Below are 56326 nucleotides of genomic sequence, written 5' to 3'. Positions count from 1 at the left end.
CGACGGAGCGAAGGTTCACTCGACGGGTTAACTTGCCCCGTATGCAGCTCAAACCGAACGCACCTCATGATCGCGGATGTCGTCGCGCGGCAGGCGATAGCCAATATGGCTGGATTCGAAGTTCGGATTTGTGGTCGACCCAAGCCCTACCAAGAACAGGCCGATCAGCTTTCAAGAGATTTTGGTCTAGCTCCGCCTCGTCGAATCCGCGTCACTGGTAGCATTCAGGCTATCGACCCGTTGTCAAAATCTGCTGTCGATCGTGTGAACCTTCTCCAGTTTCTTGGTTGGGGGGGGCTCTCGACACTATCAAATCCGCTGCGGCAAGCGGGATTGACAGCTCCATCGTCGTAACAGCAGGCATCTAAAAGTTTTGTTCGGCGACCCGAGTAAATTGCTAACCGAGAAAGATTGACCTTTGAGCTCAACGATAGACTTTCATGTCAACTTGCTACCTGATTTCGCACGCTCCAATGTAAATTCGACAGCAATTCAAGACGAATCTGATCATCTAAAGCACTGCTTCGACTTGCCGGTGACTGCCGAGCTGAACAAGCGCTGCACCACTCCCACGCTAATTTCCGAGATGGATCGTGCTAACATTTCGCGTTCAGTAGTTTTCTCCTATCAATGGAAAAGCCCCGAACGGTGCGAGACTGCGAACATATCAACGCTAGAATCGGTGCAAGCCAACAATGGGCGACTTCTCGGGCTTGCCGTAGTTCAGCCTCGCAGTAAAGAATCGCTCGAGGCCCTTGAAAAATTCTTAGACGATCCGATGATGATCGGCGTTAAGATGAAGCCGAGATGGGGAGGCTTTACACTCTCCGACACCAATCTGATGGGTCCAATCTGCGAAATTCTTCAGCAGAGAAACAAGATACTTTTAACTCATGTTTCGCAAGGTTTCCATCGGCCAACGGGGGACCAAATAACTGACCTATTCGCTTTGCTGCAAGCGTTTCCAAACCTCAAGGTCGTTGGCGCTCACATGGCCGGCTTCATTGGTGTATACGAGTCTTATTTTCCCGCACGGCGACACTTTGAAAACCTGTTCATTGACATTAGCCTTCCTGCCAATCTGGAGCTTCTCCCCTCATTGATGCGCGTTGGGAATCCGTCACGTTATCTTTTCGCAACTGATTGGCCTTATGTCGGCTTTGAGGAGTTTGATAATCTACTGAGGAAAACGCAACTGACTGACAAAGAGTTAGAGCAACTTCGCGTCACAAATCCTACGGCTCTCCTATCAAGCATCGGCATCACGTAGCCCACACCAAAATGCTGAAAATTCTATATCTCGACCATGAAGGAGGCTGGGGCGGCGCGTCTCGAAGCCTTTTCTATCTCGTATCCAACCTCGATCGCGCCCAAGTTTCTCCGGAGGTCTGGCATCGTCAAGCAGGACCAGCGACGAAGCGCCTTAAGCAATACAGTCTACCTTCGCGTCTTGTTCCAGACCTTCCGAACTTGACACCGAGAGCAGCGCGTCACCCCGCGAACTGGATCAGTAATGGTCCACGCCTAGTTGGAATGCGCCAGATTGCCAAGGCGATCGCGACGACGGATGCTGACGTGATACACTTCAACTACGAAGGATTGGCTCCACTTGCCTTAGCGTTGGATCAAATCGGCGATAGAAGACCGAGGGTTCTTCATGTGCGCGTTATGAATCCTGTTAACGCCTTGACCAAAGCCTTCGTGCGCTATCTCTCGCCTAGATTCAATCATACTATTTTCATTTCAAATAATGAACGAGACAACTTTGTCTCAAGTGGCTACAGTCTTGAGAACTCACACTCTGTGATGTACAATCCTGTCGATCGCGACCTTCTTTATACAGAGAATAATCTGGAGATCGGACCGCCTTTTCGCGTCTCTTTTTTTGGAACGCTGGATCATCTTCGCGGAGCTGATCGACTGATCGAAGTTGCGCAAATATTAAAATCTCGCGGTGCCTCCGCGATTATCGACCTTTTCGGACGAGGACCGCAGTATCGTAAACTGCTCCTCTTGAAACGAAAAAGTGAGGACGAGCTTAGAGCAAAAATTCGCAATGCTGGCGTGGAGGACATTGTGCGAGTTCGCGGTCATTCCAGCAAACCGGAAATCGAGATCGAAAGATCACATCTTGTCGTGCGCCCCAGCAGAGGCGCCGACCCTTGGGGACGCGACGTCATCGAGACGATGAGCCTTGGCCGTCCCGTACTCGCAACGGGCAACTTTGATGGTTTCGTAGTTAACGGTGAAACTGGATATCTATTAGAGCGATGGGATGCAGTCGCCGTTGCCGACATCGTGGAGAAACTTGCACGAAATTACGAGCACGTTTTGACGCTTGGCACTAACGCGCGAAATCGTGCGCGGAGATTGTTCGATCCTGTCCAATATGCTTCTGAGATCACCCGTCTCTATTCCGATCTCGCGGCAGCTTCACGTTGAGATCGCGCCTCCCTTCAGTCGTCTTCCTGCTTCCTGACCTCGGCGGTGGCGGTGCGCAGCAGGTGATGCTGAATCTGGCGCGCAGTTTGGATACCCGGCGGTTCGCCCCCCAGCTCGTCGTGCTGGGCAGGACGGCCACGCTTGCGGGTGCTGTCGCCCAGCATGTCCCCGTGACATATGCCAACGCAAACCGTATCCGCAGCGCTTTGCCCTGGCTGATCGGACATCTGCGGGCGTTGCGTCCGTCGATCGTCATATCGACACTCGCCTATACCAATATTGCCCTGCTTGCGGCGTCGCCGCTGCTGCCGCGTGGAACGCGCCTGGTGGTGCGGGAAGCCAATACGCCGGATGCGACGCTCAAGGCATTGCCCAGGATCCCTGGAAAGGCGCTCTATCGCTGGCTTTATCCGCGCGCATCGCGCGTCATCGCGCAGTCTGCAACAATCGCGGCACAACTGGGCGAAATCGCGCCAATCGTCACGGGCAATATCTCGATCATCCCCAATCCCGTGGATGTGACAGCACTACGCCAGATTGCACACCATCCGCGACGTAGACCGGGTCGTGGATTGCGGCTGATCGGCGCCGGTCGCCTCACCCATCAGAAGGGCTTTGACCGCCTGATCTCGATCGCTGCGAGGCTGCCGACCGACAGCGAGATGACGATATTCGGCGATGGCCCGGATCGTACGGCATTGGCAGCGCAGATCGAAAAGCTCGGCCTCGGCGCTCGCGTCGATCTTGCCGGCTTTGTCTCGGATCTCCCGGCGCATCTGGCTGGCGCCGACGCTCTGGTAATGCCGTCGCGCTGGGAAGGCCTGCCAAACGTCGCGCTGGAAGCGCTGGCCGTGGGGACGCCTGTCCTCGCCAGCCCGGAAGCTGCTCTCCAGGATATTGCTGCCGCGGCGCCGTATGCGGTTCGAATTGCCGCGTCAGAGGATGAATTCGTCGACAAACTGTGCGAATGGCCGGAGGTCGTTCCGGCGGGCCCGCGCGCAAGCCTGTTGCCCCCTGAATATGAAGCTGCATCTGTGGTAAGGCAGCTCGAAACAGTTTTTACCGAGATCCTCAACGAGCATTGATCGATGGCGCAGTTTTCCGACCTTCTAACTCTTACGCCACGTGAAACCTGGCGCATTCTGCGTCGTCGCCTTCCGGGGTTGCGGGGTGGGCCATCGTGGACGGTGGACGAGCTGATGTCATCGTCCAAGTATAATCGCGGCATCCGCTTTGCCGAATTGCTGCTTCGCCAGGAAGCCATCCTGACCCGGGAATATGACTGGCAACCGCTCGACTTCGAGGGCAAGCATGTGGTGGAGATTGGATGCGGACCGCTCGCCGGCTTCGGGCCGCTCGCGATCTTTCGGGGCGCAGCATCGTTCCAGAGCGCGGAACCAGAATGGGATCCCGCGCTGTTCTTCGAAAGTGCGCAGATCAATGACAAGTATCTGCGGATTTTCCACGCCGACCTCACCGCGCTTTACGGCCCCCGAATGGACTTCGAGCAGTTCCGGTCGGCCCTCCGCGCGCGTCTGTCGATCTACAACACCGGCTTTGAAGCCGCGCAGATCAAAGCGCCGGTCGATATCGTGCTGTCACAGTCGGTTCTTGAACACGTCTTTCCCCCACGGGACATCGTGCGTCAGCTCGCAAGCATTCAGTCGCCGACCACCCGCTTCCTGCATCTGGTCGACTTCGGCAATCATTATCCGACCGTCAATCCGTTCCAGGGACTGTATGAGCAAGAGCCTGAGGCCTATGTCGCCCGCCGCGGTCAGGCTATCAATCTTCTGCGGATGCCGGACATCGCAGCATTATTCGCCAGCGAGAACATCTCAGCCCGTGTGGTCGCCACGCGTTTCTGCGCGGAGAGCTACACCGGCAGCATAGCGCCGTGGTGGCGTCGCACCTATGATGACAGCGCACTGTTCACCCAGCTCGCGCTCGTCGCCAGCGCACACTGACGGCCACCTTGAACATCCTCCACATCATTTCCGGTATTGGCGTCGGCGGTGCCGAGACGTTCCTGCTCCGCCTCGCGACGGTGCTGAAGCAACGCGGCGCAAGACAGACCGTGATCAGCCTCAATGGCGGCGGAGCCTTAGTCGCGGACTTCGAAGCCGCGGGCGTTCCAGTTGTGGATCTTAATCTTAACGCGCTGACGCGCGGATGGGGGCCATGCGACGGTTGAATACCATCGCGCGCGATGTCCGACCGGACATTATCCAAGGCTGGATGTATCACGGCAATTTGGCAGCGAGCCTGGCCCACACGCTGACCAGCCAGTCGGGGAAGTTGTTCTGGGGCATCCGATGCTCCGACATGGACCTGTCCGACTACTCGATGCAATTGCGCCTTATCGTCAAGCTCGGTGCCTGGACGTCAACAGGCCCCGATATCGTCATCGCAAATTCGCAAGCTGGTGCCGATGTCCATCGCGTCATGGGATATACGCCCCGACGCATGGAGGTGATCGCAAATGGCATCGACATTGAACGGTTTCGGCCCGATGAGATCACGCGCCAGCAGATCAGGCTCGAGCTCGGTATATCGCCTGAGCAAAAGGTTGCCATGCATGTTGCGCGCGTCGATCCGATGAAAGATCACGCCAGCTTGCTCACCGCGCTGTCCCGCGTCCCCGACATTGTCGGTGTCCTGATCGGCGCCGGCACAGAACAGCTCGATCTACCACCCTCCGTGAAAGCACTCGGCCGGCGTAGCGACGTTGCGCGCCTGCTCACTGCCGGAGATATCATCGTGTCCTCTTCCGCATTTGGCGAAGGATTTCCGAATGGGCTAGCCGAGGGCATGAGTTGCGGGCTCGTGCCAGTCGTAACAGATGTCGGCGATTCGCGCCTGATCGTGGGAGACACCGGCACAATCGTGCCGCGGAGCGATCCGGAAGCTCTTGCGAGCGCATTGAGCAGCCTGCTTGCGTGGCCTGAAACACGCTGGGACGAAGCACGTCAGTCCGCGCGGCGCCGGATCACTGAATTCTTTACGCTCGACACTGCGTCAAGCCGCTTTGCATCGATTTACGGCATGGCGCCATGATGCGCAGGACGATTTTCGTACATCGATTAGTGCACTGCTCAGGCTCCCACTTCTGATCAGCCATGTACTTGACCATCGATGACACACTGTTAGAAATACGCTGGATCCCGGTCTGACGGGGCCGGAATCCGGAGTTCTCGTTTTGAGCCAGACCGTCGATGCTATCCGTGAATTCATCCGCGCCCAGGGCAAGGTTGCCAAGGACGATGACCTGTTCAGCGACGAGGTCGACCTGTTCGACTACGGCTATCTCGATTCGTTCGGCATCGTTGGTTTGATCGAACAGATCAATGAAAGCTTCAAAGTCGATCTCTCTGACGTCGACTTTTACGAATCTGGCCAGCGCACGATAAAGGGAATAGCCGATCTGCTCGATAGCCGCCGAGCAGGAGCCTAAAGTCGTGCTTAGAAGTATCGAGATCTCGCGCAAAGCTGACGGTGCAGATCTGCGGCAATGTCTCTACGCCGCGGCATTTCTTGTGCCCGGAGTCATAGATGTTAGCTATCGTGACGGAATCTGGGAATTCGCACTTGAATCATCTATCGATGAAAGCCTGCTGACATCCAGACTCGATGCACTGATTACGCGCTATTCTGCACCTGCCTCCGAGCCCAAGAAGGTCTTTGAACTTGCCCCCGTCGACGGGCAGCAATTTCCGGGCCTGCCGTCAGAACTCGCAGGTGTGACGCGGATTTCGCAAGGTCTGGATATTTATTCCGGTCTGTTGTCGCGGCTGGTGCGTTTCCTCGATGACGCGATCCTCCGCCGCTTTGCGCCGTCATTCAAACCAATCGAAGAGACCTACCCCAACGTCATTCCAATCGAGAGCCTCTGGCGCGCCAATCATCTTTCCGGATTTCCGGAACATCTTCACCTCGTGAGCCATCTTGAATCGGATGTCGAAAGTCTCGATGCTTTCGCAACGCGCGCACGGCAGTTCAAGGTTGAGGCGATTTCGCACGACGACTCGCCGCAAGCCGCGTCGTTACTGGCTCACAATCCGTCCACCTGCTATCATTGCTATGCGCTTCGTGCCGGTCGTGACATCGGCCCGGACCAGGCTATTACCGCAATTACGCGCTGTCATCGCTATGAGGCGATCAACCACCGACAGCCTGGGCGCCTGCTCGAATTCAGCATGCGTGAGATCATCTTTCTCGGCACTCCTGATTATGTCCGCGCGACGCGGGTTCGCTCACTCGAACTGGTCGAGCAGATGGTTAGCGATTGGTCGCTCTACGGCACGCTGGTGACCGCAAACGACCCGTTCTTCTCGTCGGACTTTTCGAACAAGGCCGGCCAACAACATCGGCTGGCAATGAAATACGAGTACAAAGCAGACTTACCACCACATCAGTCCATTTCAGTGCTGTCCTCAAACTTGCATGGTCCAACCTTCTCGAAGGCTTTCGGAATCACGCAGGGACGCCATCCGATCAATACGGGATGTATCGGTTTCGGCCTGGAGCGGATCGCGCTTGCGCTAATCGCCCAACATGGCGACGACGTCACGACGTGGCCCGCGGCCTTGAATGCCGAGTATATGCGCTGGCATGCCGCCGACCCGCTGAGCACCTGACATGTTACGTCCTGCCATGCCTGACGATGCTCCCGTGCTCTCTGCATGGTTGAGCGATCCAACGATCAATCGTTATCTCACATCGAATCTGCGCGGGATCGGCCTGTCGGCGCAGTTGGTGAAGATCGCACTTCGTCGCACCGACCAGTGCTGGTACGTTTTTACGGCACATGACGCTCCTATTGGCTTGGTCGCGCTCGACAGCATCGACAATGTCGATGGTGTTGCGAACCTTTGGTTCCTGCTTGGCGATCATCGGTTCGCGCGCAGCGGCGTCACCTCGGCTGCGATCCGGCAGTTTTGCGCAACCAATCCGCCAGAACTTGCGGTCGCAATGGCCTGGGCTGCCGCCCCCAATATTGGGTCACATTCCTGTCTGCGCCGGGCCGGCTTCGCCGAGATCGGCCGCATCGAAAATGCGGTCAGCCTGCCTGAAGGACGTTTCGCGCGCTATCTCTATGCGCGTGACATGGGCGCATCGACCTAACTGATGGATCCTCAGCTCCACGTCGCTGCGACGCTTCTTTTGGCAGTGCTCTATCCGCTGCTTCCGCTGAATGGCCGGCGGACATTGCTGCTGGTTGCGAGCTACGGCTTTTACGGAGCAATCAGCCTTGGATTTGTCCCCTATCTTCTTGTGGTGTCGCTGGTCTCGTTTTTTGGGGGAATCTTTATCGAGAAGCGGCGTGACCCAACATGGCCGATAGCAACCACGATTGCCGTGCTGTTGGCGCCCTTGATCTTCTTCAAATACTGGGAAGCCTGGTTCGGTGACATCATTCTTCCCGGGATTACGGTGTCGAGTCTGAGTTTCGGCGGTCAAGGTAGCGTTCTTATCCCCGTCGGATTGTCGTTCTACACTTTTCAGGCCATCGGTTATGTGATCGACGTGCGACGCGGTGCAGACGCCGATCGCAATGTTGTGCGCTTTCTGACCTTCAAAGCATTTTTCCCGCAGCTGCTGGCAGGGCCTATCGAGCGCTACCGCTCGCTTTGCCCCCAATTGTGGTCAGCTCCCGTGCCGCCTCCCTCTAGCGTCGGCCCGGCCGTGCTGCTGATGCTTTGGGGGCTGGCGCTGAAGGTGATCATCGGCGATCGCCTTGGTGTCTCTGTGGATGAGGCATATATCGTTGCTCAGCCCGGGTGGCGCGATGCGGTTATGGTGACTGCGGGTTTCACGCTGCAGGTCTTCGCTGATTTCGCGGGCTACTCCCTGATCGCCGTTGGCTCGGCGAAGTTGTTCGGTGTCGATCTCATCTACAACTTTAAGCAGCCCTTCTTCTCACATAACCTGATCGAATTCTGGCAACGCTGGCATATTTCGCTGACACGATGGATCGGTGATTATCTTTATCGACCAATTGGTCGTACCCTATGGCGATGGACCAAAGGAAAGCGTTTTCAGAGCGAGTTTCTCACCGCAATCATCGTTTGGATTGTGATGGGTCTCTGGCACGGGCCGACGCTGCAGTTCGTCATATTCGGACTATCGCAAGCTCTCGCGATGCAAGCCATCAAGCTGCTTGGACCTGACCGGCCCGCCAAGTTACCGTGGTGGCGTCTCGCGCTCGGGGGACTTGCGACATTTGCATTCGTATCAATCACCTTCGGGTTAATCCGAACGCCCGACCTCTCCCGATATGCAACCATGATGGGCGCACTGGTCACAGGTCAAGCTGGACACGCACCGATCATCGAAGGCGCTATCGCACTCGTCGCACTGTGCATCATGATGGCTGTCGAAGCGACGCAGCGATTCCGTCCGGTAACAGAAGTATCCCGCTCTCCTGTTCTTGTGTATTCGGCGATTTTCCTGCTGTTCCTGCTGGTGGTCTTCTTCGGTTATGATCAGTCCCGTGCCTTCGTTTATTTCCGCTATTAAAACTCAGTGGAGAACCGCGGCCACCGTTGCCAGCCTGCTGGCAGCATTGTTCCTGCTCGACCGTATTTCGGGCGCGGCCTTGACCTTCGCCTACAACAAATCCAGCGCATCTCCGTTGGTGGCATTACGCGCGAGCGGCGCAGCTACGGCGGTCGTCGGAACCTCGACGGCACGTTACGCCATCGTTCCCACGGCGTGGCCATCAAACCTCGTGAACTTCGCGCAAGACGGGCAGACCTTTTTCTATTCGATCGCGATGGCACGCATCTTGTCGAGCGAACCCAATGTCCGGCGCATCATTCTTGGACTAGATCCCTACGACCTCAACTCCGGACTGTCCAATCCTTCGGCCTCTCGAGTCTGGCGCATTGCTCCCACGATCAATGCCTATCCCGACCTCGCACCACTGCTTGCAGATACCCGCCCCGGCGGCTCCTCTGTGCTGACCTTCCTGGCCACATGGCCCTATCGTGGCGCAATCACGCAGATTATCCGCGGCTTCGGAAAATCTTTAGTTCCTCAATATGCGCAGCTTGCTGCCGGCTCTGTCGTTGAACCCTCAACGCAAGGTGAGTTCGCGCCACTAGCTTTCAGTGCGTCTCTTGATCCCTATATCGATGTCCTGTCGAACGTGGCACGTCGACCGGATCTTCAAATTATTCTCGTCGTCACGCCTGCCTACAAGGATGATCGCGCCGCACATCCAGCGCAAGCTCAGCTGATTTCCGAATTAATCCGAAGGTTAAAGGGCGCCCCCGTCTGTAATTTGACAGGTATCGATACGCCGGCGCTCGACGCAGTGCGATCGAATAGTGCGAATTTTCATGACAATGTGCACCTTACCGAGGGCGGCGGCCGTACATATACCGAAGAGCTGAATCGGCTTATCGGACAACATTGCTCCTGAACATGCCCTGCCAGTTCGTCATTGCTAGCAATTCCACTTCCATAGCCTTCCACAGGACCACCTCGTAATGTGCGGTCTCGCCGGACTTGTTGATCTTCGCGGCCTTGATCCTGACTCCACCCATGGTCGTCTGCGATCCGCTCTCAGCCGCCTTGCCCCGCGTGGTCCTGACGCAGACGGCAAATGGACGGATCAACACTGCGCTTTCGCACATACCCGGCTGGCGGTGATCGACCTCACGCCTGGTGGAGCGCAGCCGATGCGTCGCGATGAGCTGGTAATCATCTTCAACGGTGAGATCTTCAACTTCCACGACGTCAGAACTGAGCTGATTTCGAAAGGACACCGGTTCACGTCAGAATCCGATACCGAGGTTTTGCTAGCGGGCTGGAAAGAATGGGGGCCTGCGCTTCTTCCCCGGCTGATCGGCATGTTTTCCTTTGCCATCTGGAATTGCCAGACCCGAACTTTGTTCGCTGCTCGTGACAGATTTGGCGAGAAGCCACTGCTATATGCCTGCGACGGGGCACGTCTCGCGATCGGCTCAGACTTGATTGCGTGCGAGGCCATGTTGGGCGCGCAGCGCGAGATCGACCCCGATGCCCTGCGAGCGCTCTTTGAATTGCGCTTTATCCCTGAGCCTCTCAGCATTGCGCGGGGCATTGCGAAATTGCCTGCCGGTCATTTTCTGCGGTTTGACACCAACGGCATAGAAGTCTCGCGCTGGTACGACGCCTCCTTGCACATACCCCAAACCCCCAATGACTTGCCCGGGCAGGAACTGGGATTGCGACAGCGCTTTGATGCGGCTGTCAGGGACCGGTTGATCTCCGATGTCCCCGTCGGCGTTTTTCTTTCTGGTGGCATCGATTCCGCACTTGTCGCCGCGTCAGTGGCGTCAGCAGGCATTGCGCCAAAAACGTTCACAGTGGGCTTTGAAGGTGCTTCCAGCTATTTCGAAGAACGCCCGCTCGCTGCAGCGGTCGCGCGCCATCTTAAAGCCGACCATACAGAGATCGAGGTGCCGCAGTGGCGCGCATCTCAAGTACTCGATCGCGTATTTCTCGCGCTTGACGAACCATTTGCAGACTCGTCTGCCGTCCCAACATTCATCGTTTCGGAAGAAACGAGAAAGTCGGTCACCGTCGTTCTGACCGGTGATGGCGCTGACGAGGTATTCGGAGGCTATCGACGCTACTGGGGTGAGCTCTATGCAAAGCGTTGGCAAATGCTACCGCGCGTGCTCCGCGACGTAATATCAACCGGATTGCAGGCATTTCCAGATAACAAGAATAATCGTTTTCTTGAAATGATGCGCCGCGTCCGCCGCCTAGCCGATACGTCATACGCAGACCCCGTCACCCGGCAAGCAGCTTGGATGCAAGAGTTCGGAAGCAGAGATCTCGATGAATTGCTCGGTGCCCGATCGGCATCCGCCTATGACGTTGAGAAACAGGTTTCACTCGCTCGTGCAAATCTCAGATCCAGCGACCCGATCAACAGCATGTTAGCCGCCGATGTGGCTATTGGCCTTCCCTCGGATATGCTGGTGAAAGTCGATCGCATGTCCATGGCAAATGCGCTTGAGACGCGCGCTCCGTTCCTTGATCAGCGCGTAGTTGAGTGGGCGTTTGCCATAGATGGCAGATCGAAACTGGACTTTGCGGGTATGCGCCCGGTCGGTAAACGCATTCTCCGAACCGCGTTCCGCGATCGCTTGCCTGCCGAGGTGTTTAATCGGCCGAAGCGCGGATTTGAGATGCCTGTACGCGCTCTACTGAATGGTGCAGCGCGTGAACGGCTCGACGCCGTATGTGATCCGAAGAAAATTCGCGATCAAGGTCTGTTTAATGCCGAGGTTGTCGGCAAATGGCAAAAAGATCTGTCCTCCGGTCACGGCGATCCGTCGGCAAAGCTCTGGACGCTACTTGCTTTTCAGGAATGGGCGCGACTTCACGGGCGGCCCGAGCGGCTTCCAAATTGATTGCTTCGATTCGTCTAGCGGCTCGAATGTCGGTATCGATTGCCTTGGCCGGCCGGATGCGGCACTAGTACCTTATGGATAGTCAGTCCGACACTCCCAGATTGCTTTACGTCGTCAACGAAGATTTTGCCTTCCTCTCTCATCGGCTACCGATGGCACGCGCGGCGCGAGACGCCGGCTTTAATGTGCATGTCGCGACACGGGTCGGAGCGAAGGCAGATGCTATTCGCGCCGAGGGATTTGAGCTTCATTCCATCCCGTTTCACCGAGGCAGCCGATCACCTTTCGCAGCCTTGGCGGTTATGCTTGCGATCCGGAAAATCGAGAACAATATTCAGCCAGCGATTATTCATCATGTCGGCCTGCAGTCCTGCGTTCTCGGCGGATTGGCGGCGCTTGGCGCGCGCGCACCGCAAGTTAACGCCCTGACAGGGCTTGGCTATGCGTTCACAGGCGAGGCGTCACGCGCACGCTTCCTGCGTAGCCTGATGTCGGTGCTTCTGAGGTTTCTATTAAATCGTCGGCATACGGTTGTTCTGGTCCAAAATCCTGACGATCAGTCAGCGCTTGAGCGCATCGGTGTGCGGAACAACCAGATCGCTCTTATCAGCGGCTCCGGTGTCGATACCGATATGCTTCGCTCTATGCCAGAACCCGACGGCGCCATCACTGTTGGTTTCGCCGGACGGCTGTTGACCGACAAAGGCATTCGGGCTCTCGTTGCCGCGCATAGGCTGCTGCGCAGCGGGGGTCTCGATGTCGAGCTTCTCATCGCGGGCGAACCAGACCCTGCCAATCCAGCCTCTGTTTCGTTTGACGAAGCGAAAGCCTGGACAAATGAGCCAGGCATCAGCTGGCTTGGTCGCATCGACGATATAGCGACATTGTGGCAGTGCTCTCACATCGCCGCACTGCCCTCACACCGCGAAGGATTGCCGAAGAGTTTGCTGGAAGCGGCGGCATGTGGACGCCCGATGGTCGCAACCGATGTTCCTGGTTGTCGGGAGATCACAATTCACGAGCGCACCGGGTTTCTCGTACCGGTAGAAGATCCACCTGCGTTAGCCCAAGCAATCCGCAGATTAGCCGAATCCCAGGAACTACGTCACAGCTTTGGCAAGGCTGCTCGGGACATGGTCGTAGCCCGTATGTCGGCCGTTGCTATCGGGCAGCAAACTGTCGATCTGTACCGGAAGCTACTTTCGCGGCAGAAGCAGGGAATCGAAGTCTACTGATGGCAAACACGGCATTGCCGCAAAACCGCTCGTTACTCCAATGGTCTTGAGCGATGAACTAGTCCTCATTGACCTGTTAAACGTATGCCGTTTCTTACGTAACGATTTCAACCGTTACGTCCTCCGCCAGTGACCCAGCTTGTTGGAAGTAGCGCATGCCCCTCCCCCCCGCCTCCTCCGCCCTTTCCCGCTTCACCGTGCTCGATCTCACCCGCATCCGTTCTGGCCCGACCTGCGTGCGGCAGTTGGCGGATTGGGGGCCAATGTCATCAAGATCGATGCTTTGAGTGACGATGCCGGGGCGGAACAGCCGGGCGGGCCGCGGCAGGGGTCTGATTTCCAGAACCTGCATCGCAACAAGCGCGCGATGACGCTGAATCTCAAGGAACCCAGCGGCCTCGCGGCGTTCAAGCGGATGGTCGCAAAGGCCGATGTGGTCGTCGAGAACTTTCGCCCGGACGTCAAGGCCCGGCTCGGGATCGATTATGACAGCCTGAACGCCATCAATCCCGGCATCGTCTATGGCAGCATTTCCGGCTTCGGCCAGGATGGCCCCTATCACAAGCGGCCCGGCTTCGATCAGATCGCTCAGGGCATGGGCGGCCTGATGTCGATCACCGGCGCGCCGGGCGAAGGTCCGATGCGGGTCGGCATTCCCGTGGCTGATCTCACGGCCGGCCTGTTCTGCGCCATGGGTATCCTCACGGCGCTGCTGGAACGCGATGTCTCCGGCAAGGGCCAGTGGGTGCAGACCTCGCTGCTGCAGGCCCAGGTCTTCATGCTGGATTTCCAGGCCTCGCGCTGGCTGATGGAAGGCCAGGTTCCGCAACAGGCGGGCAACAACCACCCGACCAGCATCCCGACCGGCGTGTTCAAGACCTCCGATGGATACATCAATATCGCCACCACCGGCGGCAAGATCTGGGAACGTTGCGCCCAGGCGATCGGCGCACCGGACCTGATCACCCATGACGACTATGCCACCGGCCCCAGCCGATCGAAGAACCGCGATGCCTTGAATGCCGAGATCGAACGGCGCACGGCGCAAAACACGACCGAATATTGGGTTGAGACGCTAAATGCCGCCGGCGTGCCCTGCGGGCCAATCTACAGCGTCGATCAGATGTTCGATGATGCGCAGGTCAAGCATCTCGGCCTGGCGCAGGAGGTGCCGAACGATCAGAACCGCAAGATCACGCTGGTCGGCCAGCCCTTCACGCTCTCACGAACGCCCAGCACCATGGCCGCGCGGCCACCGGAGTTTGGCGAGCAGACCGATGAAGTGCTGGCCGAATTCGGGTTCAGCGCAGACGAGATCGCGACGCTTCGTCAGAACAAGGCGGTCTGAAACGGCAACCATTTCGAAGCGAAGCCTGCATGTATTGCAGGCTTTGCTCGTCACGCCGATCGGACGCCTGCAACATTACTGCGCGGCGCCGAACCTGTAGTTCAAGCTGAGCCGCAACATGTTCTCCGTCACATGCGAGCTGTAGCTGACAGCGAGTGGTCCACCGCTCAGGGCCGTGACCGGCGTGGCAATCGTGCCCGAGACCGTTCCGAGATCGACATAGAGATAATCGAGCGCGGCGCTCCAGTTATTGCCCAGCTCGGCTTCGATCCCCGCCCCGGCCGTCCAGCCGATCCTGGTTTGGCGATGGCTGAAGCTCGCCGTCGCCGGCGTAAAATCAGCGCCATCGGCTCCAGCGTTGTCGGAGATGTTGACGCCGTCGATGCGGCCGGATGTCGAGATCCCGCCATAGGCCAGACCGCCCGTCCCATAGACAAGCACATGCGGCACGACGGTCGTGCCCAGGCGACCACGCACGGTGCCGAACCAGTCGATCTTCTGCGTCATGCGCAGCGTGACCGGCAGAGCGGGATCGTCAATGACGTCACCACGATGGCCGCGGGTGCAGGCGCCGTCAACGGTGAGGCCTGTCGAGCCAAGGCAGAGCGCGGCAAAATTGCCGCTCTGGCGGGCGCCCTGGATATCCGCCTGCAGGCCGATCACCCAATTCTGACGCTGCCAGTTATAACCGACCTGCCCCCCGCCATTGATGCCATCCAGATCGAAATGGCCCGAGCTTGCACTGAGCGATGTCGCGCCATCGATGAAGTTTATATCTGTCGATGAACGTCCCCAGCCATAGCCGATATTGACGCCGGCATAGAAGCCGCTCCAGTCGATGCGGGGATCGCTCATGCGCGGAGTCTTGATGAATGGTTGCGACGCCGGCACAGCCATATCGGCGGCAACAGCGCCCTGCGCGGCCAGCACAGCCGTAACAGCGGCAATCCATAGAATTCGTCTCATCGATTTTCCCCAAGGCTGAACCGTCGGCTTGCTGCCGCCTAATTCCGTCGGGATCGGCAGCGCATGACCAAAGCTAGTTCGGTGGGGGTGGCTTCGGCGTCATCCGATCGGCTGTCATTCGAACGGATGAGGGCAGATCAAGAAGCAGCGGATTGCATCTGTCGGGCGAAACAAACGCAGTGCGGCTTGCACGCCAACGCGCTCATGCAATCGCCGAGGGCGAGCGAGCGCAGCAGAGCTTGCCAATAGTGGTTTTGCTGGCCGACGGATGTCCTGTCCGACAGGACATCCGTCAATGAGACCCGGCGCCTATCCCGCGCGTGCGGGCTTCAATACGCGGCCAAGGCTGCTGAACAGGCGATCGATCACCGGCCAGAACAGCAGCGTGATCGCCAGCGTGGTGATGGTGCCGACAAGTCCGTTGGACCAGAATACGCCGACGCTGCCGCCGGAGCCGATCATGGCAAGGCGGAACGCATCCTCGGCGCGGCTGCCGAGCACGAGTGCCAGCGTGAAAGGCGCCAGCGGAATGCCGATCTTCTTGAAGACATAGCCGACCACGCCGAAGCCCAGCATCAGCCAGATGTCGAACATGGCATTCTGGATCGCATAGGCACCGATGGCGCAGGAGACGACGATCATCGGCGCCACCGCTGCGAAGGGCACGCGGAGGATCGAGGCGAAGATCGGCACGGTGGACAGTACGAGAATAAGCCCCACCACGTTGCCGAGATACATGGAGGCGATCAGGCCCCAGACGAAATCCTTGTGTTCGACGAACAGCAGCGGGCCGGGATTGAGGCCCCACACCATCAGGCCGCCGAGCAGGATCGCTGCCGTGCCAGAGCCTGGAATGCCAAGCGCCAGCATCGGCAGCAGCGCTGCGGTGCCCGAGGCATGCGCCGCGGTTTCCGGCGCGAACACGCCTTCGATGCGGCCCTTGCCAAAACTCTCGGAGTCCTTCGAGAAGCGCTTGGCGAGATTGTAGCCCATAAAGGACGCCGCGATGGCGCCGCCCGGTGTGATGCCGAGCCAGCAGCCGATCACCGACGAACGCAGCAGCGTCGCCCAATAGCGCGGCAGGTCCATCCACACATTCAGCACCGTCCGTATGCTGATCTTGGCGGCATGGCCGCGCAGCGCCAGCCGCTCTTCCATGGTCAGCAGGATCTCGCTGATGCCGAACAGGCCGATGACGGCGACGAGGAAGTTGATGCCGCGCAGCAGTTCCGGCGAGTCGAAGGTCATGCGCAGATTGCCCGACACCGTATCCATACCGATACCTGCGATCAGCAAGCCCAGCGCCATCGAGATGACGGTCTTGTGCTTGGCCTCGCGGCCGAGCCCGACAAAGGAGCAGAAGGTCAGCAGATACACGGCAAAGAATTCAGGCGGGCCGAATTTCAGCGCGAAGGACGAGATCATCGGCGCCAGGAAGGTGATCAGCATCACCGCGACCAGCGAACCGATGAAGGACGACGTGAATGCCGCCGTCAGTGCTTCTGCGGCCCTGCCCTGCTGCGCCATGGGATAGCCGTCGAAGGTCGTCGCCACCGACCACGCTTCTCCGGGGATGTTGAACAGGATCGAGGTGATGGCGCCGCCGAACAGCGCGCCCCAATAGATGCAGGACAGCATCACGATGGCCGACGTCGGATCCATCGAGAATGTCAGCGGCAGCAGAATGGCGACGCCATTGGGCCCGCCGAGGCCGGGCAGCACGCCGACAAACACGCCGAGCACGAGCCCGACCATCATCAGCGCGAGGATCTTCCACGTCATCAGAACGGAGAAGCCGTGCAGCAAGAGTTCAAAAGCTTCCATGTCGGCCTCCTATCGCCCCAGCGCTCGTTCGAGCGGCCCCTTGGGCATGATCACGTCGAAGGCGACATCGAAGGTCACGAACATGATGGCGGTGAAAACGATGGCGGTGAGCAGCGACTTCCACCAGGCGATCTTGCCGATGAAGCGCATGAAGCCGGCAATCAGCGCCAGGCTGGCGACATAGATGCCGAGAAACTGCGTGGCGAGGCAGAACAGTGCGGTCGGCACGAAGACGAGCAACACCCGGCGCAATTGCGCCCGCGTCACAAAGGTCTCGGCTTTCGCGCCCTTCGCGAACACGGCTGAAATCAGGCCATACAGGCTGGCGCCACCGAGAATGACCGACAGATAGAACGGGAAATAACCGGGCTGCGGGCCGGTCGAATCCCATTCGATGCCGGTCTTCCAATTATCATGTGCGAGCACGGCGGCCAGAACCAGCAACAGCAATGCAACGGCAATCTCGATAGTGCGACGGCTGACGACGGACGGCGATTCATCGTCGGGCGCGGTGGGGTCTTCGACGACAATTTCAAGATCGGTATTGGACATGAGCGAGCTTCTAGGGACTGAGGAAGCGGTGCGCGAACAATGCACCCAAGAAACATGTCATCACCCGCGAAAGCGGGTGATCCAGTAGACGCCAATGCCTGTGCGATCCAACAGCGCCAGTGTCTACTGGATGCCCCGCCTTCGCGGGGCATGACAGTGAGAGACTTACTTCGCGACGAAGCCTGCTTCGGTCATCAGCGACTTGTTGAGTGCATCGTCTTCTTCGAGGAACTTGATCATGTCATCGCCCTTCAGGAACACCGGCTTCAACGCCTGCTTCTCCATGTATTCCTTGTATTCGGGCGTCTTGGTCACCTTCTCGAACAGATCGACATAGAAGGCCTGCTGCTCCTTGGTCACCTTGCCGGGCAGGAACAGCGCGCGCAGCATCAGATACTGCACGTCGAGCCCCTCTTCCTTACAAGTCGGGATGTCGTTCCACGACTGCGTGTCGGTGACCTTGGCCTTGTAGGTGATGCGTTCCTTGTCGAACACGCACAGCGCACGTACCTGGCCGGCGCGCCAGACTTCGAGATTTTCGGATGGATTGTTGACATTGGCTTCGGTGTGCTCGCCGACCAGCTGGGTCGCCGCTTCACCGCCGGACTTGTAGGGCAGATAGGAGAATTTGGCGCCGGTCTTCTTTTCCATGAACACCGTGAGTACGTGGTCTTCACGCTTCGAGCCGGTGCCGCCCATCTTGAACGGCGACGACGCGGCCTTCGCTGCCTCGACGAATTCCTTCACCGTCTTCGGGCCCTTGGCATTGTCCCAGAGCACGAACTGGTCCATCGCCACCACCGACACTGGCGTCAGGTCGCGCCAGTTGAACGGGATTTTCGCCGATAGCGGCAGCATGTAGATCAGCGAATAGGCGATCAGCACCTTGCTCGGATCACCTTCGCCGGACTTCATATAGATCAGCGCTTCGCCGCCGGAGGCTGCGCCCTTCAGCGAGACCACCACCGGCGTCTTGGTCAGATTGTTCTTCTGGATCGCGGCCTGCATCATCCGCGCCATCTGGTCCGACGCGCCGCCCGCACCGGCCGCGACAACGATTTCGATGGGTTTGGTGGGCTCCCACGCCCGTGCCGGCGTAAGAGCGGAGGTTGCAGCCATCGCGACCGCAAGCGCAGCTGTGGCGCAGATCGACTTCACGCCGATAGATCTGGACATTGTTTCTTCCCTGTGGCCCCAGCGGACGTTGAGGAGTGTCCGCCACTTTTGGTTGGTTCTATTGTGAGGGGTATTTTAGATCACATCAAGCGCGCCTGATGCATGGTCGGGGAGACTTTGGTCAGGGGTCGCCTGTCATGCGACGCAAAAAGGGGCCGCCCTGCGGACGGCCCCTTGCCTGTTATTTGCGCGGGTTACTTGCCTTGCCAGTTTGGCTTGCGCTTGTTCAGGAAGGCATCCATGCCCTCGCGGAAATCCGCGCTCATATAGGCCTTGAGCACGAGGTCCTGGCCCTCATCACGGGTGAGCGTCTTGCGCAGGCGACGCACGGCTTCCTTGGTCACTTCGAGCGTGAGCGGCGCATGGCTCGCCACCAGTTGCGCGAGTTCAAGCGCGCGGCGCTGCAGCGTCTCCACATCGGGGACGATCTCATTGATGAGCCCGAGCGCCAGTGCCTCGTCGGCCTCGATCAGGCGTGCGGTGAAGATCATGTCCTTGGTCCGCGCGGGCCCCACCAGCGACATCACGCGGCTAATATTCGACATCGACAGGCAATTGCCGAGCGTGCGCGCGATCGGGAACCCCATGCGCGTCGCCGCCGTGCCGATGCGCAGGTCGCAGCAGGCGGCAATGCCGGCACCGCCGCCGGTGCAGGCGCCCGCAATGGCCGCGATGGTCGGCACCCGGCAGGTCTCCAGCGCGGTCAGCACGCGGTCGATCCGCGCCTCGTAATCAAGCGCATCCTGCGCCGTCTTGAATTCGCGGAACTGGGAGATATCAGTGCCCGAGGCGAAGGCCTTGTCGCCGGTGCCCGTGAGGATGATCGCCTTGATGGAGCGATCGTCATTGGCGGCCTGGCAGATCTCCGCCATGCGCTCATACATGGAGAACAGCATCGCGTTGCGCGCCTGCGGGCGGTTGAAGGTGATCCTGGCGATGCCGTCCTCGACGGAATACAGCAGGTTGTCGCTGGCGGGCTCGGTCATCACGGATCTTTCTTGAACGGCGGTCTGGTTCCGCCAAATGGAAAAGGCTGGAGCGATTATGCTCCAGCCTCATTGCGATTGTTAGGCCGCCACAGCAAAGGCGGCATGCAGCCTCAGGCCACTGCGGCCTTCTGCATCGGCACCACGCTCTTGCCGGTCAGCACATCCATCGCCGCCATCACGCCACCAGCGCGATGCGGGACCTTGGCGACGGCGAGGCCCATTTCCACGCCGGCCAGCGTGCCCATCAGCATCAGGTCGTTGAAGTGACCGATATGGCCAATGCGGAAGATCTTGCCCTTCCACTTGTTGAGACCGGTGCCGAGCGACATGTCGAAATTCTCGAGCACGAGCTTGCGGAACGCATCCGCGTCATGGCCTTCGGGCATCAGCACGGCGGTCAGCGCGGGCGAATGATCCTGCGCCTCGACTGGCACGGTCTCGAGACCCCAGGCCTTCACGGCCGCGCGGGCGGCAGCGCCATGGCGCTTGTGGCGGGCGAACACGTTGTCGAGCCCCTCCTCCTCCAGCATCGCCACCGCTTCCTTCAGCGCATAGAGCAGATTGGTGGCGGGCGTGTAGGGCCAGGAGCCGAGCTTGTTGGCCGCGATGATCTCCTGCCAGTCCCAGTAGGAACGGAAGGACTGATTGGCCTTGGAGGCCTCCAGGGCCTTTTCCGAGACGGCATTGAAGCCGAGGCCCGGCGGCAGCATCAGGCCCTTCTGCGAGCCCGCCACGGACACGTCGATGCCCCAGGCATCGTGTTCGTATTCCAGCGAGCCGAGGCCCGAGACGGTATCGACCATCAGCAAAGCGGGATGGCTGACGCGGTCGAGGATCTTGCGCACATCCAGCGGATAGGTGACGCAACCCGTCGACGTCTCGTTATGGACGATCATCACCGCCTTGATGGCATGGGCTTTGTCGGCCGCGAGGCGCTTTTCGATTTCGGCGAGATCGGCGCCATGGCGCCAGTCACCCGGCACAAAATCGATATCGAGCTTGAAGCGCTCGGCCAGGTTCCGCCACAGCGTGGCGAACTGGCCGGTCTCGGCCATCAGCACCTTGTCGCCCGGCGACAGCGTGTTGACGATCGCCGCTTCCCAGGCGCCCGTCCCCGACGACGGATAAATCATCACCGGCTGCTTGGTGCGGAACACGCGCTGCATCGCGGCCAGCACATGCATGCCGAGCTCGGCGAATTCCGGACCGCGATGGTCCAGCGTCGGCATGTCCATGGCCCGCAGCACCCGGTCGGGCACATTGGTGGGGCCTGGTATCTGCAGAAAATGCCTTCCGGTATGTACGGTCATGTGACGTTCTCCCCGAGATTTTCCTGATTCAATGCCCGCGAATTCACCTGTGAAGGACGTTGTCCCGGGGATTGGTATACATTATGCCAGACACTTCTTCGAGTCGATATTTGCATCCGGCGGCTGGCTTTCGATCATGCACCGCACAAACGCCCAAGCGGCCTCTGGCGCGACCACATGATCTTTCGATTGCCGGATTGGCGGCGTGTTGCCAAGGATTTCTTGCCGAGGATTTTTTGCCAAGGATTTTTTGCCAAGGGAATTCTTACAAAGGGATTCCTTGCCAAGGCCGGACCTCGATGCAAAGACAAACTTTCGTAACATGAGACTCACGACAAGAGACTTTAGCGAATGGCGACCAAGCGTGCCGTGACGATCCGTAGTTCGGCAGCTGACAGCGCATTGGCCGCCCGGCTCGCAGGCGCCGTCACCGGCGACGTCTTTTTCGACGCGTTTAATCGCGGCCGCTACGCGACCGATGCATCCTTCTACCAGATCATGCCGTTCGGCGTGGTCGTCCCCCGCACCATCGACGAGGCGCTTGATGCCATGGCGATCTGCCGCGACGACGGCCGTGTGGTCACCCCGCGCGGCGGCGGCACGTCGCAATGCGGGCAGACGGTCAATGAAGGCATCGTCATCGACCTGTCGAAGCACCTTAACAAACTGATTTCGGTCGACGTCGAGAACCGCACTTGTATCGTAGAACCCGGGATCGTGCTCGATGACCTCAACCAGCAATTGAAGAAGCACGGGCTGTGGTTTCCCGTCGATGTCTCCACCGCCTCGCGCGCCACCATCGGCGGCATGGCCGGCAATAATAGCTGCGGTGGCCGGTCGCTGCGCTACGGCACCATGCGCGACAACACGATTGCCATGGACGCCGCACTGGTCGATGGCACACAGCTCCATTTCGGCGAGATCGATCCCAGCGACGATGCGCCTGCTCTTTTCCGTGAGATGCTGGCGCTTGGCGAGCGCGAGGCGCAGGAGATCGCTGCGCGCTTTCCGCAGGTGCAGCGCCGGGTCGGCGGCTATAATCTCGATGCGCTGGTGCCGCGCAATACGCCGAACAATCTTGCGCATCTGCTGGTCGGCTCCGAAGGCACCCTCGCCTTCACCACGCAGGTCGAACTGAAGCTGTGGCCGCTGATCGGCAACAAGGCGCTCGGCGTCTGCCATTTCGGCAGCTTCTACGAGGCGATGGATGCGACCCAGCATCTCGTCAAGCTGAAGCCGATTGCGGTCGAACTCGTCGATCGCACTATGATTTCGCTCGGCCGCGACATCGCCATGTTCCAGACGATCATTAAGAGCGCCGTGCGCGGCGATCCCGATGCGCTGCTAATTGTGGAGTTTGCGGAGGAAGACCACGCTGCCAATGCCGCCAAGCTGAAAGAGCTTGGCGAACTGATGGGCGACCTCGGCTTCGGCTGGGACAATCCGCAGCGTAAGTGGGGCGGCGTGGTCGAGGTCACCGACCCCGCATTACAGTCCGGCATCGCCGAATTCCGCGCGGCCGGCCTCAATGTCATGATGTCCATGAAGCAGGACGGCAAGCCGGTCTCCTTCATCGAGGATTGCGCGGTTCCGCTGCCGCATCTCGCCGACTACACTGAGCGTCTGCTCGGCGTATTCGCCAAGCACGGCACCTCCGGCACCATGTATGCGCATGCGTCCGAAGGCTGCCTGCATGTGCGCCCGGTGCTGAACCTGAAGCTCGACAAGGACGTCAAGGCGATGCGCGCCATCGCCGAAGAAGCCTTCGACATGGTGCGCGAATACAAGGGTTCGCATTCCGGCGAACACGGCGACGGCCTCGTCCGCTCGGAATTCCACGCCGAGATGTTCGGCGAACGCATCATCGACGACTTCACCGAGGTGAAGAAGCGCTTCGATCCCAAGGGCATCCTCAATCCCGGCAAGATCGTCGATCCGCCGAAGATGGATGATCGCTCGCTGTTCCGTTACGCCCCGGACTATCGCGTCGGCGACCTCCAGACCGCGCTCGACTGGTCCGCATGGCTCGGCGCAGGCGGTGGGCTGCAGGGCGCCATCGAGATGTGCAACAACAACGGCACGTGCCGGAAGCTCGAAGGCGGCGTGATGTGCCCGTCCTATCGCGCCACCCGCAACGAGAAGGATGTCACGCGCGGTCGCGCCAACACCTTGCGGCTGGCGATCTCTGGCCAGCTCGGACCGGACGCACTGACCTCCGACGCCATGGCCGACACCATGAAACTGTGCGTGTCCTGCAAGGCGTGTCGCCATGAATGTCCGACCGGCGTCGATATGGCGAAGATGAAGATCGAAGTATTGGCCGCGCGGGCGGCAAAGCACGGCCTGACGCTGCGCGACCGCCTCGTCGGCTACCTGCCACGCTACGCGCCGTTCGCCGCGAAGCTCGCGCCGCTGATGAATTTGCGCAACGACCATCCTGTCCTGCGCAATATCGTCGAACGCCTCACCGGCATCAGCGCCAAGCGCAGCCTGCCCGCCTGGCGCAGCGATATGTTCCATCCCGATGCCGAAGTCGTCGGTCCTGCGGATGGCCACGAGGTCGTGCTGTTCGCCGACACCTTCAACCGCATCTATGAGCGCGAAAATCTCGACGATGCGCTGCGCGTCCTGACGGCGGGCGGTTATCGCGTGCATATGCCGAAAGCGGTCGATCGAAGCCCGCGCGCGCTCTGCTGTGGCCGCACGTTCCTGTCCGCAGGACTTGTCGATCAGGCACGCGCCGAGCTCGATCGTCTCGTTGCCACCTATGAACCCTTTGCCGCGCGCGGTGTACCGATCGTCGGGCTGGAGCCGAGCTGCCTGCTGACGCTGCGCGACGAATTGCTGTCGCTGCGCTCGGACGACACCGCAAAGAGCGTCAGTGCCCACGCCATGCTGTTCGAGGAGTTTCTGGTGCGTGAGGCCGAGGCCGGCCGGCTGCAGCTTCCGCTCAAGCCGATCGCACCCAAGGCGATGGTGCATGGCCACTGCCATCAGAAATCATTCGGCGCGTTCAAGCCGGTGGAAAAAGCGCTGCGCCTGATTCCCGACCTCAAGGTCGAGACCATCGAATCCAGCTGCTGCGGCATGGCCGGCGCATTCGGCTACGGCGCCGAGACCTATGATGTTTCGATCCAGATGGCCGAAGCCTCGTTGCTACCCGCCGTGCGCAAGGCCGATCCGGACACGCTCATTGTCGCCGATGGCACGTCGTGCCGCCACCAGATTGCCGATGGCACGCCGCGTGAGGCACTGCATGTCGCCCGCGTGCTGGCGATGAGCCTCGACAATGCCACATCGACCACGCAGTCTTCTGCATCACACTGAGGAAACATCATATGGCCGACCTGACGCTCGACACCGCCCGAAAGATTCTCGACGCCGCGCTCGCCAAGGTGATCGAGATGAAGCTGAAGCCGATGGCCATCACCGTGCTCGACGCACGCGGCTGCGTGAAGGCCTCGATCGCGCAGGATGGTACCAGCCTGATGCGCGGCGAAGTTGCGCATGGCAAAGCCTATGGTGCACTTGCCATGGGCCTCGGCTCGCGTGCACTGTTCAAGCGCGCTGAAGAGCAGCCCTTCTTCATCGACGCCGTCAACACAATGGCCCGCGGCGCATTGATCCCTGTGCCTGGTGGTGTGTTGATCCACGATGCATCCGGCAGCCTGCTTGGCGCCATCGGCATTTCCGGCGACACGTCGGACAATGACGAAATCTGCTGCGTCGCCGGCATCGAGGCCGCCGGTCTCAAGGCCTCGACCGGTTAGAACTTGCTTTACCCAATACGGGTGTAGGATGGGCGCGTCGCGCGATCCATCCTGCACCCGAGACTGTTGAGCGGCTCTCCCATGACCGACGATCCGTCACTCCAGAGCCTGATCGATCGTATCGGCGCTACGCATGTGCAGAAGCGGCTGGAGATCGAAACCCATCGCGACCATCAGCTGTTCGGCCAGGGGCGCCTGTTCTTCAATCTGGAAAACTGGCTCACCGCGCCACCGATCGTGCGCATGGCGCTGAAGCTCACCGGTCTTTATAGCCGTGCGCGCCGCGAGGCCGATCGTGTATCGGTCCGCGAGAACACCGTCGTCTCCGATCGCCTGCCTGCGTCCTTCGATGGTTTCACGATCCTGCATATCAGCGATCTACACGTGGACATCAGCGAGGAAGCTTTGCGCCACCTCGTCTCATTCGTCGGCGATCTCAGCTACGACATCTGCGTGCTCACTGGCGACTATCGCGGCAACACCTATGGACCTTATCAACGCGCCGTGGATGGTGTCGGCGAGTTGCGCGCCAAGTTACGCGATCCCGTCTACGGCATCCTCGGCAATCACGACAGCATCCGCATGACTCCGGCGCTGGAAGCCATGGGCATCCGCATGCTGTTCAACGAGGTCGAAACCATCACCCGTGGCGGTGACAGCATCTATCTCGCCGGTGTCGACGATCCGCATTTCTACCTCGCCGATGACATCCCGATGGTCGCGTCGCAGATACCGCGCGACGCCTTTTCGATCCTGCTGTCGCATACGCCGGAGACTTACGCCGAGGCGGCCGAGCATGGCTTCGATTTCATGCTGAGCGGCCACACCCATGGCGGCCAACTCTGTCTGCCCGGTGGCTATGCCATCAAGCTGGAAGCCGTGCTGCCGCGTCATATGGGCAAAGGCGCGTGGCAGCACGAGAAGCTCGCGGGCTATACATCGGTCGGCGTCGGAACGAGCCTGCTGCCCGTTCGCCTCAACTGTCCGCCGGAAGTGACGTTGCACCGATTGACGCGCGCGTGACCGGCGCTATTTGCCCGGCCACACCGGCTTGCGCTTCTCGCCGAAAGCCTTGAGGCCTTCCTTGGCGTCTTCCGTCATCGCCAGGATCGCGATCTGGCTTTCCAGATAGGCGATGCTCTCATCGAACGACATCGCCGCAATCGCACGCATGGCATATTTGCCGCGGCGGATCGCGGTCGGCGACTTGTCAGTGATGCGCCCGATCAGCCATTCCACCTTGGCATCGAGATCGGCCGCCGGCACGACGTGGTTTAGCAAGCCGGCATCCAGGGCCGTCCGTGCATCGAACGGCTCGCCCGTGATGCACCACTCATTGACCAGACGGCGCGGCGCAATCGTCTGCAGCAGCGCCAACACCTGCATCGGGAACACCCCGACCTTGACCTCGGGCAAACCGAAGATCGCGCTGTCCGCCGCCACCGCCATGTCCGTCATGCACAGCAAACCCATGCCACCGGCCATGCACACGCCATTGATGCGGGCGATGGCGGGCTTGGTCGCGTTCTGCGAGAGCCGCATCAGATCAGCGAGATCGCCATTGGGCTTCGAGAAATCCTGCGCAAAGGCGGATCCGGAATTGGCGAGATCGGCACCCGCGCAAAACGCTTTCTCGCCTGCCCCGGTCAAGACGATGGCGCGCACGTCCTTATCGTCATGGGCCCGGCGATAACCATCGGCGATGCCGGCGATGACGTCGGCATTCATGGCATTGCGCTTCGAAGGCCGGTTGATGGTGATCCAGAATGCCGCGCCTTTCTTTTCCAGAATCACGCTGTCATTGGCCATCGGATATGCTCGCTCTGTTGAATGGGATGCGACGGGTATAGCCGCTCAGATGCGGCGCTCCAAACCCGCGGCATCGCCCGCCCGGTTTTCTGCGTCCACCGCACGCTTGTACCCGTCGCGCTGCTGCAACCTTTGCCAATAGGCCATCGCATGGGGGCCGATCTGCAGGGCAAGGCCGATACGTTCGGCGAGCAGCAGCGCATAGCCCACGGAGATGTCAGCCGCCGTAAAGCGATCGGCACAGACATAGTCCTGGCTCGCCATCATCGTCTCGATCGTGCGCAACCGGGCGAGGAACCATTTCGAATAGTCCTCGGTCACTTGCGCGCTCCGGCGCTCTTCGGGTTCGAATCGCGAATAACGCAGGACCAGCGTCTGCGGAAATGTCAGCGTCGCCTCGCCAAAATGCAGCCAGTTCAGGAAAGCGCCATAAGCCGGCTCCTCGACTCCGACCGCCAATGGCGTCGGCCCGTATCGGGTCGCGAGATATTGCGCGATGGCAGCGGATTCCGTCATTCGCGTGTCGCCATCCAGCAAGAGCGGAATGGTCCCGAGCGGATTGACGGCGAGATATTCCTTCTGATGGACGCGCGGCGGAAACGGCAGCATCTTCAGGTCATAGGGCAGCCCAAGTTCTTCCAGCGTCCAGAGCGGACGGAACGAGCGCGCGCGAGCGCAGTGATAGAGCGTGATCATCGGGCTTCCGTCTCCTCGGCTGTCGCGGACGAACGCCGCGCTGATCAGCAATGAGACGGAGACACCGGCATTCGTCAAGCGACGCCGACGAGAGGCGTCGCGACATCACATGGTGTGGGCGAAGCGATTACGCCCGGCTCGGTCGAGCACCCCCATGACCACGCGTGCATCGCCGAGGCTGACCACGACAATGTCGCGCGTCGGTTGCAGCGCCTGCGGCTGCGCGTCCTCGATCACCAGCAGTCCACTGTGATCGCGACGCGCGATATGTCCCGGCCGATGCCAGCGCTGGTCGCGCGCCTCGATAAAGTCGTCAACGGTTTCCAGCGTGAAAGCCAGTTGATCGCAATCCACGGCATAGCCGAGCCGCGCGAAGTGATCGACAATGTAGGAATCCGGAAAAATCACGTAATCCCGGGCAGCAGTTTTCGGCTTGCCCGGCACCTAAGCGGTCCCCAACGACATCGCGCCCATCAAACGTCCGTTCCTCGCTCCGCCCTCGCCGCGGCACATGGCGGCGAGAGCAAGGCTTAGGGGAAATCGCGGGGGCCGTTACGGCCGATACTGAGCTAGATCAACCGTCTTGGTATTATTTAACCTCATCACGTCGAATGCCCGGCCAGATCGTCCGCTGCGTCTGCTGCTTGCCGGGGAGGCTTTGGCCGTCTTCTGGTGATGTGAGCGCAGTGCGGGCAAAGCGGGCCAGAAAGCCGCCAGACTGTTGGGAGGTTCGCGGCGCGGCCAAGGGATCCACGAGCTTCACGCCGCCGAAATTCTGCTTCAGTTTGGCCATGGGATTTTCCAGCAGATAATAGGACGCGATCGCGAGGCCGATCGTCAGCGCGAAAGCGAGACCGACCTGCAGGATCGGGACCTTGCCGCCACCGATCGCCGCATCATTGATGCCGAGATAGAACAGCACCGGCAGGTGGAACACATACATCGCGTAAGAGAGATGGCCGAGCCCGCGGAACAGCCGGATCGACAGGATCGCCGTCATCCAGCGCTGGACGAGGCCGCGATCGAATACCAGCGTCGCGACAAAGGAGACGCTGACCATCGAATAGGCGACCAGCGCAATGGTCCAGTAGACCGGCTGCGAGGTGATGATGCCGAGATCGCGGCCCTTGCGATCGAGCACCAGCAGCACCAGGGCGCCGACCACCAATGCCACGCAACGCCAGCCGCGCAATGGCCTGTTTTCGAACTCGCGCAATGCCAGCCAGCCGCCGAGCGACAGCGACAGCATGCGGGTGAACAGCGACATATAGACGACGTCGCCGGCCTCGCGGGGTCGTGATTGATGAAGATGACGGCCATCACGAGGCCGCTCGCCACCGCCAATAGCGGGATGACCCGCCCGGTGACGGCGTTCAGCCAACGCGGCGGCACCAGCAGGATCAGCAACGGCCAGAAGAAATAGAACTGCTCCTCCACCGAGAGCGACCAGGTGTGTTCCAGCGGGTTCGGAACGGGGTGCAGAGGGTGGTAGAAATTGAACGTGTAGGTCAGCAGGCTGATCGTGTCGGCGGTATTGAAGTTGAAGATGAAGTAGCAGGCGAGAATGGTCAGGTAATAGACCGGGAAGATGCGCAGCGCGCGGCGCATGTAGAAGTCCTTGAACGAGATCCGCCCGGTCTTGGCGCGCTCGCGCAGCAGCAGACGCGTGATGAAAAAGCCGGAGATCACGAAGAAGATGTCGAGCGCGACATAGCCGACGCGCGACGCCATATTGACGTGCAGGAGCGCGTTATAGACGCCGCTTTCGAGCACCGGCGGGCAGTGGGAGAAGATCACCACCACCACGCCGATTCCGCGAAAGCCATCGAAAGCCGGGAATTTCTCCAGCTTCCTGCCTGCGCCTGCATTCTCCGCCATCGCCACACTCCCCGTTTGCATCGGGATTAGCTGCGTCGCCGCGCGCAAGGGTGAAGCGCGTCTACATGTTTACCCACGGGCGCGGAATGTTCGCCCTTAACGTGAATGTGCGGTTACACCGTGACATCAGAGCTAATGGCGCCACCAAGGCAAAGTTCGGGGCAGAGCTCGCTGCCGGTTACCCGGCGTTAAGCACGGCAGGCGACGCTGGGAACGATCGCATTCGACTCAACTTGTTCAGACAAGTGTGAGGGGAAAATCAAATGACCCAGATCGAGCATCTCCGCGAACAGGCCCAGCGCGCCGAACGCCTGGCCCGTAACGTCCTCGACGTCGTCACCGTGAGCCGACTGCTCGAAGCCTCCGAAGACTATCGCCGGCAAGCCGACCGCCTGGAGCAAAGGAGCCGTTGCGGGACGATGGCCGCGGAGCCGGTCACACACCTGCAATGCAGCATAGATATCGACTGATGTCCGCATATCGATAAAGGCGACTTGAGGGACATCCAGTCAGCTTGGATATCGACGCCGTCATCGAAGAACGTATGTTGTGCCACTCTCCCCTTCAACTTCAACGACGCATCATGATATATCTACAACCACCACAGCGCGGCATTCAAACCGGGGCCATCAAATAGTGGCCGGGCGATCGTATTGTTTTTCAGACAGATCTAAGAAAACTTTGGCATGCCTTAAGCTTCTAATCTGCAATCAGCATATGGTATCCGTGTCTCCGCAAAGCACTTAAGACGCCAGGTTGTGGCATCATAACAGAGCCACCAAGTAGCAAGAGCAACAAGAAGAGAACATGGCAACCGCTCTTTGCGATAGGAATGACGACCGTTGTCGCAACGTATGGCGTTTCAGTAAGACGCAGCGTCTCCGCAAGCCGTTCTGATCACTTGAGCCGTTGCAAAAAGATCAATGCGAAGAATCAATTTTAAAATGCAAACGGCTCCACCGTGACGTGCATGGTGCGTGCACGAATGTGATTCTCAACAACAAACGAAGATAGCACCGGCCGAATCACTACAAGTAAACGAGAGATGGCAGTAATTTGCAGGGTCTGACTAGCGCGCCTTACTCAACAAGCGTATGCCGACCGATACTGAGACGTTGCCCGTGGCTTCTTAGAGATGCAATAAGCCGGAGGTAAATTAAAACCCACACCAAGTTTGGACTCAGAGGCGACCGACACGTTCATGCGCTTTTCAATCTCCCAAGTGTCGAAACTTCTTCGCCAGAAAAACGACTGTACGAACTCGCCGCAAACTAAACTACGCCGCGTGAAATATGCGGTATCGACCCTTCTTCTTGGGGTAGCAATTGCTATTGCGGCTTATGAAATCGACTCACAGCAATTAAGTCTCGCGAAGAACAGTGTCGATGCAACCACGTTGATCACCGCAGGATGCGCGATCCTGGTGAGTTCTATTTTTGCGGCGATGAGAGTTCGCACGATTGCCGCCAGCCATGGATATTCGCTATCCCTTCGGGAAGCCGTGGCCGTGATATCTCTCGGCCAAATTGGCGGTCTGGTGTTTTTCCAGATATTTGGACAACTCATCGCCCGAGGTTCCTACCTCGGAAAGCGAATGATCCCGTTTTCAGGCACGGTGCTGATCACGGCACATGAACGACTGGCCGCAGCGTTAGCATCGCTATCCCTCGCAGTGATCGGTGCCGTTTATATCTTTAGAGACCTGAATTTTGATCTCGCTGGCGGAGGGTTTGAGTTAGTCCACATTTTAACGGGCCTCAGCCTCGCGGGTGCCGTTACCGCCCGCATCTGGTGGTCGACTGTCGTAAGAACGCTGAGCCAATTGACCCTGAGAGCGATAGCACAATTTTTACAGTCTTTCGCTTTGTCAGTCGCTGTCCAACTTTCAATGATGGCGGCATATATTGCGATTGGCCACTCCATCGCGCCTGATGCTGGTTTCTATGCCCTTGCGGCAGCATCTTCGCTCGTCATGTTTGCGGCGAGTATCCCAATCAGCTTTGCAGGTTGGGGTATTCGTGAGTTAAGCGCGGTCGCCGCGCTTGGCGCTATTGGAATGTCGACCCCAAAGGCGCTCATTGTCGCGATCATCGTCGGCGTAATATCGATCATTTGCGCTGCGTTGCTGTCTGCACTCTCTGTAAGGTCAGTAGGACCTTCAACAGGCTCTCCTGGCAACGCCGTCACCGTCCCGGCCGTTTCGCATGAAATCATTCTACAATACTCACTCCCGATTCTCTGCGCGTTGCTGGTTTTTTTTAACGTTCATATTCCGGGACAGACAGGCTTACTGAACGTCAACCTTGCTGATCCAATTGCCATCCTTTCTGGCGTTCTTTTTCTTCTCTCCATTCTGCGCTCAACCGCCCCGTCCTGGAGACTAAGAGAACTGAATATTTACGTAATCGTTTGCTCGATAGTGATAACCGTCTCGTTACTCATCGGCGCAACCTCTATTGGCTGGACACAATGGGCAGTGACCAATAAGTGGCTCGGCTGGTTTGTTTTGTTGGGCTACGGAGCCGCAGGCGCTATGGCCTCGCGTCTCAAGTTCGCCAAGATTTTAAACACGTTCGTATCCGTTGGCTGCGTCATCATTGGATACCAGTTGTTCTTTTTGGTGCTGACGATGCTAGGTTTGAGAGCATGGAGCCCGTTCGCTGGGTTCGCTCAGAACTCAAACGCATTTTCGTTCCAGTGCCTTATGGTACTTAGCGCAGCTATCGCGCTTCGGCCTGCTCTGCCAATCACAATAAGCCTTGCGCTTGTCAGCATATGCTACACCGGTTCGAGGGCTGGAATAGCATCAGCGGCCATCGTCTTGGTTCTTTCGTTTATTTTGTCTCCTGGATACCGACGCAAGCTCGCGATAGCCTTGACGATGGCGGCTGCGGTGCTTACCGCCCTCTCGCTCACGCCGCACCTGTTTTCGTTCCTTTCCGGATCTCTCCTTTCCGTATTGGACCTGACCATATCGCCTACCTCGCATTCTGCGGTTTCCGCATTGACCACCGCTCGCGACGGATCAACAGCTGAGCATTTCGAAAGCATGTGGGGCGGGCTTAGCCTATTTGCACAGCACCCATTTTTTGGCGCTGGCCTTGGCACATTTATCCACCAGTCAAAGGAACTCACTCCATTAGTGATACATTCCACGTTGATTTGGCTTCTCGCTGAGTTTGGAATGATCGGAGCGGTAGCTTTTATTCTACCGATAGTCCGCATTTTCGCGAACGAGATTTTACGACCACAAGACCCCGCAGGTACGCTGATAATTCTAGCGATAACCGGCTTCGGCGCGATGTCGATTTTCCACGAGATGATGTACCAACGAACCTTCTGGTTTCTCTTAGGAGCTGCCCTTGCGGTACCTTATCACACGGTAGGACGACCGGTTGGGAAGGCCAACACGTGATGGCGACTGGAACCAACTGAAGTTTGGCGACCCGGAGCTAGGATCCGCCCAAGACAAAAAGTATTTCTTACCCGCGTGCCGCCTAAGAAATCTTGGAGCAAATACCTGATGATTGTGATGTACGGCGCTTCTAGTGATATCGGCCGTCGCGCATCGGCCTTGCTCATTGACCAAGGCCAGCGTCTTCGTGTCGTGTCGCGTACACCACTGACGCTCGATCCACGCGCAGATCGCGTTACGGGAGACATCAGAAACGCATCTGAGCAATGCGCGAACGCGCGCTTCGTCGTTTCATGCGCGCATGCCCGTTACACACAACAGCTTCTTGCGAGTGTACCGCGTAGTGTAGAAGCTATTGTCTGCCTTGGATCTGCGTGGCGCTACTCCAAAGTCCCCAATGAGCGGGCCGAGAAAGTGCGAGAGGCTGAGGCGGCATTCCTAGCGAGTGGGCGCAGCGGCGTTATGCTGCATCCAACGATGATATACGGAGGATCGCAGGAGAATAATATCAGCCGCGTCCTAGAGCTCCTCAAGTGGTCACCTATTTTTCCGTTGCCAGGGAACGGAAGGCAAAAAGTTCAACCAATATACGTTGATGATGTAGCCGACGCCATTGCGAGCGCTTTACAGAAGCGCTGGATTGGCCCGACGGTTGCTCCGATCGCCGGCCCGCGGCCGATGGAGTTTCGTGAAATGGTACTCCAAATTCAGCAAGCGCTCGGTGTTCGACGTCCTCTCGTGTCGCTGCCAATTGCGCCATTTGTACCGATTTTCAAAGCCCTCAACGGCTTGGGTGCGACAAAAGTCGATACGAATATGTTCTTGCGCATGAGAGAAGACGTCGAACACCCTGTCTTTTGGATGCGTGACGCGCTGGGTGTCGTTCCGCGCGAGTTTTCTGTCGGAATAAGGCAAATGGTCGATACGTTAAACAATCCGGGTCCGGATCGACATTCGCATTCCCCATGACAGCGGCTTAGCGTAAGTGCCGACACATCCGAACAAGTGCTACTTTTGCCAACTCCTTGATGTACGCCATAGAACAGGGGATGCTAAGGTAGTCCTATATTGACCTTTCTTGCCTGCACTCGCTTTCTCGTCTGTCGGCTTGATGTCGCGCCGGCAAGCCGACCGTCTGGAGCAAAGGAGCCGTTGCGGGACGATGGCCGCGGAGCCGGTGCGACCACTGTCGGTGGTCAAGAAAAGCGATTGAGAAGTCTGGACGTCCCGCACGCGAATGTCACGCGATGCTGGCACCGGCTTTTGCTTCTGCTATGTTCCACGGATGAAGTACAAAGAACCCTGGCAAGCGAAGATTTTCGATGGTCCGCGTATCGGCTTTGTCGAGAATTTCGGTGTACCTGAGCCAGTTCCGCCGCCCGAGCTGCCGCCCGAACCAGCACCCCCGCCGCCCTCACCGCTCGACAAGATCATCGACGAGAAGCGCCGGGGCTTCATTGCCGAGCACGGCGCGATCAATCCTCAACGCCAGATGAACCGAAACGAGCGGCCGTAGAACGTTACTGTGGAAGACAGACGCACTGGCCAACGCCACGCCGCATCCATTTGGTCTAGGAAATCGACTGAGTGAGGCTCAGGCGCAATCAGCGACTGAAAACCACCATCCATCTCACTGATCTCGATCGTGTGAAATGTTGGTGGGCGCACTAGGGCTCGAACCTAGGACCCGATGATTAAGAGTCCCATCAATTCCGGTGCTCTTTCAATAGCTTAGGGACAAACTCGCATCCCGCCCCCGCTTTGACTCCCTTGCCTAAATTCAGCACCCGCAAACTCCCGCTTGCGTCAGGTCGAAACTCGACATAGCCTATGTCGACTTTCGAATTGGGTGGACGATTCTCGGAGAGGAAGAACGAGATGGTGCAAAGAGTAAGACTATCGGGGCCGACATTGCAGTTACTTAAACTGCTGATTGAGAACCCAAAGGAAGGCCAATCCGGCGCTAGTATATCGAAAGCCACGTCGATTGGTTCGGGTACGATGTACCCTCTGCTGCAGCGTTTGGAGTCGGCAGGCTGGCTGGAGAGTGAGTGGGAACAAGTCGAGCCTTCGGAGGCCGGTCGGCCGCGTCGCAGGTTCTACAGACTTACGCGACAGGGCCAAGGAAAAGCACTGGAAGCCCTAGCTCAATTTCAAACGCATGCTGCTGGGGTACCCTCATGGACATTGTCTCAATAGTTGCCGCGACGATCATCACCTTCATTGGCGGAGTTTTTGCCCACGTCCTTGCTCATGACTTTTGCGCGATTTCGCCTCGCTTATGCCGGCGGCTGATCGACAGTGCCGTATCAAAATTGCCGGAACACGAGCGAGAAAGATACCGTGAGGAGTGGATATCTCATCTGGAAGATACGCACAGCATCGTTGCTCAATACCAACATGCCGCGGGCTGCTTGATCGGCGCTCGGAAGCTGCGCCGACAGTTGAGCATCCTGACCTTTCGCGTCACCGTGTTGGCCGGCACCAACGGTTCAATTCCAATCAATGTGGAGTACTGCGCCAATTCGTACATGGCTAACACAGGATCTAAACTGCTGGCCAAGGCACACCTGATAGCGCTCATTCTGTACTACATGGGCAAGTTTTTCTACACCGCATGGTGCCTGCTTCCTCCGGGAGGCTTCAAGCGGTTATCCGACGACTTGAAAAATGGGAATTTTGACTACAACGTTCATATTCTCTTTAGCCGAGACAGAAAGCTAAACCTCACTCGACTAGTTAAATACATTGCTCTACCGACGACGACCGCAGCAGATATTTCGCGCGTTTTGGACAACATCATGAAGATTCTGCAGGGTGCTGAAAAAGATCTCGCTGAGCACAAGAGTTCCGAAGAACACGTGTTGTGAGCACTGGACACATCAGCCGCCAAGCAGGGCGTCGAACACATCCAGGCTAAACGGACGCGTATTGATTTCAGGCGCGCTCGCCTCTCCCGGCCGTTGAAATCATTCACTGCAAGCAGTGTTTAGCCGGGATACCCGCTCAGCGCGTTCCCACTGTGACAATCTGTTCGGTGTTCGCGAATCGGCTAAGGAGACTTGAAGTGCAGGCAGGCGACATAGGCGATGCTCTGAGTCAGCTTGAGCGAGGTTTGTATAACAAGAACAACCCCGCAGGATACATGCTCGAGCGGGTTCGGCGTCTGATCGCTGCTTTTGAAAGCAAGCTAGGCGAAGACGCTGAGATTGGCATGACTGTTTCCGCCGGCTCGACCATTCGCCTCAGATCAATTGGGGCTTCAGATCCTGACATGCTGATTTTCACCGGCCTTGACGATCACGGTGCAAAGGCGTGCCTCCTGCAACATCACTCCCAATTATCGCTGCTTCTGGTCGCGGTTCCTAAGATTGAGGACAAGCCTTTCCGGATAGGGTTCGTTTAGAACCATCTCACGACGCCTGACAGGTGTTCGATCTGACTATGGTTTCCGATAACGCTTGATTTGTTCATCAGTGATGTCGCAGCCAGCGGGATACGACACCAATCCGTTTATGCTGAACCGATCACCTCTATCGGGCTGGAAATAAACGACCTCCTTACGCAGCGTTTTCCACATCAAACAGTTGCTATCGGTTCCCACTACCATTGGCTCACCGAGTGATCGCTTCAGCGCACTTTCAAGCCAGCCCTTCGGAATGCGCGGCAGGTTACTGTCACGGATCCTTTCAAAGGTGCTAAGATCGAACACTATGTCGTCGACGATCCCCTTTGTTTTGTCAGTTGAAGAATGGCGATAGACGACGCGACGAAACAAATCTCCGCCACGCTTCACAGCAACATTTCTACCAGTCTCTTCAATCATTGAAGGATCATATTCTTCAGCCACTTTTGTTTTGAGATCTCCTATCTTCACGGCATCGATTCCCGCAGGATAGGGATTGTCTGCCGTAAGAGAATTGGCCATCTCTGCTACAAAGAGCTTTTCACGAAGGGATGCTAAATCTCCCTTCAGTTGCTCAATTTGGGATCTGCTAGCGTCGTTCTGAGCATCCGCTCTTTTCTGAATCTCGTCCGCTGCACGTTTATGCAGCGCGCTTCGCTCTGTCTCAGCCGAAAGCCTTTCCTTGGTCAGCGTCAACTCGTGATTGACTGAGGCGGTGAGCGTTGGGGCAACCCAAGTGAAAAATATTCCTGAACAGACGGTGATAGTCGCGACCACCGCAATAATCCCAATTTGAAGCGGATGTTTCTTTTCACCCTCCGACAACAGCCCCTCCCCACGTTAAGAAGGAACTTTATGACCGGACCACTACTGACTTTCAACACATAACGAAGCTAGGCCCCAAACACAGCGTCGAACACATCCAGGCTGAACGGCCGCAAATTAACTTCAGGCGCGTCCGCCTGCCCTGACTTCTGCAAACTCGCTTTCAAAAAAGCCCCATCGAGCGCCCTGATGATGTCGAGTTCGAACGGCCACACTGGCTCCCGATACAGCCGCGACCAGGCGTCGATTTCCGGGTGCGTTATGGGGTTCGGGCCGAAGCCGCTGCCAGTCCGCGCAGCGTTCAGTGCCAGGAAGATCGACCAGACCCGCTCTCCCGCGAACGGGACATCGGGCGCCAATGGATCGGATGCCCGATCAGGCTTGGCCATATGCCAACGCAGCACTTCGCACAGGCGTTCGGTCAGCCAGTCCAGATCGACCATCAGCGCACACCTCGCGAATAGTTCGGTGTCGTGCCGGAAATCTTAGATACCTCCCGAACTGCCTCGCGCACGGCTTGGTTTTTGGTCTGCTCAAGCGCCGCGCGCATGCGCGCCTCGCTGCCAGGGTCAGCATTTGTGAACGTGTTATGCTGCGTAATACTGACCGTGACCGCACGCGACTCGCCGGCAGCCGGTACGATGGAGGGTGAGGAACCGCCAACAAGCCCGCCGTCGGCATAACCGCGAAGACGCTCCAAGTTCTGAACGCCGATGCGACGCGTGCTATCGGCGTCAAAGACATATTCTCCGCGATGGACGACGCCAGCCGGCTCAAACTTTCCGCCCGGACCGGTGAAGCCGCCATCGGAAAAGGTTGGACCGATGAAGCTGGACGTGCCCCAGTTCAGTAATTCGGAGCCGCCGCCACTTCCCAAGCCGAACAGTGACATTAAGCCCTTTCCGCCGCCAAATGCATTCTGCCAAAGATTGTCGGCAGCCATCTTCATCAGTCGGTCGCTGATGGAGTTCAGCGCGGACGCCCCGGCTTTAGCGAACGCGTCCCACGCCGATGAGCTGGTCATCAGGTTATTCTTGAAATCAACCATGAACGCGCTGAGTTCTTGCCGGCCCGTGCTGGCAATTTCGCGCATGGCATTGTTGGCGCGAATAGCGGCCGCTTCTGTGCTGGCCAACGCCGCTGGGACGTCATTGCCGTAGAGCCCCTTAAGCTGCTGCGCGATTGCGACATCTTCCGGGGACATGAAGGCGGTCTGTGCACCAAAGCTGATGTCGCTCGCGATCTTCGCCTTTTCCAGACCTTGAGCGGCTTTGCCGTAAGCGTCGGCGACTTCGTTGATCCGGTCGCGTTGCTGCTGCGTCACGACGTTCTCGCCGAGACCGGCAGCGGCGTTCGCCTGCTTGGCCAAGGTTTCGAGTTGCGCTGCCAGGCGGGATTTCTCGCGTGCTGCAGTGCCAAGGTCCACTGCTGCCGCCTCAGCCTGCAGCGCCGCGATGCGACGCTCAGCAGAGTCTGCGGATGTACCGAAGCGATCGACCCCGCCGACTTGGTTGTCGGGCTTCGGAATATCGTTCGGCCGCCGGCGTGGCAGAGGTACCTGCTCGCGGCCGCCAGTGATTTCCACCCGCGTCGGTTCTGCCGTAACCTTCTGGTCTTGCGTCACCTCGCCGTTGAGGATCGGCGTTTGCAAGCCTGGCTCGCCCGTCGCGGAAAGCGCGACTGCCACGCTGTTCGACCCCGTCAGGTTGGGGTTCAGCAGCGTTGACGCCTTGGCCATCAGGTCGACGATATCGGCCCACGTCGATTTCAGACTGAGCGCGATGCTGTCCAGGGTCTCCATCGATGGATGTAGATTCTGGTCGATCGTATGCCAGGCGTTCTTGAGCTGGCTGTCGATCTCCTTGGCCCGGAGTACCAGTTCATTCGAGAACGCATCCGGTGATTTCGTTCGGATGTTGTCGAGCATCGTGTCGATCGACACTTGATTCGTCCGAACCTTGTCGGCGAAGCTGGATCCGAACAGTTTGTCAGCGAGATCGAGCGCGGCTACGTCCTGCCCGATCGCCTTCAGTTGCTTCATATACGTGAGAACCGCGGCGACCTGCTGGTCCTGGTTCTGCGCGTCCTTGAAAAGCTGGAAGCCGGAGAAATCTTGGTCAGTGGAGAAAAGCTCGCGCATACCGCGCATCGCTTCCTCGACAGCCGTGACCTTCTTGACGCCATCGTCCCACACGGACCAGTTTGGGTTCAGAATCGGTTTGAGGGCTTGGAAGGCGTTCTGCAGCGCACCTTCGAAGGATTCGATTTTGTCCTTCGCTCCCTTGGCGCCGGCGACCCAGTTCTGCCAGAACTCCGGAGAGAAGCCGGTCGACTGCGCTTTGTCGGCTATTTCCGACATCCTCTGGATCTGATCACCGACGGCGCCAACCATGTCGCTCATCAACTTGAACGTACCGATGACCAGCGCGATCTTGCCCGCCCACGCCAGAGCCCATCGCGCGCCCGCGGCACCAGCCGTGGCGGCGATCTCCCCATTCATGTTCAGAAACTGCTGTGCGATCTTGCGCGTGGCGCCATTGGCGAGCGATGTCGTTTCGTTCATCGCACGTTTGAAGTCGTCGAGGTTCGCACGAACCGGGATATTAAGCGCCATCGACTTCATCTCCCACGAACAACCGAACCAGAACTGCATTGGCCAGCATCGCATTCGTTGCCATTGGCTGGCCGGTGATGTGGGTCGCAATAATTGCATCCGCCGATTCTGGAGACTCTCCACCCCCAATTAAGCCAATGCGGATGATTTGCTCGACGTCATTCGGCGAATAGACCCGCTCGTCGAAGCGCCGCAGACATGCCGTCGGCGTGTCGCCATACTGACCTGGGAACGGCTGCTGTCGCAGCATCCAGCGGACACGGGGACTGGCAAGGTCGAACACGTGCGTTCCACCCGTCCACGTAATTTCGATCGCACACTTACTCATTTACTGCCCTCTGAACTGCTGCATCGATAGCAGCCTGCATGTCGTCTCTGCGCGCCTCGAAGGTGTTGTAGAAGAATGGTCGCGCCTGCTGCCTGCTCGTGCCGAACTCGAATGCGAGACCGTGGTCGAAATCCACACCACTGCCCTCGCGAACCTCACCTGTGGTCTTGTCACCGCCTGCGCGGACGATCCATTCCAGATCGTTTGCACCAGGAACGACAGCGCATGATGCTTCAAGATCGCCAGATTCCGCCGGTGCTTGTTGGAGAGACTGCAAAGTCTGCTTTTGCGCCTCGCTGAGCTTCACGGCTTCCTGTCGGATCGCATCCCTCAGTTCGCGATGCACTTGCTCCGTCAACCGAGCGAGGTATTGTTCGAGTTCGTCAGCCATCAGACCCCCGCGAACCGTTCGACGAAATCTTCTCGGTCATAGACCGACTCCCGTTGCGGTGCGGCGGCGCGTGAGACGGCCATCCACGTTGCGACAGCGCCATCGATGCGTCCGGTTGACTTGTCCTTGCGGAATGCGCGGTTTGCATTGCCCCAGTGATGAACGGCGACGTTCGCAAAATTCCAACGCAAGACCGGGTGGCCGGCGTGGACCACGTTGCGGTTGAGAATGATGCGCTCGAGGTCACGGAGGGCTGGCGTCTGGATCTGCCAGTTTTGGCCGAGCTTCGCTGTCGGCAGCCCTTCATCGGTCAGAGGCTGCATCACCGGACCAGCGAGCGCCGGATCGAAATTAATCTCTTGGACGTCGAAGCGATCGCACAGCGCCGTGATGCATGCGATGACCGCGGTATAGTCGATCGTATCGCCGGGCGTAGCTGTGATGAAGCCTTTCTGCGCCCATGCGGGATAATCGACGCCGTCTTCCTTCGACTTCTTGGCGATGTCGGCTTCGGGGCAGAAAAAGAACGGGAGCAATACGAAGTCGTCGCCGTGAGGAATGCAAGCAACTACCGCGGTGAGGTCGTTCGACGTAGACATATCGACGCCGATCCAGCACGGAGCGCCTTCCATGTCGGCGGGAATGGGTCGCGCGCCTTCGTCCCATACGGACATCTCGACAAATGGCGAGGTCGAGCGGTCCTGCCAGACGTTTAGATTATACTGCAGGAACTTGTGACGCTCTGACGGGGAATCTACCGCTTTCTGCGCTTCAACGCGGTAGCTGCCGAGATCAGGATAGCCGTATTGCATACCGGGATTGACGGCTCGCCACAGGCGTTCGTCCTGCCAGTCGTCGTCTTTCTCGGCCATGAACACGACCGGAAGCACCGACGGGTCAACAATTTCCCCCTTCTGGATCTTGATGGCCCGCTGCACTTCCTCCCATGCGAGATTGTCCTGTCCGCGTCCTGACGTGGTCGCGATGACCAAGAGAGTTTCTGGCACCTTGACCAACGCGGAGGTCAGCGCGTTCCACTGCTCGCGGCCGGCTTTGCCTTCCCATGCGTGGAGTTCGTCCGCGATAATGACCTTTGGGGTCTTTCCATGCTGCGTCTTGCCGTCGGATGCGACCGGTTTGTAGCGGCAGCCATCCCGTTCGAAGGTGATACCGAAGTTGTTGCCACGCCGGATCCGGATATTTCTCATCCGCTTGTCGCAATCGATAATCAGCGCGGTTTCTTCGAAAAGTTCGACGGCCTGTTCGTGCGACGTTGCAGCGGAGATGACGAGGTTACCCGGCTCGCGCTCCGGGCCGCGGATATGCAGCATGTTGATCGCCGCGGCCAGCGAGGTCTTCCGGTTGCCACGCGGCAACACCAGCACGACACGGCGGACGATGCGCGAGCCAGCACGTGCAACCCGGATGCCGTCGTCGAAGACGTCCTCCGTGTAGCGAGGGCCGTAAATTTTACGAAATATGCGCTCCTGCCACGGACCCATCTCGAACGGATGACCGGGGGCCGGGTTCTTCGGGTGCTTGAGCTTACGCAGCCACTCGACGGCCTGCTGACCGCGCCCAAACGGATCAGGAATTTCGGAACCGTCGTCAATCCAGGCTGGCGTCAGCATCGTCGTCATCTCGAATTGCAGGGCGGGAGCGGCTGACCGGCGTTAGGCCGAGTTCGGCGGCAAGTAGCCGGGCGCGTGTCGTGGCTTCTGCTTGAATGGCGGTGGCGGGATGTCGTTTGGGTCCGTGCTCGCCTTGGTAGAACATCCCTTCGGTCTGGATCACACGCTCGGTTTCGCGCACTTGACCGATCGCAACGCAGTAGTTCTCAAGTGACCCCAGATCGCCAACGGTCAGGATTTTGCGGCCGATGAGGATGGGCAAGACGCGTCTCCATTCGGAACGAGCGTCATCCGACAACCACTTGGGTGCAGGTCTGACCTTCGTGATCGCCTCGCTGTCTTGCTTCATGCTGGGCTTCGTGCCGCGCATTACGCCTCGGTGCTGACCGACACAGCGCGGATGTCCATTCCTTGCCGGCGACCAAGCTCTTTGATTTCCTTCACGTCATATGTCTCGCCGGCGCATACGATCCGATCCGCGTTCGAAATACCGGGATAGAACCAGGTGCGGAACACAGTGGCGGTCAGATCCTGCGCGCCGGCACCGCGAATGAATTCCTCGGTTGACGATTGAATGACCTGCGCACGGAGCGTCACTAGATCGCTCCAGGTTTCTACGGGCGTGCCTGCCGCGTTGCGGGTGGTCGCGACGCGTTGCACGACGATGGTCGCATCCATGGACCCGGCTCTCATATGGTCACACTCCACCGTTCCTGGACCCAGGTTTCGACAGTGACCACGGCATGGGACATCTCCCCATTAGCGTCGCGTAGGAAGTGCGTATCTTTGATCCGGCAGTCGCCAGCGACGTGATCCGGATCAGCAAGATCGAGCGGCCGCACACGGCCAATGGCGCGGCGTATGGCGCCGACGATTTCCTTGACGCCTTCGGTGCTGAGTTCTTGCTTCCAGACGTGGATATTTGACACGACTCGAACGATGCTGCGGTCAATACGCGCGTTCGTCTCATAAACACGGTCGTCACCGAGAACGATCGATGGACTGGGAGCCGGTCGCGCGTTCTGGTCGCCGATGTTATCCGCCGGCACCAACGCGGTAACGGCCGCCGTGGCAATGAATCGGGCGCGTAGAGCTTTCTGAACGGCGAGCGCGGGATCGTTCAAATCACCCCCCACCAAGATCGATGCGCTAGGATCACTTCTCGAACGCCGAACGGGAGCGTCGCCACTGTCGCTCCGACCATCGTGGCCTCGCGATTTGCGTAGTAGTGAGCAGCCAGCAGGAGGACTGCCTGGTCGACGTCCGGATCCTCCCGACAGAACAGATCATCGCGAGTGTGCGCGATTAGGTAGGCTTCAGCGGCCTTGATGTAGCCCCGCAGAAGCTCGTCGTCCGTATCGAACGTGATGTTCAAATGCTTCTTGACGAGAGCCAGATCGGTACGGGCGATGAAGGCCATGACAAAAAAGTCCAGATTCGCGTGTGTGTGGAAGTAAGGGGGATATGTGGTCAGGAAGGATTCTTCGAAACAATTGACCCACCCCCGGTCTGCAGTCGTCGAGGATTTCCGAAACCACCTTCGCAAGCGATGTTCTGACGCAGATTGCAGGGCGTGCAGGACGGCTTCCAGTTGCTACGCTTCATCCGCATGTGCGGTGCCTGGTTGATGCTGATGATATGCGCTACCATCGTAGCGAGCGCTCCGCATGCGCAATGACGATTGGCAGGCTCACTGAGGAACGACCGGCTCTCACGTTGCCACTCGGCGTCATAGCCACGCTGAGCGGTTCCGGGACGTCGGGCGTCTAACTCTCGCTGCCGATGGCGCTCATCGATCCGTTGGTGGCGACAAGAGTGCCCGGATGGCACGCGACAACCACATTTGAGGATACGAGGCGGTTTATTCGGCATTGATCCCTCGGTTGGTGCCGGGAGCCGCCGCCTACCGGTGATGGCTCCCGTTCAAATGCGGTCAGGCGATTGGTGCCAGGGCCGGATGACCAAGAACGAAGACGGCCCCTGCGGCGATGGACGTCCCAGACTGCTTGGTGATCACAGCGCGGACGTATCGGCGTTTTCCGATGTAACCCTGACGATAGACAGACGACGCAGCGAGGCCGGCCGGCAGCACGCCGAGCAGGTCTGCAGCGGCAGCGTCCGTGAAGTCGCCATCGGTGGTCGTGTCCGATTCCTGAATCTTGATGTCGTAGAGGCCAGCGGATGCAATGGCGCCGGTACTGACCGCCATGAGCGCCGAACCGAAGCCGCGAAGATCGACCGCACTGCCTTTCAGCGTTGCGGCCTGCACTGCCGGCTCGAGCGACGATACGACCTTGATTTCGTGAAACGTATCTTTCATCGATGTGTCCTTGTGACTGAGGGAGGAAGCGGCTTACGAAGCCGCGACCTTGAGGAACTTGATGGCGTTGAAGTCGCCGGCACCGCCGCCCACGCGCTTGTAGGTGTCAAACAGCACCTTGCCCTTCTGGGTCACGGAATCGCGCTCAACGCGGATGCCCTGGCGGTCGACGATGACGTAGCCTTGCTTGAAGTCGCCGAAGGCGATCGGCAGCGTGCCGGCACCGATGTCGTCGTATTCCTCGTCGATCTCGACCGAGTAGCCGAGCAGCGGATGCTCCACGCCCTCGATCAGGTTGCCGGTGGGTGCCCACAGGTAGCGGCCGTTGCCGTCAACGATCTGGCGCAGACGGGTGGCGGTGTTGCTGTTCATGACGAACCGCGCATTGCCCTTGTACGGTTTGCGGAGGGAGGCAATGAGCTTGATCAGCGACGCGGTCAGGTTGGCGTCGGTCGGCGCCGAAGCGTGGCCCGCGGGCACGTACTGGAACTTGCCCCACGCGCGGACGAAGTCCTTCTCGTTCGTGGTGTCGTAGGTCAGCAGACCACGCGGGAAGCCGTTCGAGCCGTCGTAGCGCAGGAAGTCCTCGCCTTCGGTCTCGGCAAAGTCACGGGTCGCATTTTCGATCAGCCATGATGCGATATCGACCGCAGCATCTTCCAGCAGGTGGCGAGTTGCTGCCGGGGCTGCATAGTACTCGCCGACGCCGTAGGACTGCTTGATCAGTTCCGGACGAGCAGTGTCCTGGGGACGATCATCGCGCTCGACGACGCGCTGGGCGCCGCGCTTGCCCTTGCTGTAGAATCGTTCGTAGGTGTCGGTGCTGATGGTCACGACCTCGCACAGACTGCGCATGGGCGAGATGTCGGTCATCAGCGTGTGGATGCGGGTGTCCACGGCCGGGAGCACCATCCAGCCGCCATCGACATTGTTGTCCGACGCCGCAGTTTTGACCTCAACTTCGCTGCCGGTGCGGAGGAAAACCGCGAGTGCCTTCGTCTCGATGTCCTTCGCTTCGTCAGCCGGCGCACTGCCGCCAGTGTGGCGATTCATCTTGGCTTCGAGCTTGTCGAGACGATCTGCGGTCTTGGTTTCAACGGCCGCCAGGCGGTCATCGACCGTCTTGGTCAGATCGCCGAGTGCCTTGGTCACCAGTTCGTTCGGGTCCGTTTCGCCGGTGTCCTTGAATTCCATCGGAGAGAAGTGTTTCGTCATGGTTACCTCAGAGAAAGAGCCGCAGCGGCCCGGTTGATGACCGCGGCGAGTGCTGCGGCTTCGTCGAACGATTTCGCGCTATTGACGCGAGCGCGTGGATGACTGGGGTTTTTGACCAGGCTGATTTCTGCGAGGTCGAGGGCCGAGATGATGCGGTTGCGCCCCTGTTTCGAGTGTGACTTTGTGCGGAATCCGATGGACAGACCCGATACAAGGCCAGATTTCAGCATGGAGCGGATCGAACGCGCGCGCAGCTGGTCGAGATGAAGCTGACCTTTGACGACTAGCCCCTCCTCCGACTCGCGCACCTCATTCCACGTGCCAACCAGGTCGGAGGGACGATGCTCGAAAAGGATCGGCAGATCCGAAAGGATGTCGCCAAAAGCGCCTTTGGTGATGATGTCGCCGACGCTGTCAGCCGATCCGAACGGCCAAGCGTTGCCAGTGATCTCGCCTTCGTCGCTGACTGCCAAGGTCGCCTTGATTTCAAGACGCTCGGTCATTTGTCCCCCTCGATTGGCAGACTAAGAAAATAATGCGTACGCGATTGCGCGAAGACGGTAACTTGCTCGCGGACATGCAGATTGTCGCGCAGGAGCTTCACGACATTCGTGAAGGTGAACGGCACATCCACGCCGTCTCGCTTCGCGACCCAGGAAATGACCAGCCGCGCCAGATAGTCGACGTACATCCGGTCCCACTCATCGGCAGGTGGTCGTTTCGTGAATGCGAATTTCTCGTCGTCCAGCTTCAACCGAGCGCGCTTGGCCGTATCGCTGTCAGGGCCAACGATCATCAGGACAATATCCATCGCCTCACCGGTGACGGGATGCCTGATCGCGAGCGGAGCGCCGCGCTCCTGCCCGGCAACCAGATCGTCCAGCGCTGCAAGGTCATTCGCTGACATTGCGCTCTCCTTGGCCGGTGGGGATCTGCTTGACGGTGATATTGCGGTTGCCGAACTTCTCGCCGCCGACGTAAGGCGCGTATCCAAACCAGGACCGGGCCTCGTTGGGGTTGATCGTCTCGCTCGCGATCAGGCTGTTCGTGGCATTCGCTCGCGCGACGAGGTCAGCACGGGTAATGTCGTCGCGATCGAACTTAACGCGGTAAGTATCGCGCTCCTCATCGTTGAAGACGGCTCGGTTCAGTGCCGATTCGAAAGCGAGCAGCCAGGGCTCGCACCCATAAAGCAGGAACTCTTTCTGCTTCTGTTCGGCGTTGGCGTAGCTCGACTTGGTCAGATCGCCGATCATTTGGACCGGGACGCCGAACGAGCGGGCGATTTCCTCAGTCTGAAAACGACGACATTCGAGCATCTGGGCATCGACGCTCGACATTGTCATCTGATTAAAAGTGGCGCCGCCGTAGAGTGCTGCGGTATTGCCGGCGTTGTTCGAACCGCCGAACATGCGCTTCCAGCCGGCGAGCATTCGCTCCTCGGCCTTCGGGCTCAGTTCGTCTGGAAACTCTAGGACGCCGCCAGGGCGCGCGCCTTGAGCGAAAAGGTTCAGCGCATGCTGCTCGAGGTGATGAGCGACCGCGATGGCGTTCATCGCCAGTGTCAGCGGGCAGCGCTCGTCCTTGCGGAGGTGGATGATGTTGCGGGCGTCGAGCGTCCGACCGTCGAGCTTGTAGGTCGGCTCGCAGGTGTTCGCGTCGTATTCCGCCTGGACGATTCCCGGCGCGTACTGGATCAATTCCGCGATCTTGCCGTCGCCGACACGGTTTACGACAGCAATGGCACCCTGGTCGCGGGTGAGCGCCGTGGCCATCATGTTGCGGAAGAAATCGGAGCCGCTGGTCCAATCGTTGACCGCGCCGCGGAGCAGCTTGCCTACCGCGTGGGATACATCGGTCTCGGTGCCGTCGTCCGCCACCTGAACGATTTTGATCGGAAGCGATGAAACCGCGTCGGACAATGCGCGGATCGACGCAGCGACTGCGGGCTGTGCGAGTGCCTGCTGACGGGTTACGCCGGCAACGCCGGCAACGCGCAACAGAGCGAGAAGGTCTTCATCCGTCTGGGGAAGGGCTTTGGTTTCAAAGAGACGGAACGAACCGATACGCATGAACACCTTACGCAAAAATCCCGCCGGGAGAAATCAATCTCCGGCGGGGCATCTGCACCGATAGTTGAACTATACCACGTTTTTTCTGAAAATCAACCGAGCCAAATCTGGTCGGACTAGGTCACTGCTGTCTTCGTTCGCGTCCAGCGCATCAACTCGCTTCGATACGCGACGTACCGACCACTGCCAGGGGGCTTGTAGATCGGAACGTCTGACCGCTTGGCGAGATCGTACACGTGGTCAGTACAGCAGCCGATGATCGCCGCGATGTTGCTCGCGCCTTTCACCAACTCAACAGATAAATTCAGTTCATCAATTGTGATCGGGTCTGCCATGGCAACTCGCATTCTTCGCTCGCGGCGCGCCTTTAAGGGCGCGCAAGCGATACGGGGGTATAGGGGGTTGGGATAGCAGGCCGTTGGAAGGCCGTTGGTAGGGTTTCGGGGTGCGTTGGAAGGCCGTTGGTAGGGGCGTTGGTACCCCCTTGGAAGGCCGTTGGTAGGGCGTTGGTAGCCTGGGATTCAACAGATAATTTCTGCGAGACGATGAGACGTTGACGCATTCGCGACGGCGGTCCCTCCATGATCGTCTCGATCCGGCGGCTTGCAAGGAGCCTGTCCATGGCATCTTTAAGCGCACGCGCCTTCATGCCCTGCGATGCCTCATGGTCCGCAAAGAGCTTCGGTGCGTAGTTGCTTCCTGGGTTCGGGCTGACCGCGCCGCGCCCTTCTGCCTCGTACAGCATGAGCAGCTTGACGAAGATATCGTCTGCCCGCTTGCGAGCATCCTGGGCGGCAGCAAGACCATCAGCCGTGACACGCTCGGCGACGAACACGCCGCGCTGCCAGTGGACAACGATCTCGGCGCCGACCGGACCATAGTTCGACTTCATGGAACGCAAAACGCGTGCGTCAGGATCGGGCTCGCTGTTGTCCTCTGCCCGGATACGGTCGAAATAGAGCCGGCTGCGGACGGAGTTGTTCCAGCCGGTGCTGCCACTGGCGCCGGTGCCCTTTGCCATACCGGAGACAGACGGATGCGCCAGGAGCAAAATTGCCGTCTGATAGGTCAGCGCAAGCCCGCGCAACAGGCCGATGAACTGCCGCGCCTGAGAACGGTCGATCTCGTTGCCACCGAACAGGTCAGCCAAGGTGTCCAGAACGACCAGTCGCGGCCGCTGGGCTGCGACATGAGCTTCGATCGCTGCGAACAGCGCTGTCGGCGTCAAGATGCTGCTGCGCCCCTCCGGCGCGGCGATGATCGCGTCCTCACCAGCCAGCGAGACGATGTGTAGGTCGGGCATCGCGCTCAAAGGAACCGAATAGGCGCGTGCAACATCCACCAGCCGCATGTGGACCTCGTCGCGGGAATCCTCAGCGGTGACGAATAGGCACGGCCCCCGCTGCACCCCACGGCCGAGCCAGGCGCAGCCGATAGCGGTGGAAGCGAGCAGCTGCAGCGCGATTAGCGACTTGCCCGTGCCACCGTCGCCGTAGAGCAGCGTGACCGTGTCGCCGGGAATTAGGTCGCGGACATGCCACTTGCGCGTCGGAACCGGCAGCCCCTCGAACGAGGCCGCGGAAAACACGGACAGAGCGCGCGCCCCTTCGTCATGATCGACCTCATAGGCGCCAGGCAGCGGAACGCCTGCCGGCAGCATCTCGGGAGCAAGCGACGGCGACGGGATGTAACTGCCGTTCAGCATGTCGATCACGTCGCCGAACATCCAGTCGGCATCGCGGTCAAAATACCAAGTGAGCGTGCGATCGCCATCTTTGTATTCGGCTTTGTCGTGGTGCCATCGCCGAGCGGCACCGTCCGGATCGTTGGACATCCGCAGCCATAGAGCCAAGCCTGCATCGTTTGGGAAATGGAGCTTCAGCGCCTTGCCGAGCATCGCCCAATCCAAATTGCTGAGCGCGGTCGGATCGTCTGCCCACTCACCAGCCAGCTTACGGTCGATCCAGCGGCCGACGCGGTCGATGTCGTAGTTGCGAAGTTCAGCCGATGCTTCGCGCGGTTCTGTGCGCGGTTGTTCTTTCTGGCAGAGGCCAATCATCCAGGCCGGCGCGGTGTACGGTGCCTGCGGATCGGGGTACATTTGATAAGGATTGCCGTTGACGACCGATCCCGGCGCAAGCGTCTGATGCTTGCCTGCGCGTAACTCTACGTCCGCAACCGGAATAGCTTTGGTGATGTCGATCCCCGCATTGGCGCGGAAGTAGATATGCAGACCCTTGCTGCCGCTAGAGACATGCACCGGATAATTTGAGGCGTCGTCTCCGTTGTCGGCGCAGAGTTGCTGCCAACGCGACCACACTCCGTCGCGGCCGCCCTCCCCTTTTACGTCGAGGTCGACGACTATGAGGCGAGAATGACCGGAGTGGACGCCGATGTTGTATCCGCCGGCGAGCCACGCTTCCCAGTCGGAGCGGGCTGTGCTCGTTGCGTTTTGCCATCCGGGATATGTCGGGCCTTTTGCACCTGCGTCGACGCGCAGCAGTGCGAGGCCATTTTTCTCGGCATAGTCCAGAAACTCTGAATTCATTGTACCCCTTGTCGCGTCGCGCGACGTCATAGTGGTCACCGCGTCTTGCAGCGATCAGTTCTCTGGTGTCTCCGGCCTGATCGAGGTCAGGAGTTCTTCAAACTGCGCCAGCTTGCGGCGCAGGCAAGCATAGGCGCGGTCCGCTTGAAGGCGCGCCTTTTGCGCCTCCCCCAGCGCTGCCGCGAGCGCTTCAACGTCGTTGTCTGATAGGGTCAGGCTCATCACGGCAACCTTGGTGGCATCGGAGGGTACGGCGTTTTCTTCGTATCGGGCGGCAGTCGGTGATCTCGGCAGAACAGGATCCAGTCGAGATTTTCCGCCAGTTCCTTGCAGCGAGTTCGCCACGCGTGCGGCTCGCAGTGAATAGCGGTGCGATAGAGCTGAACGTGCTGACGGAGCAGTTCGTATGCGTGCTCCGCGGCGTGATCGACTTCGGTCATGTCACCTCTTGACATTAAAAATCCCCGCTAGAGCCAATCAAGGTTCGAGCGGGGTTGGTGGATTCAAATGACTGTCAGGGTGCACCGGTCAAACAAGTGCCCCAGCCAATGAGGTTATGTGCGTTCAGACGTCGAATAAGCCGAGAACCAGCGCGAAAACCGATGCTACGCTGGCCGTGGATGAATTCATGGTTTGGTACGCCGCCTGGCGGGGGTTGAATGAAGCGCACCTCGATTGTGTCGGTCGTTGCTGTGCTCGCAGAGTAGAGCGATTTAGATACGAAGATCTTCACCTCGAACTCATCTACGTAGAAGTCGATAGTAATTTCGTGACTTCCAGCTTGGAGCCAATCGCTCAACGGCCCGCCGGCGGCGAGATCCTTCGTTGTTATCAGAACGAAGAACTCTTTCAGCGACTGCGCACCTGCGAACGCAAAGCGCGCGTCCTTGGTCGAGTCGAGCCGGATCAGACGGTCCCAGATTTTCGCATGTTCCGCCGCGCGACTGGCTACCTCGACCCCGCACACTGAAATTAAGAGCGTCACCTTGTCATCAATCGACATGGTCGGTGCTGCAAGACCACGCCCTCCGGTCGTCAATAGACCACCCTCGCGCAAGTATCGGCCGTGTGACTCGACCACCGTTCGTGGCAGCCCAATCCATTCACTCGTATGAGTGACCAGTTCCGACAGCTTCATCTAAGTCTCCACGCCAATATTGATATCTTATCAGATAAAATCTCCGTTGACAACCTTTTCGCCATCTGAGATTGTCTCAGATGAAGGCACGGGGATGCCGGGAACAGGGGAAAGCGACATGAACCACGCAGAACGGATCATTTTCACGATGCAACACGAGATCGAGCAGATTGAGCAGGCTTCGGCGAACGCGCTGGTGCAGACGAAAGCCCTGTTGGCTGCCGGGCATACGAGCGACCGGGTTCGGCAGGATCTGATCACGGCGGTCGGACCGGCATTCAACGCTATCATGCTGCTGGGTGGCTTCGGTCCGATGCCTACGCCGACCGTCGTCGATTGAAAGCCATGACCCGCCGCACCTCCACATTCTCGCAAACCGATGTGGCCCGCGCGATCCGCGTGGCCAAGAAGGAAGGCGCTGGCGCTGTGGAGGTGCGGCGGGACGGTACTATAGTGGTTTTGATGAGTGCTCCGCCGTCGGTCGCACCAGAGCCGACAACTGATCCATTCGCTGATTGGGAGCGAGCCTATGAGGCGCGCAAAGCTGCTGCCCGGCCTGGCAACGTCGAGTAAGATCCTCGCCGACGGCACCAAGCAGAAATATTTCTACGCATGGCGCGGCGGCCCGCTATTGAAAGCTGCCGATGGCACGCCACTGCAGATGGGTGATCCTCAGTTTATCGTCGCCTATGCGAAGGCGCACGCTGATCGCAAGAAGCCTGAACCGGGCACGCTGTTTTCACTGATCGCGATGTTCAAGGCGTCCAGTGAGTTCACCCGGCTCGCCGAGCGCACGCGCAAAGACTACATGAAATATCTGCGGATCATCGAGGATGAATTCAGCTCGATGCCGATAGCGGCTGTTGAGGACCGCCGTGCTCGCGGAAAGTTCAAGGCGTGGCGCGACACCTTCGCCGACAATCCACGGAAGGCGGACTATTGCTGGACCCTGCTTGCCCGCGTGCTCTCAGTCGCAAAGGATCGAGGCATGATCGCGGTGAACGTTTGCGAACGCGGCGGCCGGCTCTACAGCTCGGACCGCGCAGAGATCATCTGGCAAAATGAACACATCGAAGCGTTCCGCGCTGTCGCGTCCAAAGAGTTGCAGTTCGCCCTACTCCTGGCTTTGTGGACTGGCCAGCGACAAGGCGACATCGTCAAACTGTCTTGGACCCAATACGACGGAAACTGCATCCGCCTGCGGCAGGGTAAGCGCAAGAAGCATGTCGTCATCCCGGTTGCCGGCCCGCTGAAGGAAGCGATGGACGCGCGCCGGCCTGAAAAACCGGAGGGGACGATTCTGCGCAATACGTTCGGCGCATCGTGGACCGAAGATGGCTTCCGGACCTCATGGGGTAAGGCGTTCGATAAGGCGCATCTTGCCGACTTCGATCTGCACTTCCACGACCTGCGCGGCACCGCCATCACCCGACTTGCTATCGCCGGCTGCACCGTCCCTCAGATCGCGGCGATCACGGGCCACAGCATGAAGGACGTCGAGCGGATCCTGCAGGCTAATTATCTAGGAGGTCAGGTGCAGCTCGCCGATCAGGCGATGGCGAGTTATGTAGCGGCGTTCGGCTAGACGACGGCCCATCGTGAAGATACAACGCTCGGTAGATTTAAATTGAGCGCATCATGAATCGCGACAAATTTATAGCTGAGGCTCCCTACTACTACGCGCTCGGAATGGCATGGTGTTTTTGGAAGCTAGGCCATCAGGGGTTCGTAGATGCGCTAGCGGTAGCGGAAAATTTGGGTGAAGCTCAGGGCAAGAAGTTTCTAGACCCGAAATCTCCACTATTCGCGGTAGCCGCAAACATCTTAGTGGAATCATCGCTTCTGCAAGTTGTCGACGACCCGTTCGCGCCGACAGTATTTCGTGCCCGCAAGGAAGCCGGTGTCTGGCTGAAAAACGACAGCCCGAAAGTGCATCCTCTTTTTGAGAAGTTCAATCTCGGCTTAAACGACATCTGGCTGAGGCAAGCGCTTTGGTCGGTCAACAGCTATGCTGTCGAGAACAATATAACGGACTTTGACCTGCTGGCGTTTGCTCCGGGCAGTACGAACATTGACGTCCCTGAGCCAATCCCGATCGATCGAGACACTGAAGAATACAAGGCGATGGAATCTGCCATCGACGAGGCTATCGAAAAAATCGAGGCTGACAACGTATTCGCAATTAGTGCGCCAGCAGAACGGAAGATTGCGCTCGATGGTCTAAAGAGCTTCCGGGAAACCATTTCCACGGAGGCCCAGATATCCTGGATGTACGTGAAAACATTTGCTCTAACGCCCCTCTCGGAAGCGGCCAAAAAAGCCGGCGACGGGGCGTTAAACTTGGTCCTTCAAGGAGCCAAAAGCGCCGTCCTCGAATGGATCAAGAAAAATGCGGGAGATATGCTGAAAGGCATTTTGGGCGGCTGAGAACGCTCACAGAACGAAAACTGCAAACCAAGCAGCAAACCGCTCTAACCGTTCTAATTTTGTCCGAGGGGCCGTTTCTCAGAAGCGCTTGTTTTTCTTAAGCTTCTGAATGGTGGGCGCACTAGGGCTCGAACCTAGGACCCGATGATTAAGAGTCATCTGCTCTACCAACTGAGCTATGCGCCCGGATCCAATCCGGATATCCCCGTGGGGACGGCTGCGTGTACCAAAGCCCCCCGGGATGTCCAGCGATGTCGTCATAAAAAATGCATCGAATTTCGCTTTTGCGAAAACAAGAAAAAGCCGCTGGAATTCAGCGGCTTTTTCGCGGTCAAGGCAGTGGAAAACTACATCGCCTCAAAGCCTTTCCGCATCCGGCGGATCGTCTTGGCCGAATCCAGGGCCACCATGACGCCGATCGCCGTTATCAAAGCCGGGACGGCTGAAACCCGGTCCTTCAAAACTGCCGCGTTCGAAACCGCCCGGACCAAACCCCGGCGGACGCGGGCCGCGATAGTGCCAGCCGCCCTCGCCGCTGCGTGGCCCCATGTGGGTCAGCACAGCGAGACGACGCTTCTGCCCATCGTCGAGCGTCTTGTAGAGCGGGTCCGCTGCCTCGGCGATTTTCTTCATGGCTCCAGCCGTTGCCGCCATGTTGTCGGCGCGCTTCTGCAGGCGCTCGACGGGATTGGGCGGCGTGTCGTTGCTTGCTCCCTCGCGTGCCTTGCGCTCTTCCATGCGCGCTTTGGCGCGATCGATGCGCAGCTTGGCGAAATCGCGCACCGACGTCTCGACCGCCGGCCACATCTTCTCCTGATCGGGCGTCAATTTCAGGCCGGCCTTCACGGCGGCGATGCGGGCATCAGCGAATGCGGCGCGGTCTTCCGGATTGATCCTGACATGGTGATGCATCCACGGACGATGCTGGGCATAGACCGCCGTGGAACCGGCGATGACAGCGACCGCGGCACCCGCGAGCAAAAGCTTCTTCATGGCAACCTCCTTTGAAAGAGCTTGCGATGACGATGCGCGCCGGGCCGCAGTGCTTCAACTTACGCTTTGGCCACATGATGTCGCGATGTTGCTGCTGCCGGGACAGCGATGTCGCGACATATTTTTCGCTACAACAAGCCGAGCACGCGCGGCAACCACAGCGAGATTTCGGGGATGAACGTCACCACGCCGAGGAACATCAGCATGGTGAGCAGCCACGGCCACACCGCGATGGTGAGCTCCGTGATGCCCATCTTGGCGATGCCCGAGGCCACATAGAGATTGAGGCCGACCGGCGGATGGCACATGCCGACTTCCATGTTCACCACCATCAGGATGCCGAGATGCACGGGATGCACGCCGAGCTTCACCGCGATGGGGAACAGGATCGGCGCGGTGATCAGCACGATGGACGACGCCTCCATCACGTTGCCGGCGATCAGCAGGAGGATGTTGACGAAGATCAGGAACGTCCACCAGTTGACGCCCTGGTCCAGCATCCAGGCCGCGAGCTGCTGCGGGATCTGCTCCGAGGTCATCAGGAACGAGAACAGCACCGCATTGGTGATAATGTAGAGTATCATCGCGCTCATGCTGGCGGAGCCGAGCAGCACGCGCGGCACGTCCTTCAACCCCATGTCCTTGTAGACGAAGACGGCGATGATGAAGGCATAGACCGCGCTGACGGCCGCGGCTTCCGTCGGCGTGAACCAGCCGCGATAGATGCCGCCCAGCACGATGAAGATGAGCAGCAGGCCCCAGATACATTCGCGGAACGCCTTGAAGCGCTCGCCCCAAGACGCACGCGGCAGCCGCGGATAATCGAACTTCCAGGCACGGTAGACCGTGGTGGCGCCGAGCAACGAGGCCAGCATCAGGCCGGGAATGACGCCGGCAATGAACAACTGACCGACGGAGGCAGATGTGACGCGCGCGCCGTCCGGCCCGAGCGCAACGCTGCCGCCAGTCGCGACGGCGTAGATCACCATCACGATGGACGGCGGGATCAGGATGCCGAGTGCGCCCGATGTGGTGATGACGCCGGCACCGAAGCGCTTTGGGAAGCCCTGCGCCACCATGGCCGGCAGCAGGATCGAACCGATGGCGATCACCGTCGCCGGCGACGAGCCGGAGATGGCGGCGAACAGCGCGCAGGCCATGACGCCGGCGAGGCCGAGGCCGCCATACCAGTGGCCGACCATGGAGGTCGCGAAATTGATCATACGCCGCGCGACGCCGCCATGGGTGAGGAAATTGCCGGCAAGGATGAAGAACGGGATCGCCATGATCTCGAAATTCTCGATGCCGGTGAACAGCTTCAGCGCCACCGCCTCGATCGGCACCTGCGTGAGAAAGAACAGGAAGGTGAGCACCGTCAGGCCGAGCGCGATCGAGATTGGCATGCCGGTGAGCATCAGTGCGATGAGCAGCGAGAAGATGAACAGCGTGGTCATCGGGCGCCCTCCGGCGTCGGACCAACGGCCGTATCGACCTCGATGCCCTCCACATGGCTGTGATCGTGATGCGGGAGATCGTCGTGGCGGAAGTAGTTCCAGGCGACCTGCAGGAAGCGGAAACACATCAGATAGGAGCCGAGC

Annotated in this window: 59 protein-coding genes, 1 tRNA gene and 2 pseudogenes (1 of these 62 only partly in view); 27 read left to right on the top strand and 35 right to left on the bottom strand. The window is 59.0% G+C overall.

Features of this window, described 5'->3' with window-relative positions; genetic code table 11:
* The first annotated feature begins 418 nt into the window (after window positions 1-418).
* The 14 genes and pseudogenes from RPMA_RS09875 to RPMA_RS09810 all read left to right on the top strand — a co-directional run bounded on the left by RPMA_RS09875 (window position 419) and on the right by RPMA_RS09810 (window position 14435).
* A complete protein-coding gene (locus RPMA_RS09875; RefSeq protein ID WP_211912645.1) occupies window positions 419-1270 on the top strand; it encodes an amidohydrolase family protein in 852 nt (283 codons plus the stop codon).
* 11 nt (window positions 1271-1281) lie between these two features.
* Window positions 1282-2442 carry a glycosyltransferase family 4 protein gene (locus RPMA_RS09870; protein WP_211912644.1) on the top strand — a complete coding sequence of 387 codons (1161 nt, stop codon included), beginning with the start codon at window positions 1282-1284 and terminating at the stop codon, window positions 2440-2442.
* 65 nt (window positions 2443-2507) lie between these two features.
* Window positions 2508-3527: a glycosyltransferase gene (locus RPMA_RS09865; RefSeq protein ID WP_249225711.1), complete on the top strand. Its 1020-nt coding sequence runs from the start codon at window positions 2508-2510 to the stop codon at window positions 3525-3527.
* Window positions 3528-3641: 114 nt separating this feature from the next.
* Window positions 3642-4409, top strand: coding sequence for a hypothetical protein (locus RPMA_RS09860; RefSeq protein WP_211912642.1), 768 nt, complete (start codon window positions 3642-3644; stop codon window positions 4407-4409).
* A gap of 8 nt (window positions 4410-4417) precedes the next feature.
* Entirely contained in the window at window positions 4418-4636 is a 219-nt protein-coding gene (locus tag RPMA_RS09855) for a hypothetical protein (protein WP_211912641.1), read from the top strand.
* A complete protein-coding gene (locus RPMA_RS09850) occupies window positions 4633-5499 on the top strand; it encodes a glycosyltransferase (RefSeq protein WP_211912640.1) in 867 nt (288 codons plus the stop codon). Before RPMA_RS09855 ends, RPMA_RS09850 begins: the two co-directional genes overlap by 4 nt.
* A 142-nt stretch (window positions 5500-5641) precedes the next feature.
* Window positions 5642-5896, top strand: coding sequence for an acyl carrier protein (locus tag RPMA_RS09845; RefSeq protein ID WP_211912639.1), 255 nt, complete (start codon window positions 5642-5644; stop codon window positions 5894-5896).
* Between the two features lie 4 nt (window positions 5897-5900).
* Window positions 5901-7079: a class-II aminoacyl-tRNA synthetase family protein gene (locus tag RPMA_RS09840; protein ID WP_211912638.1), complete on the top strand. Its 1179-nt coding sequence runs from the start codon at window positions 5901-5903 to the stop codon at window positions 7077-7079.
* 1 nt (window position 7080) lies between these two features.
* Window positions 7081-7566, top strand: coding sequence for a GNAT family N-acetyltransferase (locus RPMA_RS09835; protein ID WP_211912637.1), 486 nt, complete (start codon window positions 7081-7083; stop codon window positions 7564-7566).
* Window positions 7567-7569: 3 nt separating this feature from the next.
* On the top strand, window positions 7570-8961 hold the full coding sequence (locus tag RPMA_RS09830) for an MBOAT family O-acyltransferase (RefSeq protein WP_211912636.1): 1392 nt from the start codon (window positions 7570-7572) through the stop codon (window positions 8959-8961).
* Window positions 8936-9868 carry a hypothetical protein gene (locus tag RPMA_RS09825; RefSeq protein ID WP_211912635.1) on the top strand — a complete coding sequence of 311 codons (933 nt, stop codon included), beginning with the start codon at window positions 8936-8938 and terminating at the stop codon, window positions 9866-9868. The genes RPMA_RS09830 and RPMA_RS09825 overlap by 26 nt, the downstream gene beginning before the upstream one ends.
* 67 nt (window positions 9869-9935) lie before the next feature.
* Entirely contained in the window at window positions 9936-11852 is a 1917-nt protein-coding gene (asnB, locus tag RPMA_RS09820) for an asparagine synthase (glutamine-hydrolyzing) (protein ID WP_211912634.1), read from the top strand.
* Between the two features lie 152 nt (window positions 11853-12004).
* Window positions 12005-13087 carry a glycosyltransferase family 4 protein gene (locus tag RPMA_RS09815; RefSeq protein ID WP_408056543.1) on the top strand — a complete coding sequence of 361 codons (1083 nt, stop codon included), beginning with the start codon at window positions 12005-12007 and terminating at the stop codon, window positions 13085-13087.
* 155 nt (window positions 13088-13242) lie between these two features.
* Window positions 13243-14435 (top strand): annotated as a pseudogene (locus RPMA_RS09810) (CaiB/BaiF CoA transferase family protein).
* 75 nt (window positions 14436-14510) lie between these two features.
* Here RPMA_RS09810 and RPMA_RS09805 read toward each other — a convergent pair.
* The 6 genes from RPMA_RS09805 to RPMA_RS09780 all read right to left on the bottom strand — a co-directional run bounded on the left by RPMA_RS09805 (window position 14511) and on the right by RPMA_RS09780 (window position 21252).
* Window positions 14511-15401 carry an outer membrane protein gene (locus RPMA_RS09805; RefSeq protein ID WP_211912632.1) on the bottom strand — a complete coding sequence of 297 codons (891 nt, stop codon included), beginning with the start codon at window positions 15399-15401 and terminating at the stop codon, window positions 14511-14513.
* Window positions 15402-15710: 309 nt separating this feature from the next.
* Window positions 15711-17225 (bottom strand): tripartite tricarboxylate transporter permease, encoded by a 1515-nt coding sequence (locus tag RPMA_RS09800; RefSeq protein ID WP_211912631.1) that lies wholly within the window; start codon window positions 17223-17225, stop codon window positions 15711-15713.
* Window positions 17226-17234: 9 nt separating this feature from the next.
* Window positions 17235-17777, bottom strand: a complete 543-nt coding sequence (locus RPMA_RS09795; protein WP_211912630.1) for a tripartite tricarboxylate transporter TctB family protein — start codon at window positions 17775-17777, stop codon at window positions 17235-17237.
* Window positions 17778-17942: 165 nt separating this feature from the next.
* Window positions 17943-18896, bottom strand: a complete 954-nt coding sequence (locus RPMA_RS09790) for a Bug family tripartite tricarboxylate transporter substrate binding protein (protein ID WP_249225710.1) — start codon at window positions 18894-18896, stop codon at window positions 17943-17945.
* Window positions 18897-19147: 251 nt separating this feature from the next.
* Window positions 19148-19939, bottom strand: coding sequence for an enoyl-CoA hydratase/isomerase family protein (locus tag RPMA_RS09785; RefSeq protein WP_211912628.1), 792 nt, complete (start codon window positions 19937-19939; stop codon window positions 19148-19150).
* A 113-nt stretch (window positions 19940-20052) separates the two neighbouring features.
* Window positions 20053-21252, bottom strand: a complete 1200-nt coding sequence (locus tag RPMA_RS09780) for a pyridoxal-phosphate-dependent aminotransferase family protein (RefSeq protein WP_211912627.1) — start codon at window positions 21250-21252, stop codon at window positions 20053-20055.
* Window positions 21253-21603: 351 nt separating this feature from the next.
* Here RPMA_RS09780 and RPMA_RS09775 point away from each other — a divergent pair, with 351 nt between their 5' ends.
* The 3 genes from RPMA_RS09775 (at window position 21604) to RPMA_RS09765 (ending at window position 26045) form a co-directional block, all read left to right on the top strand.
* Complete coding sequence (locus RPMA_RS09775) at window positions 21604-24579, top strand: FAD-binding and (Fe-S)-binding domain-containing protein (protein ID WP_211912626.1); 2976 nt, start codon at window positions 21604-21606, stop codon at window positions 24577-24579.
* Between the two features lie 11 nt (window positions 24580-24590).
* The gene (locus RPMA_RS09770) at window positions 24591-25022 is read left to right on the top strand and encodes a GlcG/HbpS family heme-binding protein (protein WP_211912625.1); all 432 of its coding nucleotides are present in this window, start codon (window positions 24591-24593) and stop codon (window positions 25020-25022) included.
* A gap of 81 nt (window positions 25023-25103) precedes the next feature.
* The gene (locus tag RPMA_RS09765) at window positions 25104-26045 is read left to right on the top strand and encodes a metallophosphoesterase (RefSeq protein WP_211912624.1); all 942 of its coding nucleotides are present in this window, start codon (window positions 25104-25106) and stop codon (window positions 26043-26045) included.
* Window positions 26046-26051: 6 nt separating this feature from the next.
* Here RPMA_RS09765 and RPMA_RS09760 read toward each other — a convergent pair whose 3' ends face one another.
* The 5 genes and pseudogenes from RPMA_RS09760 to RPMA_RS28535 form a co-directional block, all read right to left on the bottom strand.
* Complete coding sequence (locus RPMA_RS09760; RefSeq protein WP_211912623.1) at window positions 26052-26831, bottom strand: enoyl-CoA hydratase/isomerase family protein; 780 nt, start codon at window positions 26829-26831, stop codon at window positions 26052-26054.
* 45 nt (window positions 26832-26876) lie between these two features.
* A complete protein-coding gene (locus RPMA_RS09755; protein WP_211912622.1) occupies window positions 26877-27527 on the bottom strand; it encodes a glutathione S-transferase family protein in 651 nt (216 codons plus the stop codon).
* Between the two features lie 105 nt (window positions 27528-27632).
* Complete coding sequence (locus RPMA_RS09750) at window positions 27633-27971, bottom strand: hypothetical protein (protein WP_249225613.1); 339 nt, start codon at window positions 27969-27971, stop codon at window positions 27633-27635.
* A gap of 145 nt (window positions 27972-28116) precedes the next feature.
* The gene (locus RPMA_RS09745; protein ID WP_249225612.1) at window positions 28117-28794 is read right to left on the bottom strand and encodes an acyltransferase family protein; all 678 of its coding nucleotides are present in this window, start codon (window positions 28792-28794) and stop codon (window positions 28117-28119) included.
* A gap of 98 nt (window positions 28795-28892) precedes the next feature.
* A pseudogene (locus tag RPMA_RS28535) lies at window positions 28893-29405 on the bottom strand (acyltransferase family protein); the annotation flags it as partial.
* A gap of 263 nt (window positions 29406-29668) precedes the next feature.
* On the opposite strand from RPMA_RS28535, the gene RPMA_RS09735 reads away from it, so the two are divergent.
* The 7 genes from RPMA_RS09735 to RPMA_RS09705 all read left to right on the top strand — a co-directional run bounded on the left by RPMA_RS09735 (window position 29669) and on the right by RPMA_RS09705 (window position 36226).
* Window positions 29669-29875, top strand: a complete 207-nt coding sequence (locus RPMA_RS09735; RefSeq protein WP_211912619.1) for a hypothetical protein — start codon at window positions 29669-29671, stop codon at window positions 29873-29875.
* A 731-nt stretch (window positions 29876-30606) separates the two neighbouring features.
* Window positions 30607-32820, top strand: a complete 2214-nt coding sequence (locus RPMA_RS09730) for a lysylphosphatidylglycerol synthase domain-containing protein (protein ID WP_211912618.1) — start codon at window positions 30607-30609, stop codon at window positions 32818-32820.
* 108 nt (window positions 32821-32928) lie between these two features.
* The gene (locus tag RPMA_RS09725; RefSeq protein ID WP_211912617.1) at window positions 32929-33789 is read left to right on the top strand and encodes an SDR family oxidoreductase; all 861 of its coding nucleotides are present in this window, start codon (window positions 32929-32931) and stop codon (window positions 33787-33789) included.
* Between the two features lie 268 nt (window positions 33790-34057).
* Window positions 34058-34336, top strand: a complete 279-nt coding sequence (locus RPMA_RS09720) for a hypothetical protein (protein ID WP_211912616.1) — start codon at window positions 34058-34060, stop codon at window positions 34334-34336.
* 314 nt (window positions 34337-34650) lie between these two features.
* Window positions 34651-35019 (top strand): PadR family transcriptional regulator, encoded by a 369-nt coding sequence (locus RPMA_RS28530; protein ID WP_211912615.1) that lies wholly within the window; start codon window positions 34651-34653, stop codon window positions 35017-35019.
* Complete coding sequence (locus tag RPMA_RS09710) at window positions 35001-35690, top strand: hypothetical protein (RefSeq protein WP_211912614.1); 690 nt, start codon at window positions 35001-35003, stop codon at window positions 35688-35690. The genes RPMA_RS28530 and RPMA_RS09710 overlap by 19 nt, the downstream gene beginning before the upstream one ends.
* A 197-nt stretch (window positions 35691-35887) precedes the next feature.
* On the top strand, window positions 35888-36226 hold the full coding sequence (locus RPMA_RS09705; protein WP_211912613.1) for a hypothetical protein: 339 nt from the start codon (window positions 35888-35890) through the stop codon (window positions 36224-36226).
* Between the two features lie 36 nt (window positions 36227-36262).
* Here the strand turns inward: RPMA_RS09705 and RPMA_RS09700 are convergent, their stop codons facing one another.
* The 20 genes from RPMA_RS09700 to RPMA_RS09605 form a co-directional block, all read right to left on the bottom strand.
* Window positions 36263-37051, bottom strand: a complete 789-nt coding sequence (locus RPMA_RS09700; protein ID WP_211912612.1) for a hypothetical protein — start codon at window positions 37049-37051, stop codon at window positions 36263-36265.
* 68 nt (window positions 37052-37119) lie between these two features.
* Window positions 37120-37494, bottom strand: a complete 375-nt coding sequence (locus RPMA_RS09695) for a phage tail assembly chaperone (RefSeq protein WP_211912611.1) — start codon at window positions 37492-37494, stop codon at window positions 37120-37122.
* Window positions 37494-39704: a phage tail tape measure protein gene (locus RPMA_RS09690; RefSeq protein ID WP_211912610.1), complete on the bottom strand. Its 2211-nt coding sequence runs from the start codon at window positions 39702-39704 to the stop codon at window positions 37494-37496. The genes RPMA_RS09695 and RPMA_RS09690 overlap by 1 nt, the downstream gene beginning before the upstream one ends.
* Window positions 39655-39948: a GTA-gp10 family protein gene (locus RPMA_RS09685; protein ID WP_211912609.1), complete on the bottom strand. Its 294-nt coding sequence runs from the start codon at window positions 39946-39948 to the stop codon at window positions 39655-39657. The genes RPMA_RS09690 and RPMA_RS09685 overlap by 50 nt, the downstream gene beginning before the upstream one ends.
* Before the next feature lie 37 nt (window positions 39949-39985).
* The gene (locus tag RPMA_RS09680) at window positions 39986-40384 is read right to left on the bottom strand and encodes an HK97-gp10 family putative phage morphogenesis protein (protein ID WP_211912608.1); all 399 of its coding nucleotides are present in this window, start codon (window positions 40382-40384) and stop codon (window positions 39986-39988) included.
* Entirely contained in the window at window positions 40384-42024 is a 1641-nt protein-coding gene (locus RPMA_RS09675) for a terminase large subunit (RefSeq protein WP_249225610.1), read from the bottom strand. Before RPMA_RS09675 ends, RPMA_RS09680 begins: the two co-directional genes overlap by 1 nt.
* Window positions 41993-42364 carry a phage terminase small subunit P27 family gene (locus RPMA_RS09670; protein WP_249225609.1) on the bottom strand — a complete coding sequence of 124 codons (372 nt, stop codon included), beginning with the start codon at window positions 42362-42364 and terminating at the stop codon, window positions 41993-41995. The genes RPMA_RS09675 and RPMA_RS09670 overlap by 32 nt, the downstream gene beginning before the upstream one ends.
* Before the next feature lie 20 nt (window positions 42365-42384).
* Entirely contained in the window at window positions 42385-42693 is a 309-nt protein-coding gene (locus RPMA_RS09665) for a phage head closure protein (RefSeq protein WP_249225608.1), read from the bottom strand.
* 11 nt (window positions 42694-42704) lie between these two features.
* Window positions 42705-43139: a DUF3168 domain-containing protein gene (locus RPMA_RS09660; protein ID WP_211912605.1), complete on the bottom strand. Its 435-nt coding sequence runs from the start codon at window positions 43137-43139 to the stop codon at window positions 42705-42707.
* Window positions 43136-43435: a head-tail connector protein gene (locus RPMA_RS09655; RefSeq protein ID WP_211912604.1), complete on the bottom strand. Its 300-nt coding sequence runs from the start codon at window positions 43433-43435 to the stop codon at window positions 43136-43138. The genes RPMA_RS09660 and RPMA_RS09655 overlap by 4 nt, the downstream gene beginning before the upstream one ends.
* 513 nt (window positions 43436-43948) lie before the next feature.
* Entirely contained in the window at window positions 43949-44335 is a 387-nt protein-coding gene (locus RPMA_RS09650; protein WP_211912603.1) for a hypothetical protein, read from the bottom strand.
* 33 nt (window positions 44336-44368) lie between these two features.
* Window positions 44369-45550 carry a phage major capsid protein gene (locus RPMA_RS09645; RefSeq protein ID WP_211912602.1) on the bottom strand — a complete coding sequence of 394 codons (1182 nt, stop codon included), beginning with the start codon at window positions 45548-45550 and terminating at the stop codon, window positions 44369-44371.
* Between the two features lie 2 nt (window positions 45551-45552).
* Complete coding sequence (locus RPMA_RS09640) at window positions 45553-46053, bottom strand: HK97 family phage prohead protease (RefSeq protein ID WP_211912601.1); 501 nt, start codon at window positions 46051-46053, stop codon at window positions 45553-45555.
* Window positions 46050-46457 (bottom strand): hypothetical protein, encoded by a 408-nt coding sequence (locus tag RPMA_RS09635; protein ID WP_211912600.1) that lies wholly within the window; start codon window positions 46455-46457, stop codon window positions 46050-46052. The genes RPMA_RS09640 and RPMA_RS09635 overlap by 4 nt, the downstream gene beginning before the upstream one ends.
* Complete coding sequence (locus tag RPMA_RS09630; RefSeq protein WP_211912599.1) at window positions 46444-47622, bottom strand: phage portal protein; 1179 nt, start codon at window positions 47620-47622, stop codon at window positions 46444-46446. The genes RPMA_RS09635 and RPMA_RS09630 overlap by 14 nt, the downstream gene beginning before the upstream one ends.
* Before the next feature lie 116 nt (window positions 47623-47738).
* Entirely contained in the window at window positions 47739-47957 is a 219-nt protein-coding gene (locus tag RPMA_RS09625; RefSeq protein ID WP_211912598.1) for a hypothetical protein, read from the bottom strand.
* Between the two features lie 32 nt (window positions 47958-47989).
* A complete protein-coding gene (locus RPMA_RS09620; protein WP_211912597.1) occupies window positions 47990-50170 on the bottom strand; it encodes an AAA family ATPase in 2181 nt (726 codons plus the stop codon).
* A gap of 54 nt (window positions 50171-50224) precedes the next feature.
* Window positions 50225-50392 carry a hypothetical protein gene (locus RPMA_RS09615; protein WP_211912596.1) on the bottom strand — a complete coding sequence of 56 codons (168 nt, stop codon included), beginning with the start codon at window positions 50390-50392 and terminating at the stop codon, window positions 50225-50227.
* A complete protein-coding gene (locus RPMA_RS09610) occupies window positions 50392-50610 on the bottom strand; it encodes a hypothetical protein (protein WP_211912595.1) in 219 nt (72 codons plus the stop codon). Before RPMA_RS09610 ends, RPMA_RS09615 begins: the two co-directional genes overlap by 1 nt.
* Before the next feature lie 74 nt (window positions 50611-50684).
* Window positions 50685-51308 (bottom strand): hypothetical protein, encoded by a 624-nt coding sequence (locus tag RPMA_RS09605; RefSeq protein WP_211912594.1) that lies wholly within the window; start codon window positions 51306-51308, stop codon window positions 50685-50687.
* A gap of 118 nt (window positions 51309-51426) precedes the next feature.
* Here RPMA_RS09605 and RPMA_RS09600 point away from each other — a divergent pair, with 118 nt between their 5' ends.
* The 3 genes from RPMA_RS09600 to RPMA_RS09590 all read left to right on the top strand — a co-directional run bounded on the left by RPMA_RS09600 (window position 51427) and on the right by RPMA_RS09590 (window position 53735).
* Window positions 51427-51648, top strand: a complete 222-nt coding sequence (locus RPMA_RS09600; RefSeq protein ID WP_211912593.1) for a hypothetical protein — start codon at window positions 51427-51429, stop codon at window positions 51646-51648.
* A 189-nt stretch (window positions 51649-51837) separates the two neighbouring features.
* Window positions 51838-52893 carry a tyrosine-type recombinase/integrase gene (locus RPMA_RS09595; protein ID WP_211912592.1) on the top strand — a complete coding sequence of 352 codons (1056 nt, stop codon included), beginning with the start codon at window positions 51838-51840 and terminating at the stop codon, window positions 52891-52893.
* 53 nt (window positions 52894-52946) lie between these two features.
* A complete protein-coding gene (locus RPMA_RS09590; RefSeq protein WP_211912591.1) occupies window positions 52947-53735 on the top strand; it encodes a hypothetical protein in 789 nt (262 codons plus the stop codon).
* Window positions 53736-53845: 110 nt separating this feature from the next.
* Here RPMA_RS09590 and RPMA_RS09585 read toward each other — a convergent pair.
* From RPMA_RS09585 to RPMA_RS09570, 4 genes are all read right to left on the bottom strand, one after another.
* Window positions 53846-53921: transfer RNA gene (locus tag RPMA_RS09585), tRNA-Lys, on the bottom strand.
* Window positions 53922-54092: 171 nt separating this feature from the next.
* The gene (locus RPMA_RS09580) at window positions 54093-54728 is read right to left on the bottom strand and encodes a Spy/CpxP family protein refolding chaperone (protein WP_211912590.1); all 636 of its coding nucleotides are present in this window, start codon (window positions 54726-54728) and stop codon (window positions 54093-54095) included.
* A gap of 128 nt (window positions 54729-54856) precedes the next feature.
* Window positions 54857-56182, bottom strand: coding sequence for a TRAP transporter large permease (locus RPMA_RS09575; RefSeq protein WP_211912589.1), 1326 nt, complete (start codon window positions 56180-56182; stop codon window positions 54857-54859).
* Window positions 56179-56326 carry the end of a TRAP transporter small permease gene (locus RPMA_RS09570; protein ID WP_211912588.1) on the bottom strand. It continues 464 nt past the right edge of the window, so 148 of the gene's 612 nt are visible here — the last part of the coding sequence; the start codon falls outside the window, past its right edge; its stop codon occupies window positions 56179-56181. The genes RPMA_RS09575 and RPMA_RS09570 overlap by 4 nt, the downstream gene beginning before the upstream one ends.

It is taken from the genome of Tardiphaga alba (assembly GCF_018279705.1).
Lineage (GTDB): Bacteria > Pseudomonadota > Alphaproteobacteria > Rhizobiales > Xanthobacteraceae > Tardiphaga > Tardiphaga alba.
Note: the sequence above shows the minus strand (reverse complement) of the source record. Positions and strands in the feature narration are given on the sequence as shown.

Bases quoted from the DNA above. Each gene is read 5' to 3' on its own strand.
- RPMA_RS09870 (WP_211912644.1), top strand. From the start codon at position 1,282: ATGCTGAAAATTCTATATCTCGACCATGAAGGAGGCTGGGGCGGCGCG.
- RPMA_RS09865 (WP_249225711.1), top strand. From the start codon at position 2,508: ATGCTGAATCTGGCGCGCAGTTTGGATACCCGGCGGTTCGCCCCCCAG.
- RPMA_RS09860 (WP_211912642.1), top strand. From the start codon at position 3,642: ATGTCATCGTCCAAGTATAATCGCGGCATCCGCTTTGCCGAATTGCTG.
- RPMA_RS09835 (WP_211912637.1), top strand. From the start codon at position 7,081: ATGTTACGTCCTGCCATGCCTGACGATGCTCCCGTGCTCTCTGCATGG.
- RPMA_RS09830 (WP_211912636.1), top strand. From the start codon at position 7,570: ATGGATCCTCAGCTCCACGTCGCTGCGACGCTTCTTTTGGCAGTGCTC.
- asnB (WP_211912634.1), top strand. From the start codon at position 9,936: ATGTGCGGTCTCGCCGGACTTGTTGATCTTCGCGGCCTTGATCCTGAC.
- RPMA_RS09815 (WP_408056543.1), top strand. From the start codon at position 12,005: ATGGCACGCGCGGCGCGAGACGCCGGCTTTAATGTGCATGTCGCGACA.
- RPMA_RS09805 (WP_211912632.1), bottom strand. From the start codon at position 15,401: ATGAGACGAATTCTATGGATTGCCGCTGTTACGGCTGTGCTGGCCGCG.
- RPMA_RS09800 (WP_211912631.1), bottom strand. From the start codon at position 17,225: ATGGAAGCTTTTGAACTCTTGCTGCACGGCTTCTCCGTTCTGATGACG.
- RPMA_RS09795 (WP_211912630.1), bottom strand. From the start codon at position 17,777: ATGTCCAATACCGATCTTGAAATTGTCGTCGAAGACCCCACCGCGCCC.
- RPMA_RS09790 (WP_249225710.1), bottom strand. From the start codon at position 18,896: ATGGCTGCAACCTCCGCTCTTACGCCGGCACGGGCGTGGGAGCCCACC.
- RPMA_RS09785 (WP_211912628.1), bottom strand. From the start codon at position 19,939: ATGACCGAGCCCGCCAGCGACAACCTGCTGTATTCCGTCGAGGACGGC.
- RPMA_RS09780 (WP_211912627.1), bottom strand. From the start codon at position 21,252: ATGACCGTACATACCGGAAGGCATTTTCTGCAGATACCAGGCCCCACC.
- RPMA_RS09775 (WP_211912626.1), top strand. From the start codon at position 21,604: ATGGCGACCAAGCGTGCCGTGACGATCCGTAGTTCGGCAGCTGACAGC.
- RPMA_RS09770 (WP_211912625.1), top strand. From the start codon at position 24,591: ATGGCCGACCTGACGCTCGACACCGCCCGAAAGATTCTCGACGCCGCG.
- RPMA_RS09765 (WP_211912624.1), top strand. From the start codon at position 25,104: ATGACCGACGATCCGTCACTCCAGAGCCTGATCGATCGTATCGGCGCT.
- RPMA_RS09760 (WP_211912623.1), bottom strand. From the start codon at position 26,831: ATGGCCAATGACAGCGTGATTCTGGAAAAGAAAGGCGCGGCATTCTGG.
- RPMA_RS09755 (WP_211912622.1), bottom strand. From the start codon at position 27,527: ATGATCACGCTCTATCACTGCGCTCGCGCGCGCTCGTTCCGTCCGCTC.
- RPMA_RS09745 (WP_249225612.1), bottom strand. From the start codon at position 28,794: ATGTCGCTGTTCACCCGCATGCTGTCGCTGTCGCTCGGCGGCTGGCTG.
- RPMA_RS09735 (WP_211912619.1), top strand. From the start codon at position 29,669: ATGACCCAGATCGAGCATCTCCGCGAACAGGCCCAGCGCGCCGAACGC.
- RPMA_RS09730 (WP_211912618.1), top strand. From the start codon at position 30,607: ATGCGCTTTTCAATCTCCCAAGTGTCGAAACTTCTTCGCCAGAAAAAC.
- RPMA_RS09725 (WP_211912617.1), top strand. From the start codon at position 32,929: ATGATTGTGATGTACGGCGCTTCTAGTGATATCGGCCGTCGCGCATCG.
- RPMA_RS09720 (WP_211912616.1), top strand. From the start codon at position 34,058: ATGTCACGCGATGCTGGCACCGGCTTTTGCTTCTGCTATGTTCCACGG.
- RPMA_RS28530 (WP_211912615.1), top strand. From the start codon at position 34,651: ATGTCGACTTTCGAATTGGGTGGACGATTCTCGGAGAGGAAGAACGAG.
- RPMA_RS09710 (WP_211912614.1), top strand. From the start codon at position 35,001: ATGGACATTGTCTCAATAGTTGCCGCGACGATCATCACCTTCATTGGC.
- RPMA_RS09695 (WP_211912611.1), bottom strand. From the start codon at position 37,494: ATGGTCGATCTGGACTGGCTGACCGAACGCCTGTGCGAAGTGCTGCGT.
- RPMA_RS09690 (WP_211912610.1), bottom strand. From the start codon at position 39,704: ATGCAGTTCTGGTTCGGTTGTTCGTGGGAGATGAAGTCGATGGCGCTT.
- RPMA_RS09680 (WP_211912608.1), bottom strand. From the start codon at position 40,384: ATGGCTGACGAACTCGAACAATACCTCGCTCGGTTGACGGAGCAAGTG.
- RPMA_RS09675 (WP_249225610.1), bottom strand. From the start codon at position 42,024: ATGACGACGATGCTGACGCCAGCCTGGATTGACGACGGTTCCGAAATT.
- RPMA_RS09670 (WP_249225609.1), bottom strand. From the start codon at position 42,364: ATGAAGCAAGACAGCGAGGCGATCACGAAGGTCAGACCTGCACCCAAG.
- RPMA_RS09665 (WP_249225608.1), bottom strand. From the start codon at position 42,693: ATGGATGCGACCATCGTCGTGCAACGCGTCGCGACCACCCGCAACGCG.
- RPMA_RS09655 (WP_211912604.1), bottom strand. From the start codon at position 43,435: ATGGCCTTCATCGCCCGTACCGATCTGGCTCTCGTCAAGAAGCATTTG.
- RPMA_RS09650 (WP_211912603.1), bottom strand. From the start codon at position 44,335: ATGAAAGATACGTTTCACGAAATCAAGGTCGTATCGTCGCTCGAGCCG.
- RPMA_RS09645 (WP_211912602.1), bottom strand. From the start codon at position 45,550: ATGACGAAACACTTCTCTCCGATGGAATTCAAGGACACCGGCGAAACG.
- RPMA_RS09640 (WP_211912601.1), bottom strand. From the start codon at position 46,053: ATGACCGAGCGTCTTGAAATCAAGGCGACCTTGGCAGTCAGCGACGAA.
- RPMA_RS09635 (WP_211912600.1), bottom strand. From the start codon at position 46,457: ATGTCAGCGAATGACCTTGCAGCGCTGGACGATCTGGTTGCCGGGCAG.
- RPMA_RS09630 (WP_211912599.1), bottom strand. From the start codon at position 47,622: ATGCGTATCGGTTCGTTCCGTCTCTTTGAAACCAAAGCCCTTCCCCAG.
- RPMA_RS09625 (WP_211912598.1), bottom strand. From the start codon at position 47,957: ATGGCAGACCCGATCACAATTGATGAACTGAATTTATCTGTTGAGTTG.
- RPMA_RS09620 (WP_211912597.1), bottom strand. From the start codon at position 50,170: ATGAATTCAGAGTTTCTGGACTATGCCGAGAAAAATGGCCTCGCACTG.
- RPMA_RS09615 (WP_211912596.1), bottom strand. From the start codon at position 50,392: ATGAGCCTGACCCTATCAGACAACGACGTTGAAGCGCTCGCGGCAGCG.
- RPMA_RS09610 (WP_211912595.1), bottom strand. From the start codon at position 50,610: ATGACCGAAGTCGATCACGCCGCGGAGCACGCATACGAACTGCTCCGT.
- RPMA_RS09605 (WP_211912594.1), bottom strand. From the start codon at position 51,308: ATGAAGCTGTCGGAACTGGTCACTCATACGAGTGAATGGATTGGGCTG.
- RPMA_RS09600 (WP_211912593.1), top strand. From the start codon at position 51,427: ATGAACCACGCAGAACGGATCATTTTCACGATGCAACACGAGATCGAG.
- RPMA_RS09595 (WP_211912592.1), top strand. From the start codon at position 51,838: ATGAGGCGCGCAAAGCTGCTGCCCGGCCTGGCAACGTCGAGTAAGATC.
- RPMA_RS09590 (WP_211912591.1), top strand. From the start codon at position 52,947: ATGAATCGCGACAAATTTATAGCTGAGGCTCCCTACTACTACGCGCTC.
- RPMA_RS09580 (WP_211912590.1), bottom strand. From the start codon at position 54,728: ATGAAGAAGCTTTTGCTCGCGGGTGCCGCGGTCGCTGTCATCGCCGGT.
- RPMA_RS09575 (WP_211912589.1), bottom strand. From the start codon at position 56,182: ATGACCACGCTGTTCATCTTCTCGCTGCTCATCGCACTGATGCTCACC.